The organism is Flavobacterium album (genome assembly GCF_003096035.1).
GTDB classification, from domain to species: Bacteria; Bacteroidota; Bacteroidia; order Flavobacteriales; family Flavobacteriaceae; genus Flavobacterium; species Flavobacterium album.
Map to the genome: position 1 here is coordinate 3,458,308 of NZ_CP029186.1, position 57,671 is coordinate 3,515,978.

A 57,671-nucleotide genomic window follows, 5' to 3' on the forward strand; every position below is an offset into this window, starting at 1 on the left:
CGATACATCTACAGTAATCGCAAGTATCCCGAGTATAGACCCGTCGGCATCCCGGTATGGTTCGTATACAAAATTCTGGTATACTGTTTCCGTTTTGCCAAACCTTATGAGGCTTACAGGCATTTCATTGGCATTGAATGTTTTCCCCGTAGCGAATACCTCGTCAAGCAACTGTTCAAGCCCCTGGTCACGGACATCGGGAAGCCCTTCAAAAATAGGCTTGTACAGCACTTCTTCAGGCGCTTTACCCCAAAGGTCTATCATCGCTTCATTAGCAATTTCCACTATATGCTCCGGCCCGAGCATCAGGCACATGGCTACCGGCGACTGCAGTATGATATTCCTGAAATTCCTTTCACTCTGCTCTACTTTTTGTTTAGCCAGGTTAAGGTCGGTCACCTCGGCAGCGGTGTTCATTACGCCATATATCGTACCATCGGCATTATATAAAGGTGTGAAGCTGTAATTGAAAAAGAAAGGCTGCAGCCTGCCGTCTACTACCAGGTCTACCCGTTGGTTCCTGGCATGGAAAGGTATGCCTGTAGTATAAACGCCATCCAGTTGCCCGTAGATCCCCGTGCCTTCCAGTTCGGGCAATACTTCAGCATATGTTTTGCCTATTATGTCGTTCCCTTTTCCCCATACCTCCATGATGGAACGGTTGGCCATAACGATCCGCATCTCGCGACCGGCATAGACACCTATCGGGAACGGAGCGCTTTCAACTACAGAAAGAAGGCGCTGCTCGCTTTCTTCCATCCGCTTTTGGGCTATAAGGTTTTGGGTAACATCATGACAAAGCACCATTACACCGCCTATCTCCCCATCGGCATTCGTAAACGGCTGGTAGATGATATTCAGAAATACGTCTTTTTCAATGCCGTCGACTACCAAAGTATACTTGTAATTGTTAAGGTAATACGGTTTCCCGGACGACCTCACATTGTCCATTATATCCCTGAAATAAGGATCGGCATCGGGCATAACTTCAAACAGGGGCTTCCCTGTCATTTGTTCCTGATATTGCCCTGTAAGGTTCAGGTAGGCATCATTCACCATTTCAATGATATGGTCATCTCCGGTAAGAATGATAATGCCAACGGCAGCCTCACGGATGAGCGTTTCAAAATGCTTTTCGGATTCGGTGAGTTTTTTTGCGGTTTGTACCTTCTCGGTTGTTTCATTGCAGGCCACAAAAACGCCGTTTATATTACCATCGTCATCGTATATCGGGCTGTAGCTGGAATTCCAGTAGATGTTTTCCATCCGCCCGTTCCTGTAAAAAGGCACCAGCTGGTCATCAAACCAAACAGGCTCCCCCGTAGTAAGTACCTGTTCGAAAAGCGGACCCGCAAAATCCCATACATCGGCCCACAGCTCCTTCCCTTTTTTACCGATGCCCGGGTGCTTCCCGTCAATACCAAGGCTTGGCCTGAAGGCATCGTTATAAAAGCAGATATAGTCCTCTCCCCAGAAAAGTACCATAGGCAGAGCCGAATGGAGCAGTATACCGAGCGATGTACGAAGGCTCGAAGGCCAGGTTTCAGGTGTGCCAAGAGATGTTTTCGACCAGTCGAAAGAGCGTACGAGCGCTCCCGCTTCGCCTCCGCCGGACATGAAATTCAGGTTTATTTTTTCAGGGGATTTTTCCATGTACATTAAAGTATGCCAGAAGGATTTAAGATTATTCCGACAATGTTAATAGCAGTACTGCACGTAGCGCATTGGTACTGCATCAGGTCACTAAATTAGTAAATTCCGTTAACCCTGACAACGTTATCGGGCAAATAAAGAAAACGCTTTCACGGCCCTATACAGGATTGAAAATTTTGAAAAGACTTCGTATATTTCCGCTATGGAAAACACAGGTATAATTGTAATGATGCTGTTCGGGATGGTGTTCCTGGGCATCCTCAGCAATAAGTATAAATTCCCCTTCCCTATAGTGCTGGTGCTCTGCGGGATCGTCATAAGCGTTGTGCCCGGGCTGCCGGCAATTACCCTTAGCCCGGAAGTAGTCTTTATCATCTTTTTGCCGCCTCTGTTGTATTATGCCGCCTGGAATACCAGCTGGCATGATTTTAAAGGCGCTATCAGGCCAATAAGCCTGGCTGCGATCGGGCTCGTTTTTTTTACAACCTTCGCCGTAGCTGTGGCTGCCCATGAGCTTATTGAAGGTCTCAGCTGGCCTTTGGCATTCCTTATCGGAGCCATCGTTTCGCCTCCCGATGCCGTTGCAGCAACATCTATTACCAAAGGCTTGGGGCTAAGTCCCCGCGTTATTACGATCCTTGAAGGCGAAAGCCTGGTAAACGATGCCAGCGGCCTTGTAGCCTACAAATATGCGCTTACCGCTATTACGGCGGGCAATTTCATCATTTGGGAAGCCAGTGTCAACTTTTTTGTGATGATCATCGCCGGAATAGCCATCGGGCTTGCTCTGGGTTATATCATGTACCTTGTCCACAAAAAATTCGTCTGCGACCCGATCGTTGAGGTTACCCTCACGTTCCTTACACCGTTTGCGGCCTACCTTCTTGCAGAGCATTTCCATTTTTCGGGCGTGCTTGCTGTGGTCAGTACGGGGCTGTACTTATCCTTCCGGTCAGGGCAGATTCTCACGCACCAGAGCCGCATCATGGCCAGTACAGTATGGGATGTATCGGTATATATACTCAACGGGCTTATTTTTATCCTTATCGGACTCCAGCTGCGCCAGATCATGGACGGAATAGACGGTTATTCTACAGGGGAGCTCATCTTGTGGGGAGCTGCAGTGAGTTTTGTAGTCGTGGTGGTGCGGTTTATCTGGGTTGTTCCCGCTGCCATGCTACCGCGCATGCTGAGCAAAAAAATAAAGAAGAACGAACCCTTCGACCCCCGCAACCTTGTGGTATTCGGTTGGGGAGGCATGCGCGGCGTGGTATCTATGGCCGCTGCGCTTGCCTTACCGCTTGCACTGCCCGACGGATCACCGTTCCCGCACCGCAGCCTCATCATCTACCTCACGTTCTGTGTAATATTATCCACGCTGGTTGGGCTTGGGCTTACGCTGCCCTGGATCATAAAAAAAATGAAGATCCAACCCTACTCCATTTTTGCAGAGGAATACGAGGTGCGCAACCTTGTGGTATCGCAAACCATTGCCCATATCGAAGAGAACCTGTCGCTGTTGCAGGACGAGTTGCTGCACAACATTAAAAGCAAGTATGAAGTAAAGTTCAACCGACTGCAAAAAACAGAGCTGCCTGCGAATTTCTTTGGAAAGGGCGAAACGCTGCCCACCAATATCTTTAATGAATTTACCCAATTGCAGATCGACCTTATCAATGTTGAACGTCAAAAGATTGAGCAGCTGCACCGCAAAGGGGGCACCAGTGAAGAAGTGCTCCGCAAGATAGAGCGTGAGCTCGACCTGGAGGAAACCCGCCTGAGTATGGATATGTACGATGGGTAGTTTTTAGACACAGTCGCAGTTTTCAATCACAGCTTGTCTGCGGGCATAGGCAGGTCTCAGTTTTCAGCCATGATAATTCCGGTGTAGAGGCGTTGCATTGCAACGTCTCAATAAAATAAAAAAGCCATTGCATTGCAACGGCCATATATAATCAATAGTAACTGCTATCTTTTCTCCAGCTCCGCATTTGTTCTGCGGATTGACTCCTCATCCTTATAATCCAGCCACGCCTGCCCTTTGCGCTTACGCATCCAGTTGTCATAAAGGCGGTTGAAGGTTACGTTGGCCAGCCCTTTCATCAGGTTGCCCGGCCTTCCTGCCAGTGAGCGAAGGCTTAAAGAGAACCCCGGCGTAAGGTATTTCATGTAGTGCCACCATCCTTCGGGCATGTAGAGCATTTCGCCATGCTTAAGGTTCGTGATATACGGTTTTACCATTTTTAGTGCAGGGAACTTTTCGAAGTCGGGATTGTCAAAATCGATATCCTCGTTGCATATCCAGGAATATGGCAGGCGGTACATGTACTTGGTCTCTTTTGGGTCGACCAGCACACATTGCTTTTCGCCGGCAAAATGAATATGGAATATATTCGGGAAGTCAATGTCATAATGCATGAACACCTTGGCGCCCTGCCCGCCGAAGAACACGAGCGGCAGGCTTTTTATCAGTCGCAGCCCAAGCTTAGGCCATCTCATATCCTGTTTCATCGAAGGCACATCCTTCATCAGGTTATAAAGGAAAATACGCAGGTGTGTTGGGCCTTTTTCCAGTATGTCTATGTATTCCGACATGCTCATGGTAAAATCGGGCTCGTTCACCTTCTTGGTATAGTCGGTCTTCCGGTTGTCATATAGCGGCACTGTCTTGTCGCCGGCCACTTCACGAAGAAAATCAAAATTCCATTTGGTAAACGCAGGCCAGTCCTCGATTTGGTTGGTAATTACCACCGGTTTTTGAGGTTTATAGTAGTTCTCTATAAATTCTTTCTTTGTGAGTTTTTCAACCCTTTCGATTTGTATATAGTCAAATGGCATGGCGCAAAGATAATAATATTCCGTGCATGTTGATTTCTCTTACATTCATCTTTAGTTAATTAAAAATTAATGGAAAATTAAACAAAACTTTAATAATTGTCTAAATAAAAATCCCGAAATGTTGCACTAAATTTATAAAAACTAAAAAACATTACTATGGATTCAATAAACCAAAACCAGCCGGAAGATAATTTTAAGGACCTTGCGGGACCTGAAGGCCTGGAAAAGATCAAAGAGCTCGCCAAAAAAGCAGGCTCATGCTTTTTCTGTACAAAGATCGTGAGCGGCCAGGCATTCTCTACAAGGCCGATGTCAGCCGAGAAAATTGATGATAACGGGAACTTCTGGTTCCTGAGTGCCAACGACAGCCACAAAAATGCGGAGATCGCTGCCGACCCTGCTGTACAAATGCTGTTTCAGGGATCATCCTACAGCGATTTCCTGACACTCTATGGAAAGGCAACCATTAGCACTGATAAAGAAAAGATCAAAGAGCTGTGGGACCCGACCATGAAAACGTGGTTCACCGAGGGCATAGATGACCCAAGGATCACCGTTATAAAATTCACGCCTTCCGATGGCTATTACTGGGATACCAAACACGCCATCTTTGTTGCCTTTGCCAAAAGGATTGTAGGTTCCATAATTGGGCAAACCCTCGACGATTCGATTGAAGGAAACGTTACACCATAATTGTATCTTTTTTAACACCGCCGCGGATTATAAATTTTATGATCCGCGGCTTTTTTTATGGTGAGAGTCAGCCGAAACGAAAAAGAAAATTTGCAATTGCTATATTTACAGCATCAATCTCCATATTCATGATATTTCCGTTCGATGAAGAGTATATCGCAACAAAGCAGGTAATGCTTGGCAAAGCCACAATGAATTTCGATTTCATAGAGCTTGCTGATTATATAAACGAAAAATTTTGCGTAAAGCCTGTAAACATTATTTATGACCTTATTGATGATGGTGCAACCCCGCGTTTACAAATTTGCCTCGAGCTGGAAAAGGAAGCCCTACTATTTAAAGATGCGATGCTGAATTTCGACAGGGAGAAGCAAAATATTGTGGCTGAAAAATTCAGGGAAATGATAGAGTCAGGCAGTATGCGCGGCGATAACTGCAGTTCATCATCGTACCCTTTAGATGCTTACAGCGCTGATAGCCTTTTTGTTTACTTTTCTGCTTTCAAGCCCGTGGCTCAGATGGAATTTAACGAAAGCGTATTGCCGCAAGAGGTTGCTGCGCTAAAGCAAAAGCTCGGTAATAACGTCATCTGGGAGATCATACCTAAATTCACAGGTGTGACGTTTTTCGTGTATACAGATAAGCAGGTTCGGGAATATGAAGACAGTGCAGAGATGCAAAGATGGGCCGCCGCTTATTTTGATATTTTAGAAAAGTATGATGAATTCGGGTATTTTGAAAAGGAGTCTTTCGGTGTTTTCCTCGACAGTAAAGAGAATTTTGATAAAAATTACGACAGCAACTGGAATTATTATTTCAGTTGATGGATACAATGCTCCCCAGGCAATTTAGCCTTTCCGGCAATATGGAATGCCGTTGCAATATAAAACCGCCTTTCGATAAAGAATTTTAGCGATCACGCTCTAAAATCACAAAATTTTTGTTGCGGTAAGAATGATTTTATAATTCGCTTATGAGAAGAAATCCTGCCTTTCCGTACCTTTGCAAGAAAGATTTTGCCATGCCGAAGAAGAACAGGAAAAGCGAAGAATTCTGGAATGTTGTAACCCATGGTACGGGGGCCGTGCTTTCGGTTGCCGCCTTTATTGCCCTGGTTACTTATGCTGCTTTTAACGGCAGTGCGATGCACATTGCGGCCGCGATTGTTTTCGGCACAAGCCTCATGCTGCTTTACTCTGCCTCTACCATCTACCACTACGTTGCTACCTTGCGCTGGAAACGCTTTTTCCAACGGATAGACCACCTGTGCATTTATGTGCTTATAGCAGGGACGTATACCCCTATCGCGCTGCTTGGGCTTAAAGGCGCCTGGGGATGGACGATATTCGGTATAATATGGGCGTTTGCCATAGCAGGGTTCATCTTTAAATTCTCGCCGCTGCGCAGGTCGGAAAAACTGTCGCTATCGCTGTATGCGCTTATGGGATGGCTTATCATTATCGCCATAAAGCCGCTTATAGAGAATCTTTCTGCAGGTGCACTGTTCTATCTTTTAGGCGGTGGATTGTGCTATACATTCGGCATTTATTTTTACGCAAAAGAAAAAATACCTTACAACCATACCATCTGGCACATTTTTGTACTTGGAGGCAGCACGCTGCATTTCTTTGGCATCTTTTTATATCTTATACCCTAAAGCATAAAATAATTCGTTATTTTAGATATATTAATTACCGACAGTTACACCACCATATAGATTTTGGAAAAGAATTATAATTATCCGTTCCTGCAGGGAGGCGGGGAAATGGGAGAACTTACACGCAGTTTCGACTGGGCCTCTACACCTGTGGGTCCTGTTTCCCAATGGCCTGTAAGCCTCAGGAATACTGTGGGTATGATACTCTCTTCCAAATTCCCCATGTTCCTTTTCTGGGGCAGCGAGCATATACAGTTCTATAACGATGCCTACCGCCCGAGCCTTGGCGATAACGGCAAACATCCGCATGCCCTGGGGCAGAGAGGGATTGAATGCTGGCCCGAAATATGGGACACTATTTTCCCGCTGATACAAAATGTACGCGAAAACGGCATTAGCGCCTGGCATGAGGACCTCCTGCTACCCATACACCGTAATGGGCGTATGGAGGATGTTTACTGGACCTTCAGCTACAGTGCCGTGATGGACGACACAGGAAATATTGAGGGCGTATTGGTAATCTGTACCGAAACTACCGACAAGATCATTAACATCCGCCATTTAGAAGAAAGTAAAGACCAGCTCGAATTTGCCATTGATGCTACCGAGCTGGGTACCTGGGACCTGAACCCGGCTACGGGAAAATTTACAGGAAATAAAAGGCTGAAAGAATGGTTCGGGCTAAAGCCTCATGACGAAATACCTTTGGAGTCGGCCACCAATATAATTGCCGAAAAAGACCGCGAACGGGTGGTCGCCGCTATTCAACGGGCTCTTGAGCATGATTCGGGTGGAAAATATAATATTGAATATACCATAGTAAATCCAAAAACGAAAGCCGAGCGCCTGGTAAAAGCAAAAGGGCGTGCGTGGTTTAACGAAGACGATGTTGCCTACCGCTTTAACGGGACATTACAGGACATCAGCGAAAACCGCCGCGCACAGGAAGAAGTAGCGGAAGCCCACCAGCTGGCCGATATTGCCATAAAAAGCGCCGGTATGGGGCTGTTCAGGGTAGACCTCATTACAGGCGAGATTAACTACTCCCCTATGTTTGCCTATATTCTTACAGGCGACATCAATAAGCACGTGATATCACGAAAGGATTTCATTAAATATATTCATCCTGACGATCTTGCCGACAGGGCAAAAGCCCTTGAAGAAGGTAAAAGAAACAATGAGTTTTACTATTCACCACGTGTAATATGGGATGACGGCTCCGTACACCGGATGGTTGTAACCGGAGCCAATACTTTTGATGCCGATGGCAATCTGGTTTCTTTTTCGGGTACGGTAAGCGATGTTTCGGTTCTTGAAAACCAGCGTATAGCCCTCGAAAAAGCAGAAAACCTTAGGCGTGACAGCGACGCAATGTTCCGTCATGTGACCAATAGTTCGCCGGTTGGCCTTTGGCTTTCGGATACAAACGGCAAGATGACTTATGTGAATAAGATACTTTCTGAATGGACGGGCTTTTCGTTCCCTGAGTTGCTGGACGATGGCTGGATAAGCGCCATTATCGAGGAAGACAGGAAACGCGTAGCCGCAACATTCGAAGAAGCCGTTGGACAGCAAATACATTACGATATACTTTTCAGGCTGCAGAAAGTAAGTGGAAACGTTGCCTGGTGCCGTGCCGCGGGTGACCCTTATTATAATGAAGACGGAAGCTATGCAGGGTATGCAGGGTATTGCATGGATATTGATGAAATCATTGAAGGCAGGAAGGCGCTTACGCAAAGTGAAGAACGCTTCAGGGCAATGATCGAGCAGGCGCCTGTAGCTACCTGCTTATTCACCGGGCCTGATATGAGGATCGAGGTAGCTAATCAGATCATGATAGATTACTGGGGCAAAGACAGATCTGTGATGGGCAAACCGCTGGCAGAAGCTTTACCTGAACTTAAAGGGCAGCCGTTCCTGGATATCCTCGACCGAATTTATGCTACGGGGATAACGCACTCTGAAATTGAAGCCTTTGCCCAATTGGAGGTGAATGGCGTTTTAACCGATTATTATTTTGATTACACCTACAAACCATTGTTCGATGCCAACGGTAAAGTATATGGCATTATGGATATGGCTGTAGATGTTACCGACCGTGTAATTACCCAGCAAAAAATAGATGAAAGCCGCAAACAGCTGCTCGACTCATTTGAAGAATCGCCTGTAGGAATCGCCATCATTGATAAAGAAGGGCTTACCTTTAGCATGGCAAATACTTTTTATGGCGAGCTTGTGGGCAGGAAACCGAATGAGATAATCGGGAAGCCCTTACTTGATGCATTGCCAGAAATAAAAGGCCAGGGCTTTGACTTGCTGCTTGAAAATGTCATGGCTACGGGGGTGGCATATATCGCTAAAGAAGTATCGGTTGAACTGGTGCGCAATAATATACTGGAAACCATTTATGTAGACCTTGCCTATCAGCCAATGCATACCAGCGATAAAAAGGTGAACCGTATTCTTGTCGTCGCCACGGATGTGACCCAGCAGATACGGGCAAGAAAGAAAATAGAGAATGCCGAAGCTGCGCTAAGAGGCGCAATCGAACTGGCTGAACTGGCTACCTGGAGATACAACATCAAAGAAAACACCTTCAGCTATTCCCAGAGGTTTATGGACTGGCTTGGATTCTCTGAAGATACTAAAGGTATTGACGAAGCCTATAACCCGCTACCTGAAGACTATGTAGAGATGGTAGACCATAGGATAAAGGCGGCTATAGCACCGGGTTCATCCGGGCTTTACGAAAATGAGCATCCTATTATTAACCGCCAGACAGGCCAGGTGCGGATTATCCATGCACAGGCACAGGTTTCGTATGATACGGAAGGCAATCCGAGGTACCTGAGCGGCAGCGCGCAGGATGTTACTAAAGAGCGCAAGCTACAGCAGCAGCTTGAGTTTGAAGTAAAAGAGCGTACCGAAGAACTGCGGGCCGCGAATGCCGAACTGGCAGATGCCAATAACGCACTGCAGCAGAATAATGAGGAGCTTAACCAGTTTGCCTACATCGCTTCGCACGATTTGCAGGAGCCTGTGCGAAAAATCAGTATTTTCTCCAAAATGTTGGAAGAAAGCCTGGGGCAGATTGAAGAACGCCCGAAAAATTACCTTACAAAAATCAACAACTCTGCAGACAGGATGAGCAATCTCATTCGCGATATACTGAGCTACTCGCAGTTGTCTAAGGATAACGACCTTTTTGCTTTTGTTAATTTAGAGGATATTGCGCGCGACACCATTACCGACTTTGAACTGACCATAGCACAAACTTCCGCTACTATAAATTGTGACGGCCTCCCCGTTATTGAAGCGATCCCCTTACAGATGTCGCAGCTTTTCGGGAACCTTATATCCAACTCGCTCAAATATGTGCGGCCCGGTGTGGCGCCGGTTATCAGTGTAGCTGCAACATTATTGCCTCCCGGCGAAGCCCGTTTTACCCACAGCGACGATAATGCAGGGTATTACAGGATTGAGTTCAGGGATAATGGCATCGGATTTGAACAGGAATATGCCGAAAGGATATTCCATATCTTCCAGAGGCTGCACGGCAAAAGCGAATATACAGGCACCGGCATAGGGCTGGCCATCTGCAAAAAGATCGTACAGAACCACCACGGCCATATAGAGGCAGCCCCGGCTGAGGGAGGCGGCGCGCTGTTTACGGTTTACCTGCCGGAAAAGCAGCATGTGAGGCTCTAGTCTATAATAAAGACCCCAAAGGTTTTGAAAACCTTTGGGGTCTTATCGTAAAATCGTAATCACATTTTTATTATCAGACCTACAAAGTTTTCAAAATCTTGCGGGTCGGAGCGCACAGTAACCACCTGAGTGAAGCTTGCGTGAGGGACAGGAGCGGCATCCCCGCCTTTTTCGGCGGGGATACAGCGGATGGCACGGCCCGAAGGGACACGCCCAAATAAATTAAAAAATATAATCAGTACTTAAAAAGCCCGATTCGTGGTCACGCACTATCTTATTAAGCAACTCTTTATTGGCATCGGTAACTTTTGCAGCCACAAGCGACCTGATGGAGAACGAACGCAGCGCATCGAATACCGATAGTGTACCCTCGGCGCTGTCTTTCCTTCCTGTGAACGGGAAAACATCCGGGCCACGCTGTGCCTGGCAGTTGATATTCACCCTGCTGACAAGGCCTACAAACGGGTCGATAAGGCTGGCGACTTCTGCCGCATCATTGCTAAAGATACTCACCTGCATACCGTGCGATGCATCGACCTGGTATTGTATAGGCTCCTCGATGGATTTGAAACGTACTACCGGCACCACAGGGCCAAACTGCTCTTCATGGTACAGCTTCATACTGTCATCTACAGGATATACAACCGCAGGAAAAACAAAAGAAACATTCATGTAGCCGCCGCCTTCATTCATTACTTTAGCGCCTTTTGCCGCAGCATCTTCTATACATTCTTTAAGGTAAGCAGGTTTGTCTGCTTCGGGCAGCGGGGTTACTTTTACATCCTTATCCCAAGGCAGGCCGGGCTTCAGGGCCGATACAGCTTCACTCAGTTTCTTCACAAATTCATCAGCCACACCTTCCTGCACAAAGATCAGCTTGAGTGCGGTACAGCGTTGCCCATTAAAAGATAAAGACCCTGCAATGCATTCGCTTACTGCTACATCGAGGTCCGCATTATTGGTCACGATAGCAGCATTCTTGGCATCCAGGCTCAATATGGCACGCAGCCTGTTCACTTTCGGGTGTTGTTTTTTCAGTCCGTTAGCCACTTTGCTGGAACCAATAAACGCCAGCACATTGATCTTACCGCTTTCCATTAATGGCGGGATGATTTCCGATCCTTTGCCGTAAAGCGTATTGACAGCGCCTTTAGGGAAAGCTTCCTTAAAGGCTTCAAGCAAAGGATAGTGGGCCAGGATACCGTGCTTCGGCAACTTGAACAATATGGTGTTGCCCATTATGAGGGCCGGTATCAGCGTGGTAAATATCTCATTGAGCGGATAGTTGAAAGGCCCCATACTCAGCACCACGCCAAGCGGCAGGCGGCGGGTTTGGGCAATGGTACCCTCTGCTTCCTGGAAGCGTGAAGATTCACGGTCAAGGTCTTTGAGTGCATCTATAGTAGCATTAATATAATCAACAGTACGGTCGAATTCTTTAGTGGAATCGGCCAGTGATTTGCCTATTTCCCACATCAGCAGCTTAATGATAAGTGAGCGCTGTTTTATCATCAGGTAGACAAAATTCTGCATGCACTCAATGCGCTTTTCAACACTCATGGAAGGCCACTCCCCCATTCCGTTATCATAGGCGGCAAGCGCAGCATCGAGTGCCTGCATGGCTTCTTTCGGAGATGTGTCGGGATAAGTACCTACAAGCTTCCGTTTGAGCCCGTCGGGACCGGGGATGCACACAGGCGACCATACTTCGTTTACAGGCCCGTCCCAATGAACTATTTCGCCATTGAGCAGGTATTCTTTCTGGTGTAATTCGGGCAGTTGGAATTCTTCGGGGATTTGGTTTTCGGCAACAAAAATATTTTCAAAACGCGTATTGGTATCCATAATTTATAATGTTTTTTGGAATTATAAATTTAGCGATACCCCCCGTATTATCCTACATGTTTAGATTATTTTATAAAAAAGGTTTTTGGTTTCAATTTCAAGCATAGTATATTTAAGAAAAGGGTAACAGCGGCCACCCTAAAAATCCCAAACTTTTTCCCTAAATTTGCCGCTCAATTTTATGCAACTGAAATGAGTAAAGTAAAAGTAGGATTAGTACAGATGAGCTGTGTTGCCGAAAAGCAGCCCAACCTCGAAAAAGCGATTAGGGAAGTGCGCAATGCCGCCGCAAAGGGTGCGCAGATTGTGTGCCTCCAGGAATTGTTCACCTCGCTGTATTTTTGCGATGTAGAGGATTATGAGAACTTCAAGCTGGCAGAATCTATTCCCGGCCCATCCACCACAGCGCTTAGCGAAGTGGCGAAAGAACTCAATGTAGTGATTATTGCCTCATTGTTCGAGAAACGTGCCGAAGGCCTGTACCATAATACTACCGCGGTTATTGATGCCGATGGAGAGTACCTTGGTAAATACCGCAAGATGCACATCCCGGATGACCCGGCCTTTTACGAGAAATTCTATTTCACTCCTGGCGACCTGGGATACAAAGTGTTCCAGACCAAGTTTGCCAAAATAGGCGTGCTTATCTGCTGGGACCAGTGGTACCCGGAAGCAAGCCGCATCACTGCGCTTATGGGTGCCGAGATCATGTTCTACCCTACTGCTATAGGGTGGGCCACCTCGCAGGATGAAGAGACTAATAAAGAGCAATACGATGCATGGCAAACCATTCAGCGCTCGCATGCCGTGGCCAATGGCGTACACGTTGTGAGCGTGAACCGTGTAGGCTTTGAGCAGGATGGCGCTATGAAATTCTGGGGTGGCAGCTTTGTTGCCAATCCGCATGGCAAGCTTATGTACCTTGCTTCTCATGATAACGAAGAAACTACGGTTGTAGAATTAGACACTCAGGCCACCGATCATTACCGCACGCACTGGCCTTTCCTTCGTGACAGGAGGATCGACAGCTACCAGCCGATAACAAAACGTTATATTGACGGGGATTAAAAAGTCTCAGGTTTAAAGTTTCAGGTTTCAGGTTGCCACTCAAACTCAATAAATCATAATGGATATCCATTCAGACAATACACCTAAAAAGTTAGGCTTTTCCTTCCCTGCAGAGTTTTCCGAACAACGCGCCATGTGGCTTTCGTGGCCGCATAAGGAAGCGTCATGGCCGGGAAAATTACATACGATATACAAACCATACTGCGAATTTATTTTGCAGGTTTCGCGCCACCAGACGGTATGCATCAATGTGGCCGATGAAGAAATGAAGCGCTTTGCACTTTCTGAGCTGGAGCGTTTCCTGCCATTGGTACCGGAAGGCCGTTTGGGTGAGGTAAGCTTTTACTTCCACCCTACCAATGATGCTTGGTGCCGCGACCACGGGCCGGCTTTCGTGGTAAATAAAGAAACCGGCGAAAAAGCCATTGTCGACTGGGGCTATAATGCATGGGGCGACAAGTACCCTCCCTACGATCTTGACGATGTGATTCCGACAAAAATAGGCCAAGCGCTTAACCATAAAGTTTTCCATCCGGGTATCGTGATGGAAGGTGGCAGCGTGGAGTTTAACGGTAAAGGCACACTGCTTACTACCACAGCATGCTTATTAAATGAGAACCGCAATCCGCACCTTTCTAAGGAACAGATCGAGGAATACCTTAAAGAATATTATGGCGTTGAGCATATATTATGGCTCGGCGATGGCATTGTGGGTGATGACACCGATGGCCATATTGATGATATTACCCGCTTTGTCAACGAAGATACTGTGGTGACGGTTGTAGAGGAAGATGAAAACGACGAAAATTACCACCTCCTTCAGGAAAACCTGGAATTATTAAAAACGATGAAGCTACAGGATGGCAGCCCATTAAATATAATAGAGTTGCCCATGGCTAAAGCAGTGGTTTACGAAGACCAAAGGCTTCCGGCGTCCTACGCTAATTTTTACATTGCCAACAAGAGCGTGATCGTCCCGGTCTTCAATGATGAAGTGAATGACGCAAAAGCGCTAGATATACTGAGAAAATGTTTTCCTGACAGAGAGGTCATCGGTATAGATTCCACCGACCTGATATGGGGACTGGGTAGCTTTCACTGCCTCAGCCAGCAGGAGCCTCTTTAGGATTTCAGATTTCAGAAGGTAGATTTCAGACTGAGCTACACTCATATCCTAAATACACGTTAGCATTATACTGCAAAAGTGTAGCTCAATCTGAAATCTGAAATCAAAAATCTGAAATACTAATTAGCAACTATCTCTATCTCTACCCTTCTGTTAGCCGTCTTCTCTTCCTCGCTCTTTTCAGGCAATGGGTACACCGGCCGGCTGCTGCCGAAGCTTTGGTAGGAAAGCCTCATCCTGTCGATACCGTTGTTCTTTAAAAATGCATATACGGCCAACGCCCTCTTTTGCGATATTTGGTTTGTCTCAATTTTCTGGCAGCAGATATGACCCTGAATATCGATCCTTAGGTTGGGATTGTTCTTCATAATGGTGAGCAATTCGTACAGCACTGGCCTTGATTCAGGCAGCACGATGTCGGAATTATCGTAAAAATATAGTTTCGGTACTACTATTTTATCGCCTTTAACTGCTTCGTTCATCTTTTTTGTGAGTTCTGTCACGACAGGCTCCGGTTTTTTCACAACCACGATTGGCTTTTGCCTGAAGTATAAAACCACTTTCCTGTCCATCGCCCTGTCGGCAGCGAATGATTCGCTTTCGCCAAAACCTTTTTCCTCGGTATTAGCTACATCAAGGCCGCCTTCTTTGAGCTTTTCATAAACATGCATTGCCCTGCGTTCCGAAAGGTTCTGATTATACAACGCATTCCCAATGCTGTCGGCATATCCATATATCTTCTGTATCTCGATGTCTTTGTGCGTATTTATCCATGCTGAAAGGCTTACGGCAGAAGGGTTGTTCGCTTCATCTATATCAAAATCGAAATAAACGGTAAATTTCTCCTGGGCAGTGGCAAATAGTGTAAGGCATAGTGCCAATAGTAAGAATAGGCGCTTCATCTGTTTGGTGTTGGTTATAATAATAACGAATGTAGGGATATTTTATTTTGAGCAGGTATCTAAGCGCTTCTTTGCCATCGTCCGTCCCGTTGTCCGCTATATTTGCTCCGTTCCCTGCCTTTGCCGGCAGGCAGGCTCCGCAGGATGCCGCTCCCACCGGGGCTAAGGGGCAAGGCCATTTTTTGTCAGTGATGTCCTCCCGTAGAGACGCAGTGACTGCGTCTCGCGTGCTTATTGGCGTTTCTTTACGTTAGACGCATTCAATGCGTCTCTACATTACGGTGCCATTTATGATCTGTGGAATTATTGTATAAAAAAACCTGCCATTTTCACGGCAGGCCTCACTCAAAAAAATCTTTTATGAAATATTATCGTGTGAATAATAATTCCCTGTATTTAGCCAGTGTCCAAATTTCATCGTCAACAAGGAGCTCCAGCTTATCGCAATGCTCCCTGATCACATCGAAGTATGGCTTTACGGTATCGCAGTAAGCGTGTGCCATTTCTTCAGCGCTGCCCAGGTTATTAGCATTTTTGCGGGCTTCGGTCATTTCCTCCACCTTAGAGTTGATGCCGGCGATGTGTCCCGATATCTCTTTGATAAGCGCTATCTGTTCCTTAGCTACATTTTCAAAATCTTTACCAAATATCTCCTTAAGGCCTTTTACGTTCTCAATAAGGATGTTTTGGTAGCGGATAGCTGTAGGGATCACGTGATTGCGCGCGATATCGCCCAATACCCTGCCTTCAATCTGAATCTTTTTAGTGTACTCTTCAAGCTCTATCTCATAACGGGCTTCTGCCTCAACATGGTTCATTACGTTCATTTCCTCGAACAAAGCAAGCGACTGTGCTGATACTTTTGCCTTCAGTGCAGATGGTGTAGTCTTGAAGTTGCTCAGGCCGCGTTTTGCCGCTTCCTGTTCCCATGCTTCGCTATAACCGTCGCCCTCAAAAAGGATAGCTTTGGTTTCCTTGATGTATTCCCTTAACACATTAAATATCGCATCGTCTTTCTTCATGCCTTTGCCATCGATAAGCGCATCCACTTCTTTTTTGAAGTCCTTTAGCTGCTTGGCAACAATGGTATTAACGATGGTCATGGCGTTGGCGCAGTTAGCGCTCGATCCTACTGCCCTGAACTCGAATTTATTTCCGGTGAACGCAAATGGCGAAGTCCTGTTCCTGTCGGTATTATCCAGCAATACATCCGGGATTTTGCCTACTACATTCAGTTTAAGGTCGGTTTTCTCTTCAGGTGAAAGCTTGCCTGACGATACGCCTTCAAGCTCTGCAAGCACTTTGGTAAGCTGCTCTCCGATAAACACCGATATGATTGCCGGCGGTGCTTCGTTGGCACCAAGCCTGTGGTCGTTCGTAGCTGTAGCGATAGAAGCCCTCATCAGCTCCTCATTAGTATATACCGCCTTGATGGTATTGATGAAGAACGTAAGGAACTGCAGGTTGCTCATTGGCGTTTTGCCCGGGCCTAAAAGGTTCACACCGGTATCAGTAGCCAGCGACCAGTTGTTGTGCTTACCCGAACCGTTCACCCCTTTGAAAGGCTTTTCATGGAAAAGCACTTTAAAGTCGTGGCGCTCTGCAACTTTCTGCATCACGTCCATCAATAAAGAGTTATGGTCAACTGCAAGGTTGGTCTCTTCGAATATTGGTGCAAGCTCAAACTGGTTGGGAGCAACCTCGTTGTGGCGCGTCTTTACCGGGATGCCCAAAAGCATACACTCGTTCTCAAGGTCCCTCATATAATTAAGTACACGTGTTGGGATAGAACCGAAATAGTGATCTTCTAACTGCTGCCCTTTTGCGGAAGCATGCCCAAGAAGCGTACGGCCTGTAAGAGTAATATCCGGCCTTGAATTGGCAAGCGCCGAATCCACAAGGAAATATTCCTGTTCCCATCCGAGGGTAGCGGTAACTTTCTTAACGTTCTTGTCGAAATAGCGGCATACATCGGTAGCCGCTTCATCAACGGCAGAAAGCGCCCTTAATAAAGGTGTCTTATAATCGAGTGCTTCCCCGGTGTACGATACGAATACCGTAGGGATACACAATGTAGTACCATATATAAACGCAGGTGATGTTGGGTCCCATGCGGTATAGCCGCGCGCCTCGAAAGTATTCCTGATACCGCCGTTCGGGAAGCTGGATGCATCCGGTTCCTGTTGTACAAGCTGGCTTCCGCCGAATTTCTCTACCGGGTCAGAACCGTCATAAGAAGTTTCAAAGAAGGCATCGTGCTTTTCTGCGGTAGCGCCTGTAAGCGGCTGGAACCAGTGGGTATAGTGGGTAACACCCTTGGCAAGCGCCCATTCTTTCATACCCATTGCAATATAATCGGCAAGTTTACGGTCTATTTTAGTTCCGTGCTGCACTGCGCTTTGCACCGCCTTGTAGGCTTCCGGTGTCAAAAACTGACGCATCGCCTTGTCATTGAACACATTACTTCCAAAAATGATTGATTTTCTGTCGAGCTCTTCTACTTTAACCGGCCTTCTGTTGGCGGTTTGTTGCAGGGCATGAGAACGGAATGTTGACATGAAACTGGGTTTTTAATGTTAGTGATAGATTAAAACTTGCGCAAATGTACAAAAAAATGTTTCAAATTTTAAACACCCCTATTTTTTTAGGGGTTAAATTTTAATTATTTTATCAAACACCTAATGCACCCCTACCAATACCATCACTAACTGCACATACTTTAAATCTATACATCAAACCACATCCGGATTACAGATAATTCAACAATATTCCTACATTCGTTAATAAAAATATAAAATTCCCAAAGCGCTGTTAATTGAGTTAAATATTTACTAACCAAATTGCCTTTTGAGTGATGATGTCATAATTTAGTCGAAGAATTTATCACTAACCATAAACAATACGAAAATGAAAAATAAAAAGATGATCGTGGGCATTGCTGTAGGAGCAGCAATTCTTGCGGGAGCAGCAGTGCTAATTGCACGCAGAAGGTCACAGAGAAACTTTCAGGCACAGGTTGATGAAGCCAAAGAAAACTTTAGCGGAAAGCTTCAGGAGCTTAAGCGCAAAGCACAGAAAGAGTACAGGAATTCATCATCCGAAGTTAAGGATGCAGTAAACGGCGCCAAAGACAGGGCCAATGAATGGGTTAACAAAGCCCGTGCTTAATTAATCAATATCCACTTCCAGATAAATCCCGTTAAGGGATTATATAGAGCCGGTTATGAGATTTTGTAACCGGCTTTTAAACCATGCCAATGAGATTGCACAGAATGAAAATCAACTACTAATACCCTATAATAAGCGCTATGAAAACCAGAAAATCCGCCGGAAAAAAATTCCAGCCCTACAATACACTTATCGAACAGCTGGCAGCCCAGAACTTTACCTACCAAAATGCAGATAGCCTTCCGGAAATACTGGTGCTTACCACTTTCCCGCCAAGGCAATGCGGCATCGCAACCTATTCGCAGGACCTTATCAAAGCTCTTAATGACCATTATGTAGATTCATTCTCCATTAAAGTATGCGCGCTGGAAACTGACAAAGAAAAACATACCTATGAGGATGCTTCCGTAAAATACATCCTTAATACCTCTCAGCCGGAGTCATACGTTGAGCTTGCAAAAGCCATCAATGCCGATGAGAATTTAAAAATAGTGCTCATCCAGCATGAGTTTGGGCTTTTCCATGAAACAGTAAAAGACTTTAATACTTTTGTTGATGCTGTTGAGAAGCCGCTTACCGTTGTATTCCATACGGTGCTGCCTAATCCTAATGAAGAGTTCAAAGCAAATGTGCAGCACATCCTGAATAGGGTTGACTCCCTTATTGTAATGACCAACAACGCGGCCGATATACTGGTGCGCGACTATATAATTGATCGTGACAAAATTGCGGTTATACCGCACGGCACCCACCTTGTAGCCCACACCGACAAGAATGAGCTGAAACGCAAATACGGTTTTGAAGGAAGGAAAGTGCTTTCAACTTTTGGTTTGCTAAGCTCAGGAAAAAGTATTGAGACTACACTTGATGCACTGCCTAATGTGATCAACAAAGCGCCCGAAACGCTATTCCTTATCATTGGGAAAACCCACCCTACGGTAGCTTTGCAGGAAGGTGAGAAATACCGTGATTCACTTATTGAGAAAATAAATGAACTTGGTATTCAGGACAATGTGAAATTCATCAACAAATATGTAGACCTTCCGGAACTGCTGGAGTACCTTCAGCTTACCGATATTTACGTGTTCTCGTCAAAAGACCCGAATCAGGCAGTGAGCGGCACATTTGCTTATGCACTAAGCTGCGGATGCCCTATCATCTCTACCCCTATCCCGCACGCCAAAGAAGTTTTGGCTGGTGATACCGGTATGACGTTCGATTTCGGAAATTCAGAGCAATTGGCGGAAGCGATAAACACTTTGCTGTTCGACGTGCAGCGCAGGAACACCATGGTACTTAACGGCCTTCACAAAATAATCCATACCGCCTGGGAAAACTCGGCAGTAGACCATGCAAAGCTTCTTGAGAGGACAGCCGGTGGCACCATCAGGCTGCAATACAGGAACCCTGAGGTTAACCTACAGCACATCAAGAATATGACCACCGACTTCGGGATGCTGCAATTCAGCAAACTGAACAGGCCCGATATAAATTCAGGCTATACGCTTGACGACAATGCACGTGCGCTCATCGCTATGTGCCAGCATTATAAATCCTACAGGGATGAATCGGTAATGAAATACATCAATATATATGTTAATTTCATCGACTACTGTCAAAGCAAGGACGGCAGCTTCCTGAACTATGTTGATTACAATACCAACTTTACAGAGCAAAACAGGAACGAAAACCTTGAGGACAGTTCCGGCCGTGCCATGTGGGCATTGGGATATGTAGTCTCGCTTGGGAAGATCCTTCCGGAAGCTATAGTGAAAAAAGCAGCCTCGATGTTCGAAAGGTCGCTGTCGCGCACAAAGAATGTATATTCTACAAGGGCAATGGCATTTACAATTAAAGGATTATATTACTATAACCGTTACATCAAAAATGACGACACCCAGATCTATATCAGTCTATTTGCCGACAGGCTGGTGCAAATGTACCGCCACGAGGCCGATAGCGAATGGAAATGGTTCGAGGGCTACCTCACCTATGCCAACAGCGTACTACCTGAAGCGTTACTGTTAAGCTATAGCATAACAGGTAATGAGGTGTACAAAGAGGTTGCAAAAGAGTCATTCGACTTCTTGCTTTCACAAACCTTTGATGAAAATTCGATTCAGGTAATTTCTAACCGCAGTTGGCTCATTAAAGGAGGCGAAAGGGCGACCTGCGGCGAACAGCCTATAGATGTGGCTTATACCATATTGGCACTGCGCAAGTTCCATGACATTTTTAAAGAAGAGGAATACCTCAATAAAATGGAAATGGCATTCAACTGGTTCCTTGGCAACAACCGCCTGCACCAGGTAGTTTACAACCCATGCACAGGAGGCTGTTTTGACGGAATGGAAGAGAAAAACGTAAACCTGAACCAGGGAGCAGAAAGCACCGTGAGCTACCTTATGGCAAGGCTTACAATATCAAAATATTTCGGCAACCCGAATATGAGTTATTTCAGGAGGAAACAAAGGGCAAATAAAGTTGCTGCTTTGCGCCAGCTGGAATTCTAAACCCAAACAATGCAGAAGAAATGAGCCCCGATTTATCGGGGCTTATTTTTTGGCCTCCCCAGCCCTCTCCAAAGGAGAGGGAGCCGCGACGTGCATACTCATACTTTGTCACGAAGTATATAAATCCCTCCATTAACCAAATAAAAAATATTTGTTAGAAGCAATGTACATTCGAGTGAAGCTCAATCTGAAATCTACAATCTGAAATCTGAAATTTTTCAAGTAACTTTGGCAAATAATATATTTCATCAATGAAAAAACTCCTGTTATTATCACTTACCGCATTCGTATTTGCTTCATGCACAAGTACGCGAAACACTATAAAGAATATAGATGATAATGCCAAAATGCCTGCGCTCTCTAAAGAAAAGACGTTTGTAATTACTGAAGTGGGTACAGATAAGAAGTATGGCTATGACCAGGACTATCCTGTAAATCTTGGCTTTATGCATTATACAATGGCAGAGAAAAATGTACAGCGTTATTTCGATGCACTCACAGGTCCTAAAGGCCAAAAGCTGACATATACTAAGGTTGATACCTGCTGCCCGTTTCCGTCAAAGAAAACCGATGTGGGTGCCGGGATGCTGGATATATATGAAGTGACCTGGGAAGGCCTTGCCGAACCGGTACGCATTTATGTAAACGTTTATGAAAAAGGCGCTATCGTTGCCCCTGTGGGATTTGGGATAAAGTAAAGTTTCGGGTTTCGGGTTTTGGGTTTCGGGTTCGGAGTTTGACGCATATCGTATCTGAGTAGCAACCCGGAACCCTCAACTCTGAACCCGAAACTATTTTCGTATCTTTGCAAAAATTTAAAACACAACAATGGACTTAAATAATATTCCACAGATAAAACATACCGATAGCGGCAATTTCTTTCTACTGGCAGGCCCATGTGCCATTGAGGGAGAGGAAATGGCACTTCGCATTGCTGAAAAACTTGTTGAAGTAACCGACCGCCTTGAAATTCCTTACGTTTTTAAAGGCTCGTTTAAAAAGGCGAACCGTTCGCGCATTGACAGCTTTAGCGGCATTGGCGACGAGAAAGCGCTGAAGATACTGGAGAAGGTATCCAAAACTTTTGGTGTTCCAACCGTTACCGATATCCATACCAATGAAGATGCTACAATGGCAGCGGAATATGTGGATGTGCTGCAGATCCCGGCTTTCCTTGTCCGCCAGACCGACCTTGTTGTCGCTGCTGCCAATACCGGAAAAACAGTAAACCTGAAGAAAGGCCAGTTCATGAGCCCGGAGAGTATGAAGCATGCAGTACAGAAAGTGCTGGACTGCAATAACCCTAACGTTATGGCTACCGACCGTGGCACCATGTTCGGGTACCAGGATATGATCGTGGACTACCGCGGCATCCCTACCATGCAGCAATTTGCCACGACTGTGCTTGACGTAACCCACTCGCTGCAACAGCCCAACCAAACTATCGGCGTTACCGGTGGCCGTCCCGATATGATTGAGACCATTGCCAAAGCAGGTATAGCAGTAGGCGTTGACGGTATATTTATCGAAACACACTTCGACCCGGCGAATGCTAAAAGTGATGGCGCCAACATGTTGCACCTGGACTATTTTGAAGGGTTAATGAATAAATTGGTGGCGATCAGGAAAACAGTGAATAATTTTTAATTTTTTATTTTCTATTGATTATTGAATCGTGGAAATAATAGTATAAGGACAGTTTAGGCTGTCCTTTTTTTATTAATAGTATCGTCTAATCTTTTATAATTCTATCATCTAAACCTACAAGGTTTGGAAAACCTTGCAGGTTGGGAAACGCAATATTGGGTTACTATTGTTTTCCTGCAAGGTCTTAAAGACCTTGGAGGTATATTTAAGACAATTCTATTGGCAATATGCAACTCTGCCACTTTGAAACTCTGCTACTTCACCTCCTAAATTTTTTTTCCAAAAACGCATTGCAATTAAAAATTTTATTATTTACTTTGCAACTCAAAGTACTTTATAAATGGAAAATTATTTAAGGGATATACAAGACATAAAAAAGATGATGGACAGGTCGACCCAGTTCCTGTCGCTAAGCGGCCTTGCCGGGGTTATGGCCGGTGTTTATGCGCTTGCTGGGGCCTACGCAGCCAAAAAAGTATATGATCTTAACCATGGCAGGTACATCACGCCGGACAGCAGTTCCTTTAAAGCCATCCTGTGCATTGCAGTAGTTGTGCTGGTACTATCGGTGTTAACGGCGTATATCCTAACCGCTAGGAAAGCCAGGAAGCAGGGAGAGACGGTATGGAATGCTACCTCAAAAAGGCTGGCGGTAAATTTCCTGATCCCTCTTGTTACAGGCGGCGTCTTTGCCCTGATACTTTTGAAAAACGGATATGCAGGGCTTGTAGCCCCGGTAACACTTATCTTTTACGGGCTTGCCTGTATCAATGCCAGCAAATATACCATGAGGCAGGTTCGCTACCTTGGGCTGACAATCATCATTATCGGGTTAATGGCAGCAAATTTTGAGGGGAGCGGCCTGGAATTCTGGTCGATGGGATTCGGAGTATGCCATATACTTTACGGAACGATCATGTACTTTAAATACGACAGAAAACAGCTTTGAAAAGTATATTGGAACATATCGACAAAACTTTGGAGCACCGCATCCGCCTGGGCATTATGAGCATACTTATGGTGAATGAATATGCCGACTTCAGGACACTTAAGGAACTGCTTGGCGTGACTGACGGCAGCCTGTCCGGCCATCTAAAAGCATTGGAAACAGAAAACTATATCACGATCGGAAAGCAATTTACACGCAACAAGCCTATAACACGCTACACGGCTACCAAAGAGGGCCGCGTGGCATTCAGTGCGCATATTGCAGACTTTGAAAAACTGATACGAAAGGAACGCTATTTTTTTATCTACAAACTTTGAAATTCAAAGTACTTTATAAAAACCAAAACCAAATGAAAGCTATTAAACTATTATCATCGAAAACCTTCAGGCAGCAAGGGTTGCTGTTAGTATTCACCGGATTCTGTTTCAGCATATTACTGCTGCGGGCAAAGATCACACACAGCATCTTTTACTTCTTCCTGGTATGGAACCTCTTTCTTGCCTTTACGCCTTTTGCCATTACAACTTTAATGACAAAACGTGTGCAGTTCCTGGAAAGGAAAGCCCTCTTCTACCCTTGTTTCATTTGCTGGCTGCTTCTCCTGCCGAATGCTCCTTATATCATTACCGACTTTATCCATCTTGGACAAAAGCTGACAGTTCCCATGTGGTTCGATGTGTTACTGCTGATATCCTTTGCCATAACCGGTCTGCTCTTCGGAATCACCTCCATGAAAGCCATGCACAAAATGCTAATACTAAAATTCAGCATCCGTACGGCTGAAATTGCAATGGCGGCCATTTGTTTCCTTAGTGGGTTTGGGGTTTATCTTGGGCGTGTGCTCCGGTACAACAGCTGGGATGTGCTGCACAGGCCGTTCGAACTGATTGGGGATATTGTATACAGCCTTGTTGACCATGATAGCTGGCGAACCGCATGGGGTATTACGCTGGGATTTGGCACACTGCTGTACCTGCTCTATTCACTGAGCCGCCAGGCCTCACTCCCTGCCCATCTCCAAAAGAAAGGAGAATTGGAAACCGGAAACTAAAAATCGTAATAACCAGAAAATCTAAATAAAATGAATGCAATGAAATCACTTTTCAAACCTAAAAAAGCTGCCGTAAGCATGGACGAGCTTATCAATTACCCGAAAGACAGCCTGGGTTTTCACTTAGGGTGTTTCCTCTTCAATAACAGCTGTGAATCAGACCCCATACCTGAAAAAGAAGATGTATACCGGACCCTGCTGATCAACGAAGTTTCCAACAAAGAAGAAATTGCTATGTATTACTACCTCTTCGGTAATGGTGACCTAAGCCTGCCGACGCTGTTTGTCATGGCTTCAGGGGCGATGTTTTACCCACATTGCATTAGCTACTTCTACAAAAGGTACCGCGATGGCAGGAATGCGCTCCGTTTCTACGACCTAGACCATTTCAGGATGCTGCACCTGCCACTCCAAAGGATAAAAGACACTTTTTTAATACGATAAGCCATGTACAATACAATTGAAAATAATATGCCGCACCTGGTAAAGCAGCTCTCGGGAATAGCGGTATGGCTATTCGCCATTTCGTTAGGCATTGGTACAGCGGTGCTGCTGATGCAGGCTATGGCTGATAACAGCTACCAATATTACGGGATAGGCTTCGTGTATGTAATCATCGCGACTTTTATAAATACGATAGCCTTTTGCGTGCTGCTGATACACGCCTGGATCTATGCTGAATACAGGAAGATACTGCTCATGAGAGCTGCACTGCTGCTTGCTAACATCCCAATTGCATTAGCCTACATGTATATTGTTTTTGAAATCCTGCCCTGCTATGGAAGATTTTAAGCCCGAAGATATTCCTCTTGACATACTGCGTGCAATACAGATACCAAAACGGGTGTTCCTTACCTCGCTAATCATAGGGACACTTTTACTGATAGCTTTTCTCATCACAAAGGATCCGGGGCTTATCGGCATAGGGATATGCTACGTAGCAATAGCCTTTGTGGCCAACACCGGTACGCTCATCAGTATGATCGTCTATGCTTTGCGCCACAGAAAGCACCTGTCACTTATACTCTGGCATACGCCAATACTGCTATTGAATATTCCCATTGCCTGGATGTATATGATAATTGTAGCTACTGTGGCAAAGTGATGAACGAAGAACACCTATTAATCGCCAAAAGTAATATCTCAACAACCCGGAAGACATTCTGGTGGTCGCTTGGCATTAGCACTGCCCTGGAACTCTCTTTTATGATAACTGATTTGGAAGCATTATTGTTTGTTGGGTTCTTTTACCTGCTGATGGCAATACTATTTAATTTCATAGTATTCCTTAACAACATCATATTCATCTGCCTTCATAAAGAGGCGCGTATACCATTATTACGGCACACCCTATTGCTGCTCCTCAACATCCCGATCGCTTATTTATATCTCTTTATACTTTTTTATTAATCAAATAAACCAATAACTATGGAAATTCGAATCCCTGAACAAAAGCCACAGGAAGACCCTAACAAAAACTTCCTGCATTCCACCACTGCCCGTATCATTATGGTGGGCGTGCTTACACTGGTGCTGCTTATTCCGCTGCAGTATGTAAAGAACCTTATTTTCGAGCGCTCACAATTACAGCGCCATGTAGAGAAAACTGTAAGCGACCAATGGGGCGGCAATGTATATGTTTACGGCCCTGTACTGAAAATACCTTATAAAAACCTGAAAGAGAACGGCGCTACGTCATACGCTTACTTCTTCCCGGAGAAGCTGGACATCAATGCCGATGCACGATCAGAATCCAAAGAGAGAGGTATGTACAAAGCGGCCGTCTTCAATGCAGGGATAAAGTTCCGGGGAACCTACACTACTCCCAACTTCAGCAGATCCGGGATTGCCCCCGAAAATATAGACTGGGAAAGAGCCACAATACAGCTGCATACCGGAAACCTCAAGGGCATCAAGGGTGCGGTCGCTATCAACTTCAACGGCAAGCGGTATAATTTTGAGCCTGCGGAGAAAGAAAATGTCAACGACTCTACAGTTGCCTTGGAAACCAGGCCTTTTAATATAGTCGAAGCTTTGTCCGGCGGCGAAGTGCCCTTCAGCCTCGATGTTTCTTATAACGGCAGCAAGAGCCTGGCTATAGTGCCTATCGGTAAACTTACCGAGACGAAAATGACATCTAACTGGAAGACCCCACGGTTTGGCGGCAATTTTTCCCCTGAAAAAGAAAATATTTCCAACAGCGGCTTCACGGCCAACTGGAAAATATCACACCTGAACAGGCCTTTTGCGCAGCAGCATTTCGGCAGCCTGCCCGACCTGAAAGCGTATAGTTTTGATGTGAATTTCCTTATTCCTGTAAATGAGTACCAGCAAAATGAACGTGCTGCTAAATATGGGTTTCTGGTAATAGGCCTTACATTCCTTATCTTTTTCCTGATACAGGGACTGAGTAAGATCAGCATCCATATTTTCCAGTATATCATGATAGGGCTGGCGCTCATTATGTTCTATACCCTGCTTATCTCGATCACGGAGCATAGCAGTTTCCGGTTTGCGTATATTGTTGCGGGCCTCGCGGTCATCGTAATGATCTCACTCTATTCAATATCCATACTTAAAGACCGTAAGTTCCCCATGTTTATCGCCGCAGCGCTTACCGCACTTTATACTTTTATTTATATAATTATCCAGCTGGAAGATTACGCCTTGCTTGCAGGCAGTATAGGGCTGTTCCTGATACTGGGCGCAGTAATGTATTTTTCCCGCCGCATCGACTGGAATAAATAGCATTTAGTTTTAGTTTTTTGGTTACCCGCGGGTGCTTTTGGGCATTCGCGGGTTTTGTTTTAAACTGAATAGTTTTGGGAAAAGAAAAAGCTCCGAAGTTACCCGGAGCTTTTTTATGAATTTGAACTCAATTATATTACTTGATAAATTCGATCTTTTGTGCCTCTTCGAGGTTAACACTGTCGAAAAACCCTTGCTCGTTCATCCATTCATCACTAAACACTTTGCTCATGTAACGTGATCCGTGGTCAGGGAAAATAAGCACTACATTGCTGTTTTCGTCAAATTCGCCTGCTTCGGCATATTGTTTCACGGCCTGTAGGGTCGCTCCGCTGGTGTAGCCTACAAAAAGCCCTTCGGTCTTTGCAATGCTCCTGGCAGCATGGGCGCTGTCTTCATCGGAAACTTTTATGAATTTGTCGATAACATCAAAATCGGTAGCAGTAGGGATCAGGTTCTTGCCAAGGCCTTCTATACGGTAAGGATAGATCTCTTCGCTGTCGAACTCTTTTGTTTCGTGGTATTTTTTAAGGACAGAGCCGTAAGCGTCTACTCCCAATATTCTTATGGCTGGATTTTTTTCTTTAAGGAAACGGGCCGCCCCCGATATTGTACCGCCAGTACCGCTGCACGCAATAAGGTGGGTAATCTTTCCGCCGCTTTGTTCCCAAATTTCCGGGCCGGTAGTTTTATAATGTGCGTCTACATTCAGGTCGTTAAAATACTGGTTGATGTAAACGGAACCTTTAATCTCTTCATGCAGCCTTTGGGCAACACTATAATATGAGCGTGGGTCATCGGCAGAAACATTTGCAGGGCAAACATACACTTTGGCCCCCATGGCACGCAGCATATCAATCTTATCTTTTGATGATTTTGAGCTAACCGCAAGTACACAGTCATAACCCTTAATAATGCTTACCATTGCCAGACTAAAGCCTGTATTGCCCGAAGTGGTTTCGATGATCGTATCGCCCGGCTTCAGGATGCCTTTTTTCTCGGCTTCTTCAATGATGTATAATGCAATCCTGTCTTTTGTGGAATGGCCCGGATTAAAGGCTTCTACTTTTGCGTAAAAATTTCCTTTTAATCCTTCAGTAACTTTATTGAGCTTAATAAGGGGCGTATTCCCGATTAATTCCAATACATTATTATAGGCTGTTATTCTTTCTTTCATAAAAAATGAGTTAGTAAGGTAAAACTGGTACAAAGTTTACTGACCTCAAAACCTTGCAAATCTAACAAAAAAAATTTAATTACTTTTTAATTCCTTCCAAATCTAATAAAAAACTGTATTCTTTGGCTACCTCCTTAAGGGCTTCAAAACGCCCTGAAGCCCCGCCATGGCCCGCTTCCATATTGGTATCCAGATACAAAAGGTTATTATCGGTTTTGGTAACCCTTAGTTTTGCTACCCATTTGGCAGGCTCCCAATACTGCACCTGCGAATCGTGAAGGCCCGTTGTAACAAGCATATTCGGGTAATTTTGGGCAGTAACGTTGTCATAAGGCGAGTACGATTTCATATAATCGTAGTATTTTTTATCATTCGGGTTCCCCCACTCGTCATATTCGCCTGTAGTAAGTGGTATGGAATCGTCGAGCATAGTCGTGATCACATCCACAAAAGCCACCTGCGCGATAACACCGTTATACAACTGTGGCGCCATGTTTACGATAGCGCCCATAAGCAATCCGCCTGCAGAGCCTCCTTCGGCATACAGGTGTTTTGGTGATGTGTATTTCTGGGCAATCACATATTCAGAGCAGTCGATAAAATCGGTAAATGTATTTTTCTTTTTGAGGAGCTTCCCGCTCTCATACCATTCGCGGCCCAGGTCTTCCCCACCCCTTATGTGGGCGATGGCAAAGATAAAGCCCCTGTCAAGCAGGCTTAGTCGGATAGAAGAGAAATACGGGTCCATAGAGTAGCCATACGAGCCGTAAGCATATAAAAGAAACGGATTGTTGCCGTTCTTTGTGATGCCTTTGCGGTATACCATCGAGATCGGTATTTTGGTTCCGTCTTTGGCGGTAGCCCAAACCCTTTCTTCGACATAATTGTTTTTATCGAATTTGCCGCCAAGGACTTCCTGCTCTTTCAGCACGGTCTTTTCTTTGGTCTTCATATTGAAGTCGATAACCGAAGAAGGCGTGGCAAGCGACTGGTAGCTGTAGCGGAGGATGTCGGTATCAAAATCAGGGTTGGTGCTCACCCCTGCCGTGTAAGTTTCTATATCGAATGGCAGGTAGTACTCGCCCTTGCCATCCCACGGGCGTATTCTTATTTTATTGAGGCCGTTAGAGCGCTCTTCGATAACGAGGTAATTCTTAAATATCTCAATATCCTCAAGCAGGACATCTTTGCGGTGTGGTATCAGGTCTTTCCAGTTTTCTTTGGCTGTAGCATTTTCAGGCGTAGTCATCAGCTTAAAGTTGGTCGCCTTATCCTTATTAGTAACAATATACCACTTATCTCCATAATTAGCTATGCTGTATTCCAGGCCGCGTGTCCTGGGCTGGAAGATCTTAAATTCACCATCCGGTGTTTTGGCATCCAGTATCCTGAACTCGGAAGTAAGGGTGCTGTTTGACCCTATAACAAGGTATTTCTTTGATTTCTCTTTGTAAACAAATGTCCCAAAAGTATCGTCTTTCTCATGGTAGACCATCACATCGTCCTTGGCATCGCTGCCCAGTTTGTGCTTGTAGATCTTGTCCGAACGCAGTGTTACCTCATCTTTACGTGTGTAGAAAAGCGTTTTATTATCGCCCGCCCATGTAGAGCCGCCGGTAGTATTCTCGATCTTAACAGGGAGTATTTCGCCGGTAAGCAGGTTTTTTACCTGTATGGTAAACTGCCTCCTTGAAACGGTATCCACACCGAAAGCTGCCCATTGGTTATCCTCGCTTACATTCAGTCCGCCTAACTGGAAATACGAATGCCCTTTAGCCATTTCGTTGCAATCGAACATGATCTCCTCTTTAGCGTCGAGGCTCCCTTTTTTGCGGGCGTAGATAGGGTAATCCTTACCTTTTTCGTAGCGGGTTATATAATAATAGCCGTTGTAAAAATAAGGGACAGAAGAATCGTCCTCTTTTATCGTAGCCTTCATTTCCTCGAAAAGGTCTTTCTGGAAATCCTTCAGGCCGGCCGTCATGGTATTGTAGTAGGTATTCTCTTTTGTAAGGTAGTCAATTACTTCAGGGTTTTCACGCTCGTTGAGCCAGTAGTAATTGTCAATCCGCACATCGCCGTGCTTTTCAAGTTTTTTAGGCTTAACCGCTGCAAGTGGCGGTTTTATGGTTTCGGTCATCTTGGTTTTATTAGTCTGGGCATTCGCCGCAAAAATAACACAAACACAACTTAAAAGTACGTGTTTTTTCATTCTTTTATGAATTAGCATATAACCCTGCAATTTACTACTTTTGTTAAATAATCAACTAATAAAATTCGTAAAAATGTTTGGAGATATCATGGGAATGATGGGCAAACTGAAGGAAACCCAGCAAAAGATTGAAGAGACTAAAAAAAGGCTTGACACCGTGCTTGTTGATGAGCAAAGCAACGACGGGCTTTTGAAGGTAACACTTACTGCGAACAGGCAGATACGATCTATAACGATTGACGATGCACTATTGGAAGACAAAGAGCAACTGGAAGATTATCTTGTCCTGGTTATGAACAAAGCCATAGCAAGCGCAACGGCAATCAATGAAGCGGAACTTGCCGCAGTAGCGAAGGAAGGCATGCCGAATATCCCGGGGCTGTTTTAATTTCAGATTGTAGATTGTAGATTTCAGATTTAGCTTCACTCATAATCACCAGTCGTTATTGTGATAAACGAAGAGGTAGTCTAAATATATTCAAATAATGAGCACGGCGAGGGTCGTGCTTTTTTATTAGATTTGTTTGAAAGGATTCAAAAGCGTAACCAGTAAACATTTATATGGAAAAAGATATTTTAAAAATGTTTTTAAGCTCTCTTTTTATAGTTCTTTTACTTATATCATGCAAGAAAGAGCCTATAAGCGAGGAGAATTATGAAATTGGTAAAGCTATTGAACTAACTAAAAGCAATACAGTTTTTAACGATACGCTTGCAAAGTTCGGGAAAGAGCTGGGTGTTGACTTTATGCTTTGTTACACTTATGTAAAGAATAAACACAGGGTTTTGGGATTTCAGATTCTTCAATCAGATACAGACCACGCCGGGCCTTTACGAATTGACAGGCCTTTTAAAATAGAAACTTTTCAGGGAATAGATATTTTTTTCTGTACAGTAAGTGATGACAATAAAAAATTCCAGCCAGTAATTGACGATAAAACAAAAAGACTTATAGCCAGGGGCTATCTGACAACCAGCGGGAGGATAAGCCTTCACGAATCAAAATCTGTCAGTCTTGTTTATTGCAAAGACGTTGATAATAACTTTAAGATATTGCCCTCTGAATTTTTATATAAAAAAGAAATGGAAGCCCACAATAATGACAAAAATTTCCATGAAGAGGATTATTATCCGGATTGTGATTAATAAACACAAAATTCAGGTTTATAATAATAGCATTAATGTAGGGGAATCGCAAGATGTGTGGCTTCCTATTACTTGATTTTGCTTTGATTTTCAACCCCTTTAAACAATCGCGCTTTTTCATTTTACATCCCACCGCAGGAATTTTCTTTACTTTTCGTCTAATTAGGTAAACCAATAAATTTATACCCATGAAGAAATGTGTTTACCTCCTCAGCAGCATTGTTCCACTGCTGCTTGTTTCATGCCATAAAGACGACGACGAATACCAACCCGTCGACCCTTTTGCAAATACCAAAGCGGCCTTTGGCGACAACATCGATCCTGATAACTTATACAACTATGCCGGCCAAACGGTACCGGGATATATTACAAAGGATAATTCGGGCGCCAATCCTATTACCGATAAAGGCGCGACCTTGGGCAGGGTGCTGTTCTATGATGTTAACCTCTCTTCGGACAATACGGTTTCCTGCGCATCCTGCCACAAGCAGGAGCACGCCTTCAGCGATACAGACGTAGCAAGCACAGGCGTGAACGGGACCACCGCCCGCCATACGATGAGGCTCATCAATACACGGTTTTCAGCCGAAACGCATTTCTTTTGGGACGAAAGGGCAGTATCGCTTGAGCAACAAACAACTATGCCGGTGCGTAACCATGGCGAAATGGGCTTCAGCGGCGAAAATGGCGACCAAAGCTTTGATGACCTTATCGTAAAGCTGGGCAATATCGGCTACTACAAAGAGCTGTTCACCTGGGTCTATGGAACTGAGGAGATCACAGAAGAAAAAATTCAGAAGGCATTAGCACAGTTCGTGCGCAGCATCCAGTCATTCGATTCCAAATATGATGCAGGCCGGGCTGTCGCAGGCAATGACGGGCCGCCATTCGCTAATTTTACGCAGCAGGAAAACCAAGGCAAAGACCTGTTCCTACGTCCACCCGTATTCAACCAAAATGGCCAAAGGATCAACGGCGGCGTAGGCTGTGCGGGCTGCCACCGCATACCGGAATTCGACATTGACCCTGCCGCAAAAAATAACGGGCTTATCGCTACATTGAGAGGTATCGGTACCGACATGGGCAACACGCGCGCGCCTTCCCTGCGTAACCTTGTAAAAGCTGATGGGACACTGAACGGCCCGCTGATGCATACCGGCCAGTTTGCCACGCTTGAAGATGCCATAGCGCATTATAATGTAATTACAGCAGATGGCAATACCAATATCGACCCCCGCCTGATTCCCGGCGGTAACGGGCAAAAGCTGAACATGACCCAACAGGAAGTAAGCGCTCTAGTAGCATTCTTAAAAACACTGGACGGCGCTAATGTCTATACAGATGTGAAGTGGGGCAATCCTTTTAAATAAGTTTCAGATTTGAATAGTAAAAGCACGGCAGGAGTCGTGCTTTTTTGTTATTTGGAACAAGTGTGTTATAACTATTTTTGCTTTGCTCCTTATAGATTGTATTTCTCTCTAAAATTTCTGAAATGAACTTTTAGCTTGTGACTTTTTAAATTGCTTTCTGTATAGTGCAATAAATCTTCCCAAGTTAGGTTAAAGAGATTACCTTTTACCTCGTTTTTAAGAATATTCGATTTAGCAAATTCAGCTTGGGTTTTGATTTTTTTGTTTTTAATGGGATATAAAAAAACCACATATGAATCTTCTGAAATGCATATTAGATTTCTTAATATCTGATAGTTACTACAAAACGTAGCCGGTTGATGATATTTTTCTTCAATAGCACCTAGATTCCCTTTGTAGACTGCATTGAACTTATTGATATGATCATCGTTAAATTTAGCTACTCCAAATTTACTTTCTGTGAACTTTATCTCAAAGAATATTTTTTTTCCTGATTTTGTTTCAATATAAAAATCGAAACTAGTTGCTCGATAATTACCTTTTTCAATATCTGATGTTTTTTCGAAACAGGTTTTATCATAATCTATTTCTTCTTTTTCAAAACCAATAAATTTTAAAATCATATCAAGTTCCTGCTCTTCCATCAACGGAAAAAAGAAGTTCAGGCACATGGCTTGCGATGAGTTTAGATGATGAAAATAAATATGACGCTTTATACAGCTCCTGTTTGTTTCAAGATATTGATTTAAACTATCTCGATAAATTGGTAATAAATTTAATTCTTCATGATTTTTAGGAAGGATATGAAGATAATCTATTTCGCTGTTTCTCCATTTGCCCCCTGCAATATTTGGAAAGAATTTCTCTTTATTGTCTTCAAAATGCTTTCTTATTTCTTTCTGATATGACACAATGTGATTTTTTAAATTTTGATAAAAAAATCCTTGAAAATAATCAATCTAAAACACCATTTTAGATAAAGTCTCAATCACATAATTATGCATTACCTCCTTATAATCAAGGTGCGTCACTATGCGTAATTTATTTTTTCCAAGCGAAGAGATAAAAATGTTTTTTTGTTTCAGCTTTTCCATAAAAGCTTTTTCATCGATCTGCGGCTTTAGCGAGAAAATAAGGATGTTGGTCTCTACAGGTTCTACCTTGTCTATCCACGGCAATTGCTGCAGGAGGTTGCCCAATTGCTTTGCGCGCCTGTGGTCTTCCTCAAGGCGGCCAACGTTATTTTGTAAAGCATACAGGCCTGCCGCAGCAAGATAGCCTGCCTGGCGCATACCTCCGCCAAAAACTTTACGTATTCGCATCGCTTTATGGATATGCTCTTTACTGCCCACAAGCAGCGACCCTACCGGAGCGCCAAGCCCTTTGGAAAGGCATACGCTTATGGTGTCGAACAGCTGACCAAATTGCTTCGGGTGCTGGCGTTTGGCTACCAATGCATTCCACAGCCTGGCGCCGTCGAGGTGGTATTTCAGGTTATTGGCTTTGCACACCTCCCCTATTTCCATAAGGGTTTGCAGGTCATAGCAGGCGCCACCGCCTTTATTGGTGGTATTTTCAATACATACAAGGCTGGTAAGCGGGCTATGGTAAAAGTCGGGCGGATTGATAGCATCGACTACCTGCTGAGCTGTGATCATACCGCGGTTACCATCGATAAGCCTGCTCGAAACGCCACTGTTGAATGCTACCCCGCCGCCTTCGTAGTTGAAAACGTGGGCCCATTTATCGCAGATAAGTTCGTCTCCCGGATTGGTATGCAGCTTGATAGCCGTTTGGTTGGCCATGCTGCCGGAGGGGAAAAATAAGGCAGCTTCCATCCCGAAAAGGCTGGCAACGGTATCTTCGAGCTCATTAACGGTGGGGTCCTGCTTATATACATCGTCACCCACTTTTGCCCTGAACATTTGCTGCAGCATTTCGTGTCCGGGCCGGGTTACCGTATCACTTACTAAATTTATTTCCATATTATTGAAAAGGATGCCTTACTTTTGCTATTACAAAACTACATTAATTTATGACAAATACCGAACAAATTAAAGGTATTATAGAGCGCCTGGGAGCACTGAGGAGGTATCTTTGACATCGACAGGAAGCAAATTGAGATAACCAACGAAGAAGAGAAAACCTTCGCACCCGACTTTTGGAACAACGCCAAAGAGGCCGAACTCATTGTGAAAAATCTCCGTTCCAAGAAAAAATGGGTGGACGATTATGAGAAAGGCAACACCATGGCCGAAGAGCTGCAGGTGATGTACGACTTCTTTAAGGAAGGCGACGTTACCGAAGAGGAGCTTGACGAACAGTACGCCCTTACCATCGCCCATATCGAGAACCTTGAATTCAGGAATATGCTCTCTGACGAGGGCGACAGCCTTAGCGCAGTAGTACAGATAACAGCGGGTGCCGGCGGTACAGAAAGCTGCGACTGGGCTTCGATGCTGATGCGCATGTACATGATGTGGGGCGAGAAAGAAGGCTACAAGATCAGGGAGCTGAATTTCCAGGCCGGCGAGGTTGCGGGGATCAAGACCGTCACCCTTGAATTTGAAGGCGATTATTCCTTTGGTTACCTGAAGGGCGAGAACGGCGTGCACAGGCTCGTGCGTATTTCCCCTTTTGACAGCAATGCCAAGCGCCACACTTCTTTCGCATCGGTATATGTATACCCATTGGCAGATGATACTATTGAGATCGAGATCAGCCCGTCGGATATTTCGTGGGAAACCATGCGTTCCAGCGGTGCGGGAGGCCAGAACGTGAACAAGGTAGAGACGGCAGTGCGATTGCGCCACCACCCTACCGGTATCATTATCGAAAACTCCGAGACCCGCTCACAGCTCGACAATAAGACCAAGGCCATGCAGTTGCTGAAATCGCAGCTTTATGAGATAGAACTCAAAAAGCGTCAGGCGGTACGCGATGAGATTGAAGCCAATAAGATGAAGATCGAATGGGGATCGCAGATACGCAACTATGTAATGCATCCTTACAAGCTTGTTAAAGACGTGCGCACCGGTTACGAAACCAGCAATGCCGAAGGTGTTATGAATGGAGAGATAGACGGTTTCCTGAAGGCTTACCTCATGATGATGGGCCAGAAAACGGAGGATCAACAGTAATATTTGGTTTTAACCTAAATTTAACATCCTGAATTGCAGTTATTCTTAATAAAATAATTGTAATTTAGGATTTTATTTTGGAAAACCAACCCGTAATAGCAGCTACCTGTTCCAGAAGCAAGTATGAATCAACGAACTGATTTTTTTATCCCGCTTAACGACTCTCTCAGGCTTGAAAAGCTGCGCGACTACAATATACTCGATACGTATCCTGAAGATGTTTTTGACACTATAGCGGCAATGGCTTCGCGATTGTTCGACATGACAGGCGCTTTTATCACATTCGTAGATGAAGAACGGGTATTCTTTAAATCCAATCTCAGTAAGCTTGCAGCAACTGAAATTGACCGTAAAGACAGCCTTTGCTCCCTTGCCATTTTGCAGGACGACGTATACCTGCTCAAAGATACGCATGCCTATCCCGAACTGAAAAATAATCCTTACGTAGCTATAGAGGGCGGTATCCGTTTTTATGCCGGCGCCCCGCTCAAGACCCCGGAAGGGTACAACATGGGAACCATCTGCGTTATAGATGACAAGCCACGGGAGGAAATATCTGCAGAGCAGCTGCAAATGCTCACGACGCTTTCAAAAATCATTATTGACAAGCTTGAAAACAGGCTGCGCTACAGGAAATCTATCGAATCGCAGGTAAACCTGATGAACATTACCCTGCATGAAATAAAAAATCCGCTGGCCTCCATCAACCTTGCCACTGATATGCTAAAGAAAGAAGCCTCTGATAAAGGGCGTATGACAGAGGTGATAAAAACCTCGGTAAACCGTATCGAGACAAGGCTTTCCGACCTTTTAAAGCAATCGGAACTGGAGGAAACCGACCTGCTCCTGAAAATCGAGGAAGTAGATATAAACGAGATATTTACACGCCTATTCAACAGCTTCGACCTGCTGGCACGCAGAAAAAAGCAGGTAATAGAACTGAAATACGACCATTCGCTGCCTAAGATCGAAGTGGATAAAGCAAAAATATCTGATGTGCTGCACAACCTGGTGAGCAATGCCATAAAATATTCCTATCCCGACTCAGTCATAAAAATAGCTGCACGGGAAGCAGGATACAACATTCATATAGAAATAAAGGACGAAGGACAAGGACTTAACCGCAACGACGTACAGATGCTGTTTAAGAAGTTTGCGATATTAAGTTCGAAGCCAACAGGGAGGGAAACCTCTTCGGGACTGGGGTTATCCATAGCAAAATCGTTTGTAGAACTGCACAAGGGCACTATCTACGCCATGAGCCCCGGCAAAGACAAGGGCACTACTTTTATTGTATCCCTGCCTATTAAATATATACCCGACCGCGAGCCGGAAATTGAATAGCCGGTTATACTTTAGTGTGTGTTTAGTTATAAGATTTTCCTTAAAATGCGTTGATGCAACATTTATTTGTATTTTCGATAAGGATTTAAAGAACGGATAGATTCCCAGAATTACCAATGCAATACGTTAAGCCTACATCGCTGCTGACAAAAAATGAGTCCCACAGGCTTGAAAAGCTTCGTGACTACCACATACTGGATACCCATTCTGAAGACACCTTCGATAAGATAGCGCTTATGGTAACGCAGGTATTCAGCTGCCCCAGCGCCTTCATCAGTTTTATAGACGAAGACCGTATTTTTATAAAATCCAACTTAAGCCCACTGGCCTTTAACGAGGCAAAGCGCGAGGAAAGCCTTTCTTCGCTGGTTATCCTTCAGGATGATGTAGTCGTATTTAACGATACGCATACTATTCCGCATGTCCGTGAAAATCCGTACGTTTCAGGCGAGAACGGAGTCCGTTTTTTTGCTGCCGTGCCACTGAAAACACCAGAAGGTTACAATGTAGGTACAATCTCTGTGATAGATACGCATCCGCGTGAGGTGACACCGCTACAAATCAACATGCTGAAGATGCTCGCCAAAATTGTAGTTGACAAATTAGAGAACAGGCTGCGCTACCGCAAAACCATCGAGTCGCAGATCGACCTGATGAACATTACGCTTCACGAAATAAAAAACCCACTGGCATCCATAAAGCTCGCTAACGAGATCATTTCGAAGGACGGCACCAAGATCCCCAACATGGCTGAGATGATAAAATCGTCGGTTGGCAGGATAAAGAGCAAGCTTTCCGACCTGCTAAAGCAATCGGAGCTTGAAGAGAACCAGATTGTGCTTTTCATTGAAGAAATAGACTTAAAGGAACTCTTTATGCGTCTTCAGAGTAATTTTGACCTGCTCGCTGCGCGCAAGGGCCAGTCGATTATATTCGACCTGCCCGAGAGTACATCACAGTTTTTTGCTGACAAGGCGAAAATTTCTGATATACTGCACAACCTTCTTAGCAACGCGATAAAATACTCCTACCACGGGGCTGAGATAAAAGTGATTGCTACCGAGATCAACGGCCACATCAGGATAGAAGTTAAGGATAACGGGCAGGGCCTCGATGAAAGTGATATAGAAAGGCTGTTTACCAAATTTGCAAAACTGAGTTCGAAGCCTACAGGGAAAGAAACATCGAACGGATTGGGCCTTTCCATAACCAAATCATTTGTAGAGTTGCACAACGGCACCATCGAAGCTGTCAGCCCCGGGAAAGACCAGGGGACATCGTTTATCGTAACCCTCCCGCTGCGCTACGAAAAGGAGCATTCACTATCTGAATTTAGCAGCTAGACTAATATTTATTCAATTTATATCCTTACCTTATCGCCGGTAAATTTATGGATATGAATAATCAAAAGGCTTTATTGCAGGTACCTTCGCTTTCGAGTGAAAAATCGTTGAAAACCCTTGTAGAAAACCGTACCGTATATTCGCTTGACAATTGCGAGCTCAACCTTTTTGAAACCTACCAGGAATCCAGCCTTGTACCCTTAAAGTTTAACGACCTTGTGGTCACAAGCATGCTAAGGGGCAAAAAAGTGATGCATTTATTTGACGATCCGGGCTTTGATTACCTTCCGGGAGAAACCGTGGTAATACCTTCGAATGTGGAAATGAAGATCGATTTTCCCGAAGCTTCGTTAAAAAACCCGACACAATGCCTAGCCCTCGCCATCGACCATCGGAAAATTGAAGACACCCTTGTATTCCTTAACGAACGCTATCCTAAGGAAGATGAATTATGGAAACTCAACCACAAGAACTATTTCTTTTATAACAATACCGAACTGGCCAATACGATCAATAAGCTTATCCGCGAGTGCATGGGGTATTCCATTACCAAAGATGCGTTAGTAGACCTCGCTTTGCAGGAACTGCTGGTGAGGCTTATCCAGACCCAGACGGCGCAGCGGATAGACAGCGGAACGATTGATAAAAGCAGCATCATCTTTGCCATTACACAATACATCAGAGCTAATATCACCAAAAGCATCAGCCTGAAAGACCTGAGCGACAAGGCCTGTATGAGCACTACATCTTTTTACCGCTATTTTAAACGGGAACTTGGGATGAGCCCTATTGAATATATACTGAATGAAAAGATAAAACAGGCTAAGCAATTGCTCAAAAACCCGGGCATACAGGTTAACGAAGTATGCTTTATGGCCGGGTTTGATGACTGCAATTATTTTATACGCCTTTTCAAAAAATATGAAGGCATTACGCCAAAGCAATACCAGATGCTGTACATAAGCTAACTACAAAATCAATCCTCCAGATAGCGCAGCGGTTCCAGGTTCGCCCGTTCTTTTTCGATAAATAACCGGGATTCTGTAATGAATCTTTTTCCTAATGGTATCTCAAGCGAAAAACTGGCTCCCCTCCCCTCAATCGCATTAAGGGTAAGGTGGGTGTGCTGCCAGTATTCGAACTGGTCGCGGCCCATCCAGAATTCGCAGCCTTCTACAACACCAAGGCATACATCGCTATAACCCAGCCTAAAATCGCCCTTTTGGAAACACATTGGCTGCGAACCGTCACAACAGCCTCCACTTTGGTGGAACATCAGTTCGCCATAGCGTTCCTGCAATTCTTTGATAAGTGCGGTTGCTTCAGGGGTTATATCTATTCGTTTGTGCATTTTTACATTTTTTTAAAATTCCTTCAAGATTGAAAAAACACAGGTGTTCGGAAGAATTTGAATATTTTTATATGTCGTTCCTCCGGAACTCAAAGCCGCACTATATCCGCGATTTCTATAAACATACCACCCCGCTGGGGCTGTGTGGATGAGTCCCGGAAGGACGGAATATTTATAGAAATCAACAGCAGCACGTCCTCCAAAGCTCCGGAGGAGCGGCATGTATCACTCTAAATTTTAAATCCAACTTATACAACCAAGCAACAATCACTTTTAACTCGTTGTTTTTGAACAACATATAGTCTTACATACACTTATGTACAAAAACCTTGCGGGTTGAAAAAAAGCTGCCCGAAGGCAGCCTAACCAAATTTACTATTTATTAAAAGAAGCCCAGCTTTTTCTTGTCGTAAGAAATGAGCATGTTCTTTGTCTGCCTGTAATGTTCCAGCATCATTTTGTGGTTTTCGCGCCCGAAGCCCGACTTTTTATATCCGCCGAATGGTGCATGTGCCGGGTAAGCATGGTAATTGTTTACCCATACCCTGCCTGCTTTAATGGCCCGTGGCACCTGGTACAGTTCATGGGCATCGCGTGTCCACACCCCTGAGCCAAGCCCGTATAGGGTATCATTAGCGATCTCTATAGCTTCCTCTGTAGTTTTAAAAGTGGTAACACACACCACCGGCCCAAAGATCTCTTCCTGGAATATCCTCATTTTATTATGCCCTTTGAATATAGTCGGTTGGATGTAATAACCTTCACCGAGCTCCCCGTCAAGATGGTTCACATCCCCGCCGGTAAGCACTTCGGCGCCTTCTTCTTTTCCTATTTTCAGGTAGGACCTTATCTTTTCAAACTGGTCGTTAGATGCCTGCGCTCCCATTGCAACTGTTTTATCCAGCGGATTACCTGTCCTTATGGCCTTTGTGCGCGCAATTACCCTTTCAATAAACTTATCATAAATATCCTCATGCACGAGCATCCTCGAGGGGCAGGTACATACCTCACCCTGGTTAAGGGCAAACATCACTGCGCCTTCAACTGCTTTATCGAAGAAATCATCATCGGCATCGCCAACAGATTTAAAGAAGATATTCGGCGACTTACCGCCAAGCTCCATGGTAGAAGGAATTATATTTTCGGCAGCATATTGCATGATGAGCCTTCCGGTAGTGGTTTCGCCGGTAAACGACACCTTTGCGATCCTTGGCGATGTAGCCAGCGGCTTCCCTGCTTCGATACCAAAACCATTCACAATATTGATTACGCCCGGCGGGACTACATCCTGCAAAAGTTCCATAAGGATAATAATAGATACAGGAGTCTGCTCTGCGGCCTTTACAACCGTACAGTTACCTGCTGCAATGGCGGGCGCTATTTTCCAGGTTGCCATAAGCAATGGGAAATTCCACGGAATTATCTGGCCTACCACGCCCAAAGGTTCGTGCAGTACGATGCTGACAGTGTTTTCGTCATGCTCTGCTATTGCGCCTTCCTCTGCCCTTATTACGCCTGCAAAATAGCGGAAGTGGTCAATGCACAGCGGCAGGTCGGCAGCCATTGTTTCACGAATGGCTTTACCATTATCAATAGTCTCTACGGTTGCCAGGTATTCAAGGTTGGCTTCCATTACGTCGGCTATCTTATTCAGCACATTGCTGCGGTAGGCCGGTGACGATTTGCCCCATGTTTTAAAAGCTTCGTGTGCGGCATCAAGAGCAAGGTCGATATCCTCTTTAGTAGAGCGCGCTGCTTTGGCAAATACTTTTCCGTCAATGGGCGATACATTGTCAAAATATTCGCCTTTAACAGGAGGAACAAATTTTCCACCGATAAAATTATCATACTTTTCCTTAAAATCAGGCCTTTGTACTATACTCATAATTATAATAGTTATTTTGTTGTTGTCCAAAAGTAACCTACTATAACGTTTTAGGATAGCATAAATCATTCAATCGATAGCACATATCATTCAATCTGCTGAAAATGAAAAAAGCCCGCATTTGAATGCAGGCTTGATAAAGTTTTCTGTATGATTTTATAAGAACAGGCTTAAAATGTAGTATACTATCGCCGCCAGCACTGCAGAAACCGGTATAGTTAGTATCCATGCCCATACAAGGCTTACGGTAACACCCCAGCGCACAGCCGAAACACGTTTGGTAAGGCCTACACCTATAATCGAACCTGTAATGGTATGTGTGGTACTCACCGGGATCTTAAGGTGCTCTGTGAAGTATAGCGTAAGCGCACCGGCAGTTTCTGCGGCAACACCTTCAAACGAGGTTACCTTTGTTATCTTGGAACCCATTGTTTTTACAATTTTCCAACCACCGCTCAAAGTACCCGCTGCGATCGCAGAGTAACAGGCCAACGGTATCCAGGCAGGCATTTTACCTTCCACGTTGTCTTTAGGCAGCACAACATCCAGCCATTCCGGCATGCTTTCCTGCGATGCACCGCTTGTGTGGATATATACAGCAACTGCCGCAGCTATGATACCCATAACTTTTTGTGAGTCGTTACCACCATGGCCAAGGCTAAACGATGCCGAAGAAAGCAGCTGCATCCTTTTTAGCCATGATTCGGCTTTGCTGTGGGTAAGCCTGCTGAAGAACAGGCAGAATGTGCTTATCGTGAGTATGATGAATGCTACCAACAGCCATTTTATATTGTGAGGCTCGAAAGCAACACTCCAAAAATGCGATTCGAAACGCGGCTTTTTGATCTCATCATAGCCCTGCATCATAAAATATACAAACACAATAGTAGCTACCATTAACAAAGCCGTAAATATCTTCGGATAAATGGTATCTTTTCGTGACGAGTTAAGCAGCCAGATAGAAATAAGGTACGATACCAAGGCACCCAGCAGCGGCGCCAAAACGATAAACGCAATAATGATGAGTACCCCTGAAGGCATCCCGCCATCTTTTCCCGGTGTGTACCAGGCCACTACGTTAAAGCCAGCGTGGGCAATAGCAGCGCCCGCAAAGCCACCGATAAGGGTGTGTGACGAACTTGAAGGTATCCCAAGCCACCAGGTAAGGAGGTTCCAGCAGATTGCCGCAATGACACCGGCAAGGATAACCACGAGGTTAATGTCCATGGTGTGGGCGGTTTTGGCTACCGTATCGGCAACACCAAAGCCGAATACCCAATAGGCAAGGAAATTAAAAAAGGCCGCCCAGACTACCGCCTGGAAAGGCGTGAGCACTTTGGTAGCCACAATGGTAGCGATAGCATTCGCGGCATCATGGAAACCGTTGATGTAGTCAAAGATCAGCGCTAATACAATAATTATTATAAGGAGCGTCATAGATTAGGTTGCTATGGTTGGTTAAGAGTGCTTTACGGAGATAGACTCCAGCACATTCGCTACTCCTTTGCATTTATCGGAAGCCGATTCCAGCGCCGACAGCACCTCTTTGTATTTGATGATATTTTTGGCATCAGTCTCGTTTTCAAAGATATCGGCTACAGCCTTATCAAAAACGTTATCCGATTTGTTCTCAAGCTTGTTGATCCTTTTGCACACATCGGCTATGCCTTTAAGGTTCTTCATGTCTTTCAGTTCCGCTACACCTGCATGGATCAGCTGGCAGCTTTCCAGGGTTATCTCGGTCATTTTCCTGATTGACTTCGTGATCTTCTCAACCTGATACAGCCTCATCCTGCTGGCTGCACCATAAAGGTAATCTGCAACATCGTCAATAGCTGAAATAAGCGCGTGGATGTCTTCCCTGTCAAAAGGCGTTATGAAGTTCCTGCTCAGCTCAAGGTTGGTTTTGTGTGCTATTTCTTCAATTATAGCTTCCAATTCTTCAATTTTCCTGAAATAGGCTTCCCTTTGTTCCTTTGGGGCGTTTACTGCTTCGTGAAGCGTTTCGGACAATACTACAAGGTTTTGTGTTGCCTGCTCGAAAAGCGGGAAAAATTTCTTGTCTTTTGGTACAAGGAATTGGAAAATACTGTTTATAGACATTTACAATAAATTTTATGCTGCAAATGTATTTTAACAATGTTAAGAAATCGTTAAGCCAGTATGAACTTGGAGTTATTAAAACGAGTTATATAGTAAACCTATACAAAATAACAGATCCGCAATATTTTCGTATTCTATCAAACGTTTTCGTATTTTAGCGGCTGAAAATTACTTTTCCGCAACAAATATATAATATATCATGGATATCAACTTCAATAAAAACGAAGACCACAATAAACTATTACTCTCAGACCTGAAGCAAAAACTGGCAAAAGTAAAGCTTGGAGGCGGCGAAAAACGCATCGAAAAGCTGCATGCCGAAGGCAAAATGACTGCACGGGAACGCATTGAATATCTGTTGGACAAGGATAGCAAAAGCATAGAGATAGGCGCTTTTACCGGTGACGGCATGTATGCAGAGCACGGAGGGTGCCCAAGCGGCGGCGTAGTAGTGAAAATAGGCTACGTAAGCGGAAAGCAGTGCATTGTTGTTGCCAATGATGCTACCGTAAAAGCCGGTGCGTGGTTCCCTATAACCGGGAAGAAAAACCTTCGCGCACAGGAAATAGCCATGGAAAACCGCCTGCCTATCATTTACCTTGTAGATAGTGCCGGGGTATACCTGCCAATGCAGGATGAGATATTCCCGGATAAAGAGCATTTTGGGCGTATCTTCCGTAACAATGCCATTATGAGCAGCATGGGCATCACCCAGATCGCAGCCGTAATGGGCAGCTGTGTTGCCGGTGGGGCGTACCTTCCTATCATGAGCGACGAGGCACTTATTGTAGACAAAACCGGAAGCATTTTTCTTGCAGGAAGCTACCTCGTAAAGGCTGCTATTGGCGAAACTATAGATAATGAGACACTGGGCGGTGCTACTACGCACTGCGAAATATCAGGCGTGACGGATTTTAAGGCGAAAGACGACAAGGATGCGCTGGACAGGATCAAAAGCATTGTAGGCAAAATAGGCGATTATGACAAGGCCGGATACAACCGCATAAAAGCCGAAAAGCCTGCCCTGCCCGAGAAAGATATTTACGGTATCCTGCCAAAACTGCGCACCGAGCAATACGACATGATGGAAATCATTAACCGCCTGGTGGATAACAGCGAATTTGACGAATACAAAGCAGGCTACGGCCAAACGATAATAACCGGATATGCCCGCATCGACGGCTGGGCTGTGGGCATTGTAGCTAACCAGCGCAAAGTGGTGAAGTCTAAAAAAGGTGAAATGCAGTTTGGTGGCGTAATTTATTCGGACAGTGCCGATAAGGCAACCCGTTTTATAGCGAACTGCAACCAGAAGAAAATACCATTAGTGTTCCTTCAGGACGTTACCGGTTTTATGGTAGGCTCCAAATCTGAACACGGAGGTATTATTAAGGACGGCGCTAAAATGGTAAACGCGGTAAGTAACTCGGTAGTGCCTAAATTCACTGTAGTAGTAGGAAACTCCTATGGTGCGGGCAACTACGCCATGTGCGGGAAAGCTTATGACCCAAGGCTGATATTCGCCTGGCCAAGCGCCGAGCTTGCGGTAATGGGCGGTACCCAGGCGGCAAAAGTGTTGATGCAGATAGAAGCCTCATCATTAAAAGCAAGGGGAGAAACCATAACTCCTGAAAAAGAAGCCGAAATGTTCGATAAGATAAAGGCACGTTATGATGCGCAGGTATCGCCATATTATGCCGCTGCAAGATTGTGGACCGATGCCATCATCGACCCGCTGGATACCCGCAAATGGATATCGATGGGTATTGAGGCCGCTAACCATGCACCAATTGAAAAACAATTTAACCTTGGGGTGATTCAGGTGTGATCGTCCTTTTAAAGCATAGTACACGGCGCCTTTATCGGTGCCGTTTTTTTTTAGCCCTCGTATACATTTTGCCTTATCCATAATTATCAATACTTTTATTCGGTAAATAAATCTTGTCCATGGAAAACAAGCGTCCCCAACTCTCGGAAACCGAATTGCAGGAACTTGCTGCCCAACTGCGCTGCCCGAACGGCGAAGATGGGCTGAAAGTAGGCGAAATGATGAATTTTACCAACAGCAACATGATAGCCAAAGCGATAGAAAGCCTGCATCTTACCGATGGCGATGATGTACTGGAAATAGGCCCAGGCAATGGGATGCATGTAAAGGAAATCATCTACAGCGGTGAAGAAATCAATTACCGTGGAATTGATATTTCCCCTGACATGGTGAAGGAAGCCCAAAAGCGGAACAAGGGCTTATCAGCGGTTGCTTTCCAGCTGGCCGACGGCGAAACGATTCCTTATGGTGAGAGCAGGTTTGATAAAGTACTCACCACCAATACCATTTATTTCTGGAAAGACCCGCAGGCCTACGCCAGTGAAATAGCACGTGTATTAAAACCGGGAGGCATGGTATCTATCGGGTTTATACCGAAAAGCACCATGCAGCACATCCCTTTTGCAAAATATGGCTTTACGCTGTATGATGTTGAAACAGTGAAAGGGCTTATGGCGACTGCGGGACTGGAAGCGATTTCGGCAGTTACGGAAAAAGAATTTGTTACCGGCGGCAGCGGACAGCAGATTGAAAGGGAGTTTGTAATATTTACCGCAAAAAAATAATGAAGACAACTATTACCTGCCTACTTATAGCCGCTGCCTGGATATCTTTTGGTGTAGAAAAAATCCAGTGTCTTAACATTAACTCCCATAAAAGTATCGTAGCTACTGATACACTACATTGGGATACGGAACTTTGCAACCAGGTAGGTACCTTCGAAAAGTCGAAATATACTAAGCTCCAATTAAGGAATGCTTATAAGCTTTGGTTTACCTATAATGCGCTTCAGATAAATACACGCAATGTTGTATTTGCTCCCGGTGAATACTACAGTTTTGACAGCAAAGGCCAACTGGAAGAACTGGAAAAGGAGTATAAAGCGAAGAAGGCAGAATATGCATCTATGAAACTGCCCCCGGGCAAGATATGGAGTGCGCTTTTACAGAACAGGATAAAAGACCTTGATGCAACCTATGAGCTGGCAAAACTCGACCTTGAAGCAATTAGTAATCCGAAAGTATTGCTGAAAAACAGGTTTACGAAATACTGCACAGAATATGCCGAAGCCCTTGCATCAGACAATACGCTGCAACTTATGGCTGCCTGGGGAAAGCTAAAAGCGGAAAAACACATGGGCGGTTATACCACTAAAAACTTCAACAGGTATAAAAACAGCCTGAACTACAGAATGAGAATTGCCGCAGCGAGGACAGACCTGCTGACTTTTGGCTGGCACAACTGCGCCAACCGGCAGATTGACCATGAAACTCCCAATGTAAATTATCAGGAGGAATTTGAAAAACTCTTTATTTCTGTGGAGACAGAATGTGATGAACCGTAAATATTTTAGATCCCTGTAACAATTTCCTGCATTAGCATACCAATAACCCAAACACTCCAGCCATGAAAAAAGTATTATTACTTGCTATTGTTTTCTTCGGAATTTATTCGGCAACTGCACAAACCTACACGCGCCGCGACAGCCTCCAGGGAGGATTGCGCAGGGAACGCACCAGTTTTGACGTGCAGCGCTACGACCTCAACATTACACTCGACCCGGACAAGAAGTACATCAGCGGCTACAATGACATCTCCTTTGATATTGTTGAAACTACAAACAGAATACAACTCGACCTTTTTGAGAACATGAAGGTGGACAGCATTGTATGGAGCGGAAAAAAAATGCCCTTTAGGAGAGATAATGACGCTGTATTTATCAGTTTCCCTTCTCCCATTAAAATCAGCAAAGGCCATAAAATACGGTTTTACTATTCCGGCTACCCGCTGGTGGCGAAAAATGCACCGTGGGATGGCGGGTTTGTTTTTTCTAAAGATACCGCAGGCAAGCCGTGGATTGGTGTTGCCGTTCAGGGCACCGGGGCCAGTTTATGGTTTCCCGTAAAAGACCACCAGACCGATGAGCCTGATAAGGGCGCTTCGGTAAAGGTAGCGGTACCTAATGGGCTGATGGATGTTTCCAACGGTCGCTTTATGGGCAGTACCGACCTGAAGAACGGGTATACCCGCTGGGACTGGGAGGTAAAGAACCCTATAAATAATTACACCATCACGCTGAACGTAGCTGACTATGCCCACATACACGACAACCTGCGCGGGCTTGATCTGGACTATTACGTGCTGAAGCAAAACGAAGAGAAAGCAAAAGAGCATTTTGAAGAAGTAAAGCCTATGCTGGAATGTTTCCAGTCGAAATTCGGGCAGTACCCTTTCTTTGAAGATGGCTACAAGCTGGTGGAAACACCCTACCTGGGCATGGAACACCAAAGCGCCGTGGCTTATGGCAACAAATACAAAAAAGGCTACATGGGCAGCGATATGAGCGGCACCAGTGTGGGGATGCTTTTTGATTACATCACGGTACATGAGAGCGGGCACGAGTGGTTCGGGAACAGCATCACCTCCAAAGATATTGCCGATATGTGGATACACGAGGGCTTTACAACCTACAGCGAAACGGTATTTGTAGAATGCCTGTACGGGTATGATAAAGCCATGAAATACATTACCGGCCAGCAGATGGCAGTGTCTAATAACAAGCCGGTTATTGGTGTTTTTGGTGTAAACAAAGAAGGCTCCGGCGATATGTATTTTAAGGGCGCACTAATGCTGAATACCCTGCGCCATGTTGTAAATGACGATGACAAGTGGTGGAAAATGCTGCTGAAATATTCTGAAACCTACAAAAAAAAAGTGATCGATACCGAAACGGTGGTGGCATTCTTCAACAAAGAGACAGGAATGAACCTCACGCCTTTCTTCAACCAGTACCTGCGCTATAAAAACCCACCAATATTGCAGCTAAAGCTAAATAACGGCAAGCTGGAATACCGATGGCAAACAGATGAAGCCAACTTTAAGCTTCCTGTAGCAATTGTAGCAAACGGTAAAGAAGTGCGCCTTTATGGCACCAATGACTGGAAAATATCGGATGTGGACGTAGCCGACCTGAAAGATGTCGCCTTGCAGAAAACGAAGTTTTATGTGAAAGTGCAGAAGTTATAGCTTATAAATTTAGGTCTGACAGGTTTCAAAGACAAGTGTTAGGAATGGTTACAAATAATTCATATGTCACTCCTCTGGAGTTCTAAGGCTTTCATGCTCAATATTACTATAAACATATCGCCCCGCTGGGGCTGCCACTGATGAGTCCCGGAGGGACGGAATATTTATAGCGAAATTTAAACGAAAACCACTTGAGCTCCGGAGGAGCGTCATATAAGCATATTGATAAACCTTTAATCCTTGTAAAGTGTGGATACCGATCTCAATAACGGCGGCATCCGTATCAGGGTTTCACTTTAAGAATATATTTAATATACTTTTCCTGCGAGGACATTTTCGCAAAAATCAGCAAAACCGGTACCTATGCAGTAAAAATCCTCTATATCCCTGAACGGGGAACTATCGTAAAATTCGCCTACCTGCCCATAAAGTTCCGAGGCTTTATCACAGCAAATGAAGAAATTCCCCCTGTCGCTCCGGTGTCCTACCGAAAGCCAGAAAACAGGCTGCTCGTCAGGATCTGCATCGCAATCAACGTAATTTACTGTGAGGGACAATGCTTCCATGAGGCCATAAATGTACAGGTCCTGCCCATTAGGTTTTACGGTTCGGATGTCAACCGTGCTAAGGTAATACAGGTATTCATCAGGTATCTGGAATTGCTCCCTCCTTTCGTATGGCAGGAATTCGCCATTTGATAAAGTTGGCAGCAATACTCTTTTTATAGACGATTCTAAGTAGTCACCGGCAACACCAAAACTTGTGCTTTCTTTTATTAGCCGGTCAAAAACAGATTCATTATCGTTTTCCATTTATTTTAGATATTTTGTTACAATCTTGTACCGCTTCTCGTTGAATTCATCATCCATCTCTTCGCGCACACATTGTTTTATTATGATAATCATTACGTTAAGTTTGCTTCGCATTGGACTGTAAGCTCCTGCCCATCCATGTTATCTTCGAATGTTTATCTCAAAAGTATGGCTTTCAATAAATGCTTCGGTCTCTGCCAATGTGAGGTGGCTTTCAATGCAATTATCCGATGCCATGCCGATATCCCCTACAATATATTTATAATCTGCAATGGTGCCGATTTCCCTTATCAGTTTTTCATGTTTCGTTCCGGCATCCTGATTATAAAATTCTTTATTGTAAAAACCGATATCGAAGCCACCAAGTGTTACATCGTCCCAGCTTAAATAATTAATGCTGAACGGAAAGCTAAAATCGGGATGCCGGTAGGACAGCAGGCCCAAACCTTTCCAGGAACAAAGCATATCGAGCACGGTTGCCTCCGTCATAGTTTCATAAAGTTCAATAGGGTCTTTTTCATCATCATCCCTGCTGTCATTGAATACGAGATATTCATATTTATTAATTTCGGGCGTAACCCCAATCAATTTCAGCTTTTCATGAAAATCGGGGAGAAATATTTTTGGATCCCGGCTTTCCCTGAGCAGTACTAAGGTTACATTAAAATAGCCCACTTTATTTTTGCTCTAACAGTTTAACTTCAGTAATGAGTACCTCAAGGGGCAAACTCGTATTAATCCGCTCTGCCATAGCATCTGCCTGCCTGCGATCCATATTCGCACTGATAGCGGCTTTTCCGCCTTCAATCGGACCTGTAACCATCGGGCAGCTTAAAACCCTTCCATCAAGAACAATGGCGAGGAATTTCTGTGTATTCTTCCGTGTAAGCGCTGCCCACGCAGCTTTATAATTGTCTTTGAATTGGAGCATTACATCATAATTAATCTTGTTGTAAGAGCGCACAACATCCGTTTCTTCCAACATATAAATAGTTACAGGGGCCTTATCCGAATTCCTGACAGCATACACAGCAATAGCAGGTTGATTTTTTTCGGGCAGGCCAAATACAAATGACAGGCCTGCCGGTAGCAGTTTCTTTGATTGGGGGAGGTTTACGAGCTTCATAAATTCTTCTGACCGCCCTGTCTTACAATAGCCTATCACCGCACCTTCTGCAAACTCACGGTTGAGTATCTCTTCCAGCCGGATTACATATGCCGTATAGCCTTCGGCAATTTCGGGCGCATTGTCGGCAATGCTATCGGAAATGCGACCGATGCCATCCATGGCAGCATTGAGTTCGGCAGTTTGGTAGGTTTCATAGATGGCAAACTTATCTTGGTAAAAGCAATGGGGCGCTTTATCGCTGCCTTCACAAGGCATTTTGGCAATGATAGTATTGTTTTCAATTTTGATATCGGCATCCAGGTTTCTCTCCTTTAAGCGTTTGCCTATTTTTTCAATTGTGGCTTCTTTCAGCTTTTCTGAAGCAGTACGATCTGTAAATTCTGCTTTTATCTGATAGCAGGGCGGTTGCTGGGCGCAGCCGGACAGTGTCAGCATAAAAAAGATGCCAAAAGCCGCAATTTTATTTTTAATGAATGTCATAAACTATGGTTATGGGATGTTATAAACCTGTTCATCTACATGGGTAAGCTTACCGGTATTGGCATTGACGTAGTAATCCCGTACCGAATATTGCCCTTTATCAGGGATGGATGACGGCTCTTCCTGTATGTGCCAGCAAAATGAGTCAATTTCAGGATCATAAGAAATCCCGATACCGGATATTACGCCTTTATATTGTTTTTGTGCTTTTACCAGCTTTAATGCGCTGCAAATCTCAATGAACTTGTCAAACTTTGGGTTTGCTATTACTGACGGAATCATATCACCGGAAAGGACCTTATAGCTATGGTCAAGCAGAACACTGAAATCATAATCATATTTTCCAAACTTGACTGTATAATCAACAGTGTAGCTGACTTTATATTTGGAAAGGTTATATAATTCGGTAGTCGGCGAGTTTTCATCCATCCCCTCAGGATAGTTGACATACATGTATTTTACCTTGCACTTTTTTTCAAAATCGGCACCAGAACGCTGCTTAATATAGTTTCCCGCAGCATTTATAGCACCATTGGCATAGTCAGCGATACTTGAGATATTGTGCTTACTGCTGTACTGATTGTTTACCGCAAAGAATACGTAGTTGTCATTAATCATCTCCTTAACGGCGTAAAGGATCTTATCGCTGTCCTTGCATTGCGCGAAAGCCTGGACCGAAAGTAACAGGGCAAAAATGTAGAATATCTTCATTAGGAAAATCGGTTGGTTTAAGGGCCGAAGATACTGTTTTTAGTCCTATTTTCCTCACGTCAGCCACAAAGGATTGCGCTCTGTAAGGACTATGATCGTGCAGGCATTATTAAATGTTTCCGAACTTTCATCCCGCTATTCCGAACGTCAGAAAAATGCCGGCGATTATACAAACCGGGCCTTTACAGATTGCTGCCTAATTTTTTAAAAAATTTTAATCACGCTTTATTTTACCTGAACCGGTTTCCGCAAATTTTTCAACAAAAAGGATGTCTTTCGGCTTTTCAAATTTTCCCAGGCCCTTGAAAGTAGCCTTATCAACATCATACGGTTCACCTTCTATAACCAGAACAAGCTTTTCGCCCAGGGATTCATCAGGCATGCCTTTTACATAAAATCTTCTGTCGATCCTGCCGGACAGCTTCTCCTCTATCTGCTCAGGGAACAGCTTTACGCCGCCACTGTTGATCACATTGTCATGACGGCCCAGCCAGATGAAATGGGTGTCGTCTACTATCTTAACCACATCGTTAGTAACAACCGGCTCATCGCAGATCAGGTACGGGTCAATCACAAGGCAATGCCTTTCATCTTCGCTTATTTTTACGTTAGGCAATACTGTAAAAGCTTCCTCCCCTATCCTTTTCGCAGCAATATGTGTTATGGTTTCGGTCATCCCGTAGGTTTCGTATATCGCTGTAGGAAGGCCTGCCAGCTTATCGCTCAACGCCTGGCTTACTTTTGCGCCGCCCAGTATAAGCTTCTTTATCATGTGGAGTTTTTCCAATGAATGCTCTGCCTGCAAAGGCACCATTGCGGCAAAATCGTATTGCGTTTCATTCCGCTCCAGCGGATGCGAAACCGGTGCTACAAGATCCATATCCCAGCCCAGTATAAATGCCCTTACCAGCATCATCTTGCCCGCTACATACTGCGTGGGCAGGCAGTGCAGTACTTTGATCCCTGCTTCCAGGTCGAAGAATTCGCCCGTAGCCTTCGCCGAATTTACCATGGCCTGTTTTTCTACCCGTATCAATTTTGGCTGGCCCGTCGTGCCCGAAGTATGCATTTCGATATAGCTATTCTGGTCGAACCAATACATCAGGAAGTCTCCTACTGCCCTTTCGAAAGGCTCGCCTTCCTTAATAAAGCTGTAAGCAATACGGCTCAGGTCGTCTTCACTAAAATGGAAGCCGTTCAGCTTAAATTGGGGATGCACAAAATGATAATCCGGATTATTATAATTCATGGCTTTGTACTATTTCGGTTATTGGAGTTTGTTTTAAGGGATATAGCTTTCCCGTGAGTTTTTCGCGCCATCCGGTCCATTTATACATATAGCTAAATAGCAGCAGGAGTAGCGGGTAAATTACCAAAACCGGAAGAACGATATCAAATCCGGCAGTCGGTTCAGAGACATCTTTAAATATGGAATAGGTTTGGAAAGCGGTCCAGTCGGCAGTAACCAAAAGCGCCGCCGTGAGGTTATTGGCCGCGTGGAAGCCAAGCGCCAGTTCGGTACCCTCATCCATAAGGGTCATAATGCCAAGCACCAACCCGGTACCAATGTAATATATTGACACTATATAGCCCATCTTTGCCACTTCAGGGTTGAAGATATGCATTCCCCCAAATATTACCGATGTCATAACCAGGGGAAACCAACGGTTTTTGGCGAGCAGCCCAAAGCCCTGCATAAGGTAGCCCCGGAAAACAAGTTCTTCAACACTTGTCTGTATGGGTATCATTACTATCGCAATTACAGCCAGTATGGCAAATTTTACGGGATCGAACTGCAGGATGTACTTATCCGGTTCGGAATAATAGGCAAGCACTATCATGCCGGCAGAGAAAATGCCCCATATTGCAAATGAAGATAGTATACGCTTCCAGTCTACTTGTGGCCTTGAGGTAACAATTTCCTTAAATTTCTGGTGATGCATCTTTCGTACAACCACGATCAGCGCTACCATAGCGACTGCAAATGAAAGGAGAACGAAAAATAAAGTAAGGTTAAGATCGAGAAATCGCATGATTGCTGCTTCGTCAACGGGCATAGGCCTGCCGGATTTTAGCTTTTCTAAAGCAATAGCTATAATCCATGGGATTTGCCCTACGAAAGAAGCTCCAATCACAATAACAGAACCTAATAAATATTTCCAGAACTTATTTTCGGGCTTAAAAGCCTGTGCAATAAACATAAGCGTTTGGGATTAATTTAAAATATGTTAGCACTAAGTTAGCTGAATTTTCAATTAATAATAACTTTCTTTGCAAAAAGAATTTAATGATCACGATTTACCATAACCCGATGTGCAGCAAATCGCGCGAATGCCTGCAGCTGCTGGAGTTAGAACAAATGCCTTTTACTACCGTAAAATACCTTAATGAGCCGCTTTCGAAAAAAGAACTGAAGGAACTTTTGAAAAAACTCGGCATAAAGCCAATTGGCCTGGTTCGGCAAAAAGAGGCTGTCTGGATATCCGAATATAAAGGCAAAACACTCACAGATACACAAATACTTGAAGCCATGGTAAAGCACCCCAACCTCATAGAGCGTCCCATTGTAGTGAACGGCGACAAAGCCATCATTGCCCGGCCTGCCGAAAAGGTGCACGATACCCTTTAACCTTTTAACAAATATTTAAGTTTTCAGCTTTAAACCTTTAGGCATTACGAGGGTCATACACTCTAAATCATCTATCAATTTTAATATTTACATGAAAAATTTCCGGACTTCTGTCTTACTACTATTTTTATTTTCTACAGTCATCGCATTTGCACAGGGCAGACCCGGCGGTAGCAATGGTGTTAAAGTAACGGGAAAAGTGATCGAGCAGGATACAAAACTCCCACTTGAATTTGCTACCGTAACCATACAAACTCCTGACAACGTTACCGTAAACGGCGCCCTGACCGATGCTAAAGGCGAATATACCGTTACCGTACCACCGGGCACGTATAATATCAAATTTGATTTCATATCATTCAAATCTGCGGTTATTTCCGGCAAAGAAATTATTGCCGAAACCAACCTTGGCACTATGGTAATGGCGCCGGATGCTACGTTGCTTAAAGATGTGGAAATTACTGCCGAACGCTCTACTGTTGATATAAAGCTCGATAAAAGGGTGTACAATATAGGGAACGATATGATGGTAAAAGGCGGAAGCGTGAGCGATGTGCTTGACAATGTACCGTCTTTATCAGTAGACGCCGAGGGGAACGTAGCCCTCAGGGGTAACCAGAGTGTCACCATCCTCATTGACGGTAGGCCTTCTACCCTTGCAGGAAGCAATGTTGCCGATGTGCTGCGCCTGCTGCCTGCCGATTCTGTGGACAAGGTGGAGGTTATTACCAACCCTTCGGCGCGTTATGATGCGGAAGGCGGTGGCGGTATCGTGAACATCATCCTGAAAAAAGGTTCGGCCAACGGATTCAACGGTTCATTCGTTGCCAACACGGGAACACCTGCTAACCACGGGATATCGACCAACCTTAATTACCGCAGCAATACGTACAATGTGTTTTCCAGCCTGGGCTACAATTACAGGAACAGTCCCGGAAATTCAAAAACGAATACAGAATACCTTGACGACAATAATAATACTACCAACTTTGTAAACGAAAGAAGAAATAACGACCGCCTGCAAAGGGCCTTTAACGGAAGCTTTGGCATCGAATGGTTCCTGGATAAAACCCTGACATGGACCAACTCCATATCCGGACGCAGGAGCAGCGGCGATAACCCTACCGATACCTACTATCATAATTTTGATGCAGACCATGTTTTCCAGAATACCCGCTACAGGTATAATTTAGAAAATGATAAAGACACCAACTTCCGGTATTCGACCAACCTGGTAAAGAAATTTGATGACAAGGGCCACGAGCTCAAAATCGATGCATCGGTATCGAAAAGCATTGATGATGAGAACTCTGTAATCAATGACATTACACTTGGCAGCCCGGATGTCGTAAACAGCAACGAACGTACTAAAAACTACCAAAACGAAGACCGCGGCCTCATACAGGCCGATTATGTACTTCCTTTAGGCAAAGACAGCCGCTTTGAAGCAGGTTACCGTGGCAGTTTTACCACCCTGGAGACTGATGCAAAAGCAGAAATATTGGAGGACGGCACATGGGTGAACAACGGCGATTATACTAATTTCCTTCAATATAAAGAAAAAGTGAACGCGCTGTACTCACAGTTTGGTTCGAAAATGGGGAGTTTCTCCTACCTGTTCGGGCTTCGTTGGGAAGACAGCAATATCGATGTGAACCTTATTAACCTGAATGATTACCATAACAAGCGTTACAATAACTTTTTCCCTTCGGCATTCTTTTCTTATGAATTTGCGCAGGGCAACAGTTTAAGTCTTAGCTACAGCCGTCGCATCAACCGTCCAAGGGGGAGGTTTTTGAGCCCGTTCTCGGGACTTGAGAGCAACATTAACGTTTTCCGTGGTAACCCGGATCTTAACCCGTCGTATACGAATGCTTTCGATTTAGGGTATCTTCGCAAATGGGGACAGTTGACGCTTAGCACATCGGCCTACCTTAATATTACCGATGATACTTTCCAGTTTGTAAGAAGGGCATCAGGCGATTTTATAGTACATGCTGTGGGAGGCACTGATATTGTTGACCCTGTTACAGGCGAGGTTACGGTAGTTGACGGACAGGACACCCGCACCCCGGTTATCCTGACCACCCCTATCAACCTTTCTAAAGAGTACCGTTTCGGTTTTGAGTTCAATATCAATTACAACCCATTCAAATGGTGGAGGGTCAACAGCAACTTCAACTTCTACAGGTATGA

General features: G+C 44.6%; 51 protein-coding genes (2 of these 51 only partly in view). 32 read left to right on the top strand and 19 right to left on the bottom strand.

Annotated features, from left to right (window positions below):
* Positions 1-1,653, bottom strand: partial view of a PAS domain-containing protein gene (locus HYN59_RS15610; RefSeq protein ID WP_181369462.1) — the 5' portion only. Its footprint begins 816 nt before the window's first position; only the first 1,653 of its 2,469 coding nucleotides appear in the window; its start codon is at positions 1,651-1,653; its stop codon lies beyond the left edge, outside the window.
* A gap of 202 nt (positions 1,654-1,855) precedes the next feature.
* On the opposite strand from HYN59_RS15610, the gene HYN59_RS15615 reads away from it, so the two are divergent.
* Complete coding sequence (locus HYN59_RS15615; RefSeq protein ID WP_108779169.1) at positions 1,856-3,457, top strand: Na+/H+ antiporter; 1,602 nt, start codon at positions 1,856-1,858, stop codon at positions 3,455-3,457.
* 164 nt (positions 3,458-3,621) lie between these two features.
* Here HYN59_RS15615 and HYN59_RS15620 read toward each other — a convergent pair whose 3' ends face one another.
* A complete protein-coding gene (locus HYN59_RS15620; RefSeq protein WP_108779170.1) occupies positions 3,622-4,491 on the bottom strand; it encodes a cupin-like domain-containing protein in 870 nt (289 codons plus the stop codon).
* Positions 4,492-4,647: 156 nt separating this feature from the next.
* On the opposite strand from HYN59_RS15620, the gene HYN59_RS15625 reads away from it, so the two are divergent.
* The 4 genes from HYN59_RS15625 to HYN59_RS15640 all read left to right on the top strand — a co-directional run bounded on the left by HYN59_RS15625 (position 4,648) and on the right by HYN59_RS15640 (position 10,552).
* A complete protein-coding gene (locus HYN59_RS15625) occupies positions 4,648-5,184 on the top strand; it encodes a pyridoxamine 5'-phosphate oxidase family protein (RefSeq protein WP_108779171.1) in 537 nt (178 codons plus the stop codon).
* A gap of 128 nt (positions 5,185-5,312) precedes the next feature.
* Positions 5,313-6,008, top strand: coding sequence for a hypothetical protein (locus HYN59_RS15630; RefSeq protein ID WP_146185964.1), 696 nt, complete (start codon positions 5,313-5,315; stop codon positions 6,006-6,008).
* Between the two features lie 149 nt (positions 6,009-6,157).
* Positions 6,158-6,841 (top strand): PAQR family membrane homeostasis protein TrhA, encoded by a 684-nt coding sequence (gene trhA / locus HYN59_RS15635; RefSeq protein WP_108779173.1) that lies wholly within the window; start codon positions 6,158-6,160, stop codon positions 6,839-6,841.
* Positions 6,842-6,904: 63 nt separating this feature from the next.
* On the top strand, positions 6,905-10,552 hold the full coding sequence (locus tag HYN59_RS15640) for a PAS domain S-box protein (RefSeq protein WP_108779174.1): 3,648 nt from the start codon (positions 6,905-6,907) through the stop codon (positions 10,550-10,552).
* A gap of 222 nt (positions 10,553-10,774) precedes the next feature.
* Here HYN59_RS15640 and HYN59_RS15645 read toward each other — a convergent pair whose 3' ends face one another.
* Complete coding sequence (locus HYN59_RS15645) at positions 10,775-12,397, bottom strand: NADP-dependent glyceraldehyde-3-phosphate dehydrogenase (RefSeq protein ID WP_108779175.1); 1,623 nt, start codon at positions 12,395-12,397, stop codon at positions 10,775-10,777.
* Positions 12,398-12,589: 192 nt separating this feature from the next.
* Here HYN59_RS15645 and HYN59_RS15650 point away from each other — a divergent pair, with 192 nt between their 5' ends.
* Complete coding sequence (locus tag HYN59_RS15650; RefSeq protein WP_108779176.1) at positions 12,590-13,465, top strand: carbon-nitrogen hydrolase; 876 nt, start codon at positions 12,590-12,592, stop codon at positions 13,463-13,465.
* 58 nt (positions 13,466-13,523) lie between these two features.
* The gene (locus tag HYN59_RS15655) at positions 13,524-14,591 is read left to right on the top strand and encodes an agmatine deiminase family protein (RefSeq protein ID WP_108779177.1); all 1,068 of its coding nucleotides are present in this window, start codon (positions 13,524-13,526) and stop codon (positions 14,589-14,591) included.
* A 119-nt stretch (positions 14,592-14,710) separates the two neighbouring features.
* On the opposite strand, the gene HYN59_RS15660 is transcribed toward HYN59_RS15655, so the two are convergent.
* Positions 14,711-15,493, bottom strand: coding sequence for an OmpA family protein (locus HYN59_RS15660; protein WP_108779178.1), 783 nt, complete (start codon positions 15,491-15,493; stop codon positions 14,711-14,713).
* Positions 15,494-15,861: 368 nt separating this feature from the next.
* Positions 15,862-18,051: a glutamine synthetase III family protein gene (locus HYN59_RS15665; protein WP_108779179.1), complete on the bottom strand. Its 2,190-nt coding sequence runs from the start codon at positions 18,049-18,051 to the stop codon at positions 15,862-15,864.
* A gap of 349 nt (positions 18,052-18,400) precedes the next feature.
* Here HYN59_RS15665 and HYN59_RS15670 point away from each other — a divergent pair, with 349 nt between their 5' ends.
* The 12 genes from HYN59_RS15670 (at position 18,401) to creD (ending at position 27,569) form a co-directional block, all read left to right on the top strand.
* Positions 18,401-18,661 carry a YtxH domain-containing protein gene (locus HYN59_RS15670; RefSeq protein WP_108779180.1) on the top strand — a complete coding sequence of 87 codons (261 nt, stop codon included), beginning with the start codon at positions 18,401-18,403 and terminating at the stop codon, positions 18,659-18,661.
* A 140-nt stretch (positions 18,662-18,801) separates the two neighbouring features.
* Positions 18,802-21,174 (top strand): glycosyltransferase, encoded by a 2,373-nt coding sequence (locus tag HYN59_RS15675; protein WP_108779181.1) that lies wholly within the window; start codon positions 18,802-18,804, stop codon positions 21,172-21,174.
* 251 nt (positions 21,175-21,425) lie between these two features.
* Entirely contained in the window at positions 21,426-21,872 is a 447-nt protein-coding gene (locus HYN59_RS15680; RefSeq protein WP_108779182.1) for a 2-dehydro-3-deoxyphosphooctonate aldolase, read from the top strand.
* Positions 21,873-22,002: 130 nt separating this feature from the next.
* Positions 22,003-22,821 (top strand): 3-deoxy-8-phosphooctulonate synthase, encoded by an 819-nt coding sequence (gene kdsA / locus HYN59_RS15685; RefSeq protein ID WP_108779183.1) that lies wholly within the window; start codon positions 22,003-22,005, stop codon positions 22,819-22,821.
* Between the two features lie 340 nt (positions 22,822-23,161).
* A complete protein-coding gene (locus HYN59_RS15690; RefSeq protein ID WP_108779184.1) occupies positions 23,162-23,770 on the top strand; it encodes a hypothetical protein in 609 nt (202 codons plus the stop codon).
* On the top strand, positions 23,767-24,087 hold the full coding sequence (locus HYN59_RS15695; protein ID WP_108779185.1) for a winged helix-turn-helix domain-containing protein: 321 nt from the start codon (positions 23,767-23,769) through the stop codon (positions 24,085-24,087). The genes HYN59_RS15690 and HYN59_RS15695 overlap by 4 nt, the downstream gene beginning before the upstream one ends.
* A gap of 32 nt (positions 24,088-24,119) precedes the next feature.
* The gene (locus HYN59_RS15700; protein WP_146185965.1) at positions 24,120-24,821 is read left to right on the top strand and encodes a DUF1361 domain-containing protein; all 702 of its coding nucleotides are present in this window, start codon (positions 24,120-24,122) and stop codon (positions 24,819-24,821) included.
* Between the two features lie 39 nt (positions 24,822-24,860).
* On the top strand, positions 24,861-25,265 hold the full coding sequence (locus tag HYN59_RS15705) for a hypothetical protein (RefSeq protein WP_146185966.1): 405 nt from the start codon (positions 24,861-24,863) through the stop codon (positions 25,263-25,265).
* 3 nt (positions 25,266-25,268) lie between these two features.
* The gene (locus HYN59_RS15710) at positions 25,269-25,613 is read left to right on the top strand and encodes a hypothetical protein (RefSeq protein ID WP_108779188.1); all 345 of its coding nucleotides are present in this window, start codon (positions 25,269-25,271) and stop codon (positions 25,611-25,613) included.
* Complete coding sequence (locus HYN59_RS15715; RefSeq protein ID WP_108779189.1) at positions 25,600-25,926, top strand: hypothetical protein; 327 nt, start codon at positions 25,600-25,602, stop codon at positions 25,924-25,926. The genes HYN59_RS15710 and HYN59_RS15715 overlap by 14 nt, the downstream gene beginning before the upstream one ends.
* Positions 25,926-26,231 carry a hypothetical protein gene (locus HYN59_RS15720; protein ID WP_108779190.1) on the top strand — a complete coding sequence of 102 codons (306 nt, stop codon included), beginning with the start codon at positions 25,926-25,928 and terminating at the stop codon, positions 26,229-26,231. Before HYN59_RS15715 ends, HYN59_RS15720 begins: the two co-directional genes overlap by 1 nt.
* A gap of 18 nt (positions 26,232-26,249) precedes the next feature.
* Positions 26,250-27,569 carry a cell envelope integrity protein CreD gene (gene creD, locus HYN59_RS15725; RefSeq protein ID WP_108779191.1) on the top strand — a complete coding sequence of 440 codons (1,320 nt, stop codon included), beginning with the start codon at positions 26,250-26,252 and terminating at the stop codon, positions 27,567-27,569.
* Positions 27,570-27,705: 136 nt separating this feature from the next.
* Here the strand turns inward: creD and capA are convergent, their stop codons facing one another.
* Both capA and HYN59_RS15735 read right to left on the bottom strand, forming a co-directional pair.
* Positions 27,706-28,746 carry a cysteate synthase gene (gene capA, locus HYN59_RS15730; protein WP_108779771.1) on the bottom strand — a complete coding sequence of 347 codons (1,041 nt, stop codon included), beginning with the start codon at positions 28,744-28,746 and terminating at the stop codon, positions 27,706-27,708.
* 79 nt (positions 28,747-28,825) lie between these two features.
* Positions 28,826-30,958 (bottom strand): S9 family peptidase, encoded by a 2,133-nt coding sequence (locus HYN59_RS15735; protein WP_181369463.1) that lies wholly within the window; start codon positions 30,956-30,958, stop codon positions 28,826-28,828.
* Between the two features lie 73 nt (positions 30,959-31,031).
* On the opposite strand from HYN59_RS15735, the gene HYN59_RS15740 reads away from it, so the two are divergent.
* From HYN59_RS15740 to HYN59_RS15750, 3 genes are all read left to right on the top strand, one after another.
* The gene (locus HYN59_RS15740) at positions 31,032-31,346 is read left to right on the top strand and encodes a YbaB/EbfC family nucleoid-associated protein (protein ID WP_108779193.1); all 315 of its coding nucleotides are present in this window, start codon (positions 31,032-31,034) and stop codon (positions 31,344-31,346) included.
* Positions 31,347-31,519: 173 nt separating this feature from the next.
* Entirely contained in the window at positions 31,520-32,104 is a 585-nt protein-coding gene (locus tag HYN59_RS15745; RefSeq protein WP_108779194.1) for a hypothetical protein, read from the top strand.
* A gap of 188 nt (positions 32,105-32,292) precedes the next feature.
* Complete coding sequence (locus HYN59_RS15750) at positions 32,293-33,474, top strand: cytochrome-c peroxidase (protein ID WP_108779195.1); 1,182 nt, start codon at positions 32,293-32,295, stop codon at positions 33,472-33,474.
* Between the two features lie 89 nt (positions 33,475-33,563).
* Here HYN59_RS15750 and HYN59_RS15755 read toward each other — a convergent pair whose 3' ends face one another.
* Positions 33,564-34,385: a PGN_0703 family putative restriction endonuclease gene (locus tag HYN59_RS15755; RefSeq protein WP_108779196.1), complete on the bottom strand. Its 822-nt coding sequence runs from the start codon at positions 34,383-34,385 to the stop codon at positions 33,564-33,566.
* 48 nt (positions 34,386-34,433) lie between these two features.
* Positions 34,434-35,459 carry a threonine aldolase family protein gene (locus HYN59_RS15760; protein ID WP_108779197.1) on the bottom strand — a complete coding sequence of 342 codons (1,026 nt, stop codon included), beginning with the start codon at positions 35,457-35,459 and terminating at the stop codon, positions 34,434-34,436.
* A gap of 50 nt (positions 35,460-35,509) precedes the next feature.
* On the opposite strand from HYN59_RS15760, the gene prfB reads away from it, so the two are divergent.
* The 4 genes from prfB (at position 35,510) to HYN59_RS15780 (ending at position 40,269) form a co-directional block, all read left to right on the top strand.
* A protein-coding gene (gene prfB / locus HYN59_RS15765; protein ID WP_108779198.1) for a peptide chain release factor 2 occupies positions 35,510-36,614 on the top strand; the annotation gives its coding sequence in 2 pieces (ribosomal slippage) (positions 35,510-35,572 and positions 35,574-36,614; 1,104 coding nt in all).
* Between the two features lie 123 nt (positions 36,615-36,737).
* Positions 36,738-37,958 (top strand): GAF domain-containing sensor histidine kinase, encoded by a 1,221-nt coding sequence (locus tag HYN59_RS15770; protein WP_108779199.1) that lies wholly within the window; start codon positions 36,738-36,740, stop codon positions 37,956-37,958.
* A 116-nt stretch (positions 37,959-38,074) separates the two neighbouring features.
* Positions 38,075-39,301 (top strand): GAF domain-containing sensor histidine kinase, encoded by a 1,227-nt coding sequence (locus tag HYN59_RS15775; RefSeq protein ID WP_108779200.1) that lies wholly within the window; start codon positions 38,075-38,077, stop codon positions 39,299-39,301.
* Positions 39,302-39,354: 53 nt separating this feature from the next.
* The gene (locus HYN59_RS15780; RefSeq protein WP_108779772.1) at positions 39,355-40,269 is read left to right on the top strand and encodes an AraC family transcriptional regulator; all 915 of its coding nucleotides are present in this window, start codon (positions 39,355-39,357) and stop codon (positions 40,267-40,269) included.
* Between the two features lie 8 nt (positions 40,270-40,277).
* On the opposite strand, the gene HYN59_RS15785 is transcribed toward HYN59_RS15780, so the two are convergent.
* From HYN59_RS15785 to HYN59_RS15800, 4 genes are all read right to left on the bottom strand, one after another.
* On the bottom strand, positions 40,278-40,652 hold the full coding sequence (locus tag HYN59_RS15785; RefSeq protein WP_108779201.1) for a DUF779 domain-containing protein: 375 nt from the start codon (positions 40,650-40,652) through the stop codon (positions 40,278-40,280).
* Between the two features lie 382 nt (positions 40,653-41,034).
* Positions 41,035-42,537, bottom strand: a complete 1,503-nt coding sequence (locus HYN59_RS15790) for an aldehyde dehydrogenase family protein (RefSeq protein WP_108779202.1) — start codon at positions 42,535-42,537, stop codon at positions 41,035-41,037.
* A gap of 156 nt (positions 42,538-42,693) precedes the next feature.
* Entirely contained in the window at positions 42,694-43,974 is a 1,281-nt protein-coding gene (locus HYN59_RS15795) for an inorganic phosphate transporter (RefSeq protein ID WP_108779203.1), read from the bottom strand.
* Between the two features lie 21 nt (positions 43,975-43,995).
* Entirely contained in the window at positions 43,996-44,640 is a 645-nt protein-coding gene (locus tag HYN59_RS15800) for a DUF47 domain-containing protein (protein ID WP_108779204.1), read from the bottom strand.
* A 199-nt stretch (positions 44,641-44,839) separates the two neighbouring features.
* Here HYN59_RS15800 and HYN59_RS15805 point away from each other — a divergent pair, with 199 nt between their 5' ends.
* The 4 genes from HYN59_RS15805 to HYN59_RS15820 all read left to right on the top strand — a co-directional run bounded on the left by HYN59_RS15805 (position 44,840) and on the right by HYN59_RS15820 (position 49,714).
* Entirely contained in the window at positions 44,840-46,468 is a 1,629-nt protein-coding gene (locus HYN59_RS15805; RefSeq protein WP_108779205.1) for an acyl-CoA carboxylase subunit beta, read from the top strand.
* Between the two features lie 119 nt (positions 46,469-46,587).
* On the top strand, positions 46,588-47,253 hold the full coding sequence (locus tag HYN59_RS15810; protein WP_108779206.1) for a class I SAM-dependent methyltransferase: 666 nt from the start codon (positions 46,588-46,590) through the stop codon (positions 47,251-47,253).
* A complete protein-coding gene (locus HYN59_RS15815) occupies positions 47,253-48,032 on the top strand; it encodes a hypothetical protein (RefSeq protein ID WP_108779207.1) in 780 nt (259 codons plus the stop codon). Before HYN59_RS15810 ends, HYN59_RS15815 begins: the two co-directional genes overlap by 1 nt.
* Before the next feature lie 62 nt (positions 48,033-48,094).
* The gene (locus tag HYN59_RS15820; RefSeq protein ID WP_108779208.1) at positions 48,095-49,714 is read left to right on the top strand and encodes a M1 family metallopeptidase; all 1,620 of its coding nucleotides are present in this window, start codon (positions 48,095-48,097) and stop codon (positions 49,712-49,714) included.
* A 308-nt stretch (positions 49,715-50,022) separates the two neighbouring features.
* Here HYN59_RS15820 and HYN59_RS15825 read toward each other — a convergent pair whose 3' ends face one another.
* The 6 genes from HYN59_RS15825 to HYN59_RS15850 form a co-directional block, all read right to left on the bottom strand.
* Positions 50,023-50,526: a hypothetical protein gene (locus HYN59_RS15825; RefSeq protein ID WP_108779209.1), complete on the bottom strand. Its 504-nt coding sequence runs from the start codon at positions 50,524-50,526 to the stop codon at positions 50,023-50,025.
* 141 nt (positions 50,527-50,667) lie between these two features.
* Entirely contained in the window at positions 50,668-51,201 is a 534-nt protein-coding gene (locus tag HYN59_RS15830; RefSeq protein WP_108779210.1) for a hypothetical protein, read from the bottom strand.
* Position 51,202: 1 nt separating this feature from the next.
* Positions 51,203-52,135, bottom strand: a complete 933-nt coding sequence (locus tag HYN59_RS15835) for a SecDF P1 head subdomain-containing protein (protein ID WP_108779211.1) — start codon at positions 52,133-52,135, stop codon at positions 51,203-51,205.
* A 9-nt stretch (positions 52,136-52,144) separates the two neighbouring features.
* Complete coding sequence (locus tag HYN59_RS15840; RefSeq protein ID WP_108779212.1) at positions 52,145-52,846, bottom strand: hypothetical protein; 702 nt, start codon at positions 52,844-52,846, stop codon at positions 52,145-52,147.
* A gap of 214 nt (positions 52,847-53,060) precedes the next feature.
* Entirely contained in the window at positions 53,061-54,095 is a 1,035-nt protein-coding gene (locus HYN59_RS15845; RefSeq protein ID WP_108779213.1) for an AMP-binding protein, read from the bottom strand.
* Positions 54,085-55,047, bottom strand: coding sequence for a CPBP family intramembrane glutamic endopeptidase (locus tag HYN59_RS15850; RefSeq protein ID WP_108779214.1), 963 nt, complete (start codon positions 55,045-55,047; stop codon positions 54,085-54,087). Before HYN59_RS15850 ends, HYN59_RS15845 begins: the two co-directional genes overlap by 11 nt.
* An 86-nt stretch (positions 55,048-55,133) precedes the next feature.
* Here HYN59_RS15850 and arsC point away from each other — a divergent pair, with 86 nt between their 5' ends.
* Both arsC and HYN59_RS15860 read left to right on the top strand, forming a co-directional pair.
* On the top strand, positions 55,134-55,475 hold the full coding sequence (gene arsC / locus HYN59_RS15855; RefSeq protein WP_108779215.1) for an arsenate reductase (glutaredoxin): 342 nt from the start codon (positions 55,134-55,136) through the stop codon (positions 55,473-55,475).
* 91 nt (positions 55,476-55,566) lie between these two features.
* A protein-coding gene (locus HYN59_RS15860) for a TonB-dependent receptor (RefSeq protein ID WP_108779216.1) crosses the window boundary here: on the top strand, positions 55,567-57,671 show its 5' portion. The gene runs 466 nt beyond the window's last position; only the first 2,105 of its 2,571 coding nucleotides appear in the window; its start codon is at positions 55,567-55,569; the stop codon falls past the right edge of the window.

Coding starts and splice junctions, on each gene's coding strand:
- HYN59_RS15625 (WP_108779171.1), top strand. CDS start 4,648: ATGGATTCAATAAACCAAAACCAGCCGGAAGATAATTTTAAGGACCTT.
- HYN59_RS15705 (WP_146185966.1), top strand. CDS start 24,861: ATGAAATCACTTTTCAAACCTAAAAAAGCTGCCGTAAGCATGGACGAG.
- HYN59_RS15645 (WP_108779175.1), bottom strand. CDS start 12,397: ATGGATACCAATACGCGTTTTGAAAATATTTTTGTTGCCGAAAACCAA.
- HYN59_RS15630 (WP_146185964.1), top strand. CDS start 5,313: ATGATATTTCCGTTCGATGAAGAGTATATCGCAACAAAGCAGGTAATG.
- HYN59_RS15675 (WP_108779181.1), top strand. CDS start 18,802: ATGAAAACCAGAAAATCCGCCGGAAAAAAATTCCAGCCCTACAATACA.
- HYN59_RS15820 (WP_108779208.1), top strand. CDS start 48,095: ATGAAAAAAGTATTATTACTTGCTATTGTTTTCTTCGGAATTTATTCG.
- HYN59_RS15665 (WP_108779179.1), bottom strand. CDS start 18,051: ATGTCAACATTCCGTTCTCATGCCCTGCAACAAACCGCCAACAGAAGG.
- HYN59_RS15720 (WP_108779190.1), top strand. CDS start 25,926: ATGAACGAAGAACACCTATTAATCGCCAAAAGTAATATCTCAACAACC.
- HYN59_RS15835 (WP_108779211.1), bottom strand. CDS start 52,135: ATGACATTCATTAAAAATAAAATTGCGGCTTTTGGCATCTTTTTTATG.
- HYN59_RS15810 (WP_108779206.1), top strand. CDS start 46,588: ATGGAAAACAAGCGTCCCCAACTCTCGGAAACCGAATTGCAGGAACTT.
- HYN59_RS15760 (WP_108779197.1), bottom strand. CDS start 35,459: ATGGAAATAAATTTAGTAAGTGATACGGTAACCCGGCCCGGACACGAA.
- HYN59_RS15650 (WP_108779176.1), top strand. CDS start 12,590: ATGAGTAAAGTAAAAGTAGGATTAGTACAGATGAGCTGTGTTGCCGAA.
- trhA (WP_108779173.1), top strand. CDS start 6,158: ATGAGAAGAAATCCTGCCTTTCCGTACCTTTGCAAGAAAGATTTTGCC.
- HYN59_RS15780 (WP_108779772.1), top strand. CDS start 39,355: ATGAATAATCAAAAGGCTTTATTGCAGGTACCTTCGCTTTCGAGTGAA.
- HYN59_RS15775 (WP_108779200.1), top strand. CDS start 38,075: ATGCAATACGTTAAGCCTACATCGCTGCTGACAAAAAATGAGTCCCAC.
- capA (WP_108779771.1), bottom strand. CDS start 28,746: ATGAAAGAAAGAATAACAGCCTATAATAATGTATTGGAATTAATCGGG.
- HYN59_RS15655 (WP_108779177.1), top strand. CDS start 13,524: ATGGATATCCATTCAGACAATACACCTAAAAAGTTAGGCTTTTCCTTC.
- HYN59_RS15800 (WP_108779204.1), bottom strand. CDS start 44,640: ATGTCTATAAACAGTATTTTCCAATTCCTTGTACCAAAAGACAAGAAA.
- HYN59_RS15680 (WP_108779182.1), top strand. CDS start 21,426: ATGAAAAAACTCCTGTTATTATCACTTACCGCATTCGTATTTGCTTCA.
- HYN59_RS15785 (WP_108779201.1), bottom strand. CDS start 40,652: ATGCACAAACGAATAGATATAACCCCTGAAGCAACCGCACTTATCAAA.
- HYN59_RS15750 (WP_108779195.1), top strand. CDS start 32,293: ATGAAGAAATGTGTTTACCTCCTCAGCAGCATTGTTCCACTGCTGCTT.
- HYN59_RS15700 (WP_146185965.1), top strand. CDS start 24,120: ATGAAAGCTATTAAACTATTATCATCGAAAACCTTCAGGCAGCAAGGG.
- HYN59_RS15795 (WP_108779203.1), bottom strand. CDS start 43,974: ATGACGCTCCTTATAATAATTATTGTATTAGCGCTGATCTTTGACTAC.
- HYN59_RS15805 (WP_108779205.1), top strand. CDS start 44,840: ATGGATATCAACTTCAATAAAAACGAAGACCACAATAAACTATTACTC.
- arsC (WP_108779215.1), top strand. CDS start 55,134: ATGATCACGATTTACCATAACCCGATGTGCAGCAAATCGCGCGAATGC.
- HYN59_RS15715 (WP_108779189.1), top strand. CDS start 25,600: ATGGAAGATTTTAAGCCCGAAGATATTCCTCTTGACATACTGCGTGCA.
- HYN59_RS15840 (WP_108779212.1), bottom strand. CDS start 52,846: ATGAAGATATTCTACATTTTTGCCCTGTTACTTTCGGTCCAGGCTTTC.
- HYN59_RS15790 (WP_108779202.1), bottom strand. CDS start 42,537: ATGAGTATAGTACAAAGGCCTGATTTTAAGGAAAAGTATGATAATTTT.
- HYN59_RS15615 (WP_108779169.1), top strand. CDS start 1,856: ATGGAAAACACAGGTATAATTGTAATGATGCTGTTCGGGATGGTGTTC.
- HYN59_RS15740 (WP_108779193.1), top strand. CDS start 31,032: ATGTTTGGAGATATCATGGGAATGATGGGCAAACTGAAGGAAACCCAG.
- HYN59_RS15825 (WP_108779209.1), bottom strand. CDS start 50,526: ATGGAAAACGATAATGAATCTGTTTTTGACCGGCTAATAAAAGAAAGC.
- HYN59_RS15815 (WP_108779207.1), top strand. CDS start 47,253: ATGAAGACAACTATTACCTGCCTACTTATAGCCGCTGCCTGGATATCT.
- HYN59_RS15710 (WP_108779188.1), top strand. CDS start 25,269: ATGTACAATACAATTGAAAATAATATGCCGCACCTGGTAAAGCAGCTC.
- HYN59_RS15670 (WP_108779180.1), top strand. CDS start 18,401: ATGAAAAATAAAAAGATGATCGTGGGCATTGCTGTAGGAGCAGCAATT.
- HYN59_RS15845 (WP_108779213.1), bottom strand. CDS start 54,095: ATGAATTATAATAATCCGGATTATCATTTTGTGCATCCCCAATTTAAG.
- HYN59_RS15745 (WP_108779194.1), top strand. CDS start 31,520: ATGGAAAAAGATATTTTAAAAATGTTTTTAAGCTCTCTTTTTATAGTT.
- creD (WP_108779191.1), top strand. CDS start 26,250: ATGGAAATTCGAATCCCTGAACAAAAGCCACAGGAAGACCCTAACAAA.
- kdsA (WP_108779183.1), top strand. CDS start 22,003: ATGGACTTAAATAATATTCCACAGATAAAACATACCGATAGCGGCAAT.
- HYN59_RS15620 (WP_108779170.1), bottom strand. CDS start 4,491: ATGCCATTTGACTATATACAAATCGAAAGGGTTGAAAAACTCACAAAG.
- HYN59_RS15690 (WP_108779184.1), top strand. CDS start 23,162: ATGGAAAATTATTTAAGGGATATACAAGACATAAAAAAGATGATGGAC.
- HYN59_RS15770 (WP_108779199.1), top strand. CDS start 36,738: ATGAATCAACGAACTGATTTTTTTATCCCGCTTAACGACTCTCTCAGG.
- HYN59_RS15735 (WP_181369463.1), bottom strand. CDS start 30,958: ATGAAAAAACACGTACTTTTAAGTTGTGTTTGTGTTATTTTTGCGGCG.
- HYN59_RS15660 (WP_108779178.1), bottom strand. CDS start 15,493: ATGAAGCGCCTATTCTTACTATTGGCACTATGCCTTACACTATTTGCC.
- HYN59_RS15850 (WP_108779214.1), bottom strand. CDS start 55,047: ATGTTTATTGCACAGGCTTTTAAGCCCGAAAATAAGTTCTGGAAATAT.